The 55,845-nt window shown below is 71.0% G+C and carries 57 protein-coding genes and 2 tRNA genes (2 of these 59 cut by a window edge); 34 read left to right on the top strand and 25 right to left on the bottom strand.

The annotated features are described in order from the left end of the window. Positions 1-900: the 5' portion of a kynureninase gene (gene kynU / locus BUB75_RS15975; RefSeq protein ID WP_073257864.1), read on the bottom strand. Its footprint begins 345 nt before the window's first position; only the first 900 of its 1,245 coding nucleotides appear in the window; the start codon lies at positions 898-900; its stop codon lies off the left edge, out of view. A 100-nt stretch (positions 901-1,000) separates the two neighbouring features. Between kynU and ctaJ the strand changes: the two genes are divergently transcribed. After that, positions 1,001-1,318 carry an aa3-type cytochrome oxidase subunit CtaJ gene (ctaJ, locus tag BUB75_RS15970; RefSeq protein ID WP_073257862.1) on the top strand — a complete coding sequence of 106 codons (318 nt, stop codon included), beginning with the start codon at positions 1,001-1,003 and terminating at the stop codon, positions 1,316-1,318. 25 nt (positions 1,319-1,343) lie between these two features. Beyond that, complete coding sequence (locus BUB75_RS15965) at positions 1,344-1,751, top strand: DUF5130 family protein (RefSeq protein WP_073258463.1); 408 nt, start codon at positions 1,344-1,346, stop codon at positions 1,749-1,751. Between the two features lie 126 nt (positions 1,752-1,877). Here the strand turns inward: BUB75_RS15965 and pepN are convergent, their stop codons facing one another. Beyond that, complete coding sequence (pepN, locus tag BUB75_RS15960) at positions 1,878-4,421, bottom strand: aminopeptidase N (protein ID WP_073257860.1); 2,544 nt, start codon at positions 4,419-4,421, stop codon at positions 1,878-1,880. Positions 4,422-4,671: 250 nt separating this feature from the next. Between pepN and BUB75_RS15955 the strand changes: the two genes are divergently transcribed. Continuing rightward, positions 4,672-5,304, top strand: coding sequence for a mycothiol-dependent nitroreductase Rv2466c family protein (locus BUB75_RS15955; protein WP_073257859.1), 633 nt, complete (start codon positions 4,672-4,674; stop codon positions 5,302-5,304). Between the two features lie 175 nt (positions 5,305-5,479). On the opposite strand, the gene BUB75_RS15950 is transcribed toward BUB75_RS15955, so the two are convergent. Next, positions 5,480-6,124 carry a hypothetical protein gene (locus BUB75_RS15950; RefSeq protein WP_073257858.1) on the bottom strand — a complete coding sequence of 215 codons (645 nt, stop codon included), beginning with the start codon at positions 6,122-6,124 and terminating at the stop codon, positions 5,480-5,482. Positions 6,125-6,287: 163 nt separating this feature from the next. Here BUB75_RS15950 and BUB75_RS15945 point away from each other — a divergent pair, with 163 nt between their 5' ends. From BUB75_RS15945 to BUB75_RS15935, 3 genes are read left to right on the top strand one after another with little or no spacing between them, the layout of a single operon-like run. Beyond that, a complete protein-coding gene (locus BUB75_RS15945; protein WP_073257856.1) occupies positions 6,288-7,526 on the top strand; it encodes a DUF1015 family protein in 1,239 nt (412 codons plus the stop codon). After that, a complete protein-coding gene (locus BUB75_RS15940; RefSeq protein WP_073257854.1) occupies positions 7,523-8,476 on the top strand; it encodes an alpha/beta hydrolase in 954 nt (317 codons plus the stop codon). Before BUB75_RS15945 ends, BUB75_RS15940 begins: the two co-directional genes overlap by 4 nt. Before the next feature lie 12 nt (positions 8,477-8,488). Beyond that, positions 8,489-8,956 carry a ribose-5-phosphate isomerase gene (locus BUB75_RS15935; RefSeq protein WP_073257852.1) on the top strand — a complete coding sequence of 156 codons (468 nt, stop codon included), beginning with the start codon at positions 8,489-8,491 and terminating at the stop codon, positions 8,954-8,956. Here BUB75_RS15935 and BUB75_RS15930 read toward each other — a convergent pair. Next, positions 8,935-9,267 (bottom strand): hypothetical protein, encoded by a 333-nt coding sequence (locus tag BUB75_RS15930; RefSeq protein ID WP_073257850.1) that lies wholly within the window; start codon positions 9,265-9,267, stop codon positions 8,935-8,937. The genes BUB75_RS15935 and BUB75_RS15930 overlap by 22 nt on opposite strands. Positions 9,268-9,293: 26 nt before the next feature. On the opposite strand from BUB75_RS15930, the gene BUB75_RS15925 reads away from it, so the two are divergent. Then, positions 9,294-10,103: an Fpg/Nei family DNA glycosylase gene (locus BUB75_RS15925; RefSeq protein WP_073257848.1), complete on the top strand. Its 810-nt coding sequence runs from the start codon at positions 9,294-9,296 to the stop codon at positions 10,101-10,103. 5 nt (positions 10,104-10,108) lie between these two features. Here BUB75_RS15925 and BUB75_RS15920 read toward each other — a convergent pair whose 3' ends face one another. Next, a complete protein-coding gene (locus tag BUB75_RS15920; protein WP_178379879.1) occupies positions 10,109-10,498 on the bottom strand; it encodes an ATP-binding protein in 390 nt (129 codons plus the stop codon). Positions 10,499-10,777: 279 nt separating this feature from the next. Between BUB75_RS15920 and BUB75_RS15915 the strand changes: the two genes are divergently transcribed. The 4 genes from BUB75_RS15915 to BUB75_RS15900 all read left to right on the top strand — a co-directional run bounded on the left by BUB75_RS15915 (position 10,778) and on the right by BUB75_RS15900 (position 13,649). Further along, a complete protein-coding gene (locus BUB75_RS15915; protein ID WP_073257845.1) occupies positions 10,778-11,146 on the top strand; it encodes a hypothetical protein in 369 nt (122 codons plus the stop codon). Positions 11,147-11,215: 69 nt separating this feature from the next. After that, on the top strand, positions 11,216-11,452 hold the full coding sequence (locus BUB75_RS15910; protein WP_073257843.1) for a hypothetical protein: 237 nt from the start codon (positions 11,216-11,218) through the stop codon (positions 11,450-11,452). Between the two features lie 11 nt (positions 11,453-11,463). Beyond that, entirely contained in the window at positions 11,464-12,738 is a 1,275-nt protein-coding gene (locus BUB75_RS15905) for a cupin domain-containing protein (RefSeq protein WP_073257841.1), read from the top strand. Then, the gene (locus tag BUB75_RS15900; RefSeq protein WP_178379878.1) at positions 12,735-13,649 is read left to right on the top strand and encodes a ferredoxin family protein; all 915 of its coding nucleotides are present in this window, start codon (positions 12,735-12,737) and stop codon (positions 13,647-13,649) included. Before BUB75_RS15905 ends, BUB75_RS15900 begins: the two co-directional genes overlap by 4 nt. On the opposite strand, the gene BUB75_RS15895 is transcribed toward BUB75_RS15900, so the two are convergent. After that, positions 13,630-14,007 (bottom strand): YkvA family protein, encoded by a 378-nt coding sequence (locus BUB75_RS15895; RefSeq protein WP_073258459.1) that lies wholly within the window; start codon positions 14,005-14,007, stop codon positions 13,630-13,632. The two genes, BUB75_RS15900 and BUB75_RS15895, sit on opposite strands and share 20 nt — an antisense overlap. Before the next feature lie 89 nt (positions 14,008-14,096). On the opposite strand from BUB75_RS15895, the gene BUB75_RS15890 reads away from it, so the two are divergent. After that, positions 14,097-14,465 carry a nuclear transport factor 2 family protein gene (locus tag BUB75_RS15890; RefSeq protein ID WP_178379877.1) on the top strand — a complete coding sequence of 123 codons (369 nt, stop codon included), beginning with the start codon at positions 14,097-14,099 and terminating at the stop codon, positions 14,463-14,465. Positions 14,466-14,514: 49 nt separating this feature from the next. Next, the gene (locus tag BUB75_RS15885) at positions 14,515-14,949 is read left to right on the top strand and encodes an HIT family protein (RefSeq protein ID WP_073257837.1); all 435 of its coding nucleotides are present in this window, start codon (positions 14,515-14,517) and stop codon (positions 14,947-14,949) included. Positions 14,950-15,098: 149 nt separating this feature from the next. On the opposite strand, the gene BUB75_RS15880 is transcribed toward BUB75_RS15885, so the two are convergent. The 3 genes from BUB75_RS15880 to BUB75_RS15870 form a co-directional block, all read right to left on the bottom strand. Continuing rightward, positions 15,099-16,784: an LTA synthase family protein gene (locus BUB75_RS15880; protein ID WP_218617544.1), complete on the bottom strand. Its 1,686-nt coding sequence runs from the start codon at positions 16,782-16,784 to the stop codon at positions 15,099-15,101. A gap of 79 nt (positions 16,785-16,863) precedes the next feature. Further along, positions 16,864-18,111, bottom strand: coding sequence for a hypothetical protein (locus BUB75_RS15875; protein WP_073257835.1), 1,248 nt, complete (start codon positions 18,109-18,111; stop codon positions 16,864-16,866). A 152-nt stretch (positions 18,112-18,263) separates the two neighbouring features. Next, positions 18,264-18,337, bottom strand: a tRNA-Gly gene (locus BUB75_RS15870). A gap of 142 nt (positions 18,338-18,479) precedes the next feature. Between BUB75_RS15870 and BUB75_RS15865 the strand changes: the two genes are divergently transcribed. Next, positions 18,480-18,553: transfer RNA gene (locus BUB75_RS15865), tRNA-Pro, on the top strand. Positions 18,554-18,589: 36 nt separating this feature from the next. Further along, positions 18,590-18,892: an IS3 family transposase gene (locus tag BUB75_RS15860; protein ID WP_143175236.1), complete on the top strand. Its 303-nt coding sequence runs from the start codon at positions 18,590-18,592 to the stop codon at positions 18,890-18,892. A gap of 242 nt (positions 18,893-19,134) precedes the next feature. Here the strand turns inward: BUB75_RS15860 and BUB75_RS15855 are convergent, their stop codons facing one another. Together BUB75_RS15855 and BUB75_RS15850 are read right to left on the bottom strand one after the other, a co-directional pair. Further along, complete coding sequence (locus tag BUB75_RS15855) at positions 19,135-20,430, bottom strand: epoxide hydrolase family protein (protein WP_073257831.1); 1,296 nt, start codon at positions 20,428-20,430, stop codon at positions 19,135-19,137. A 167-nt stretch (positions 20,431-20,597) separates the two neighbouring features. Next, positions 20,598-21,800 (bottom strand): epoxide hydrolase family protein, encoded by a 1,203-nt coding sequence (locus tag BUB75_RS15850; RefSeq protein ID WP_073257829.1) that lies wholly within the window; start codon positions 21,798-21,800, stop codon positions 20,598-20,600. A gap of 423 nt (positions 21,801-22,223) precedes the next feature. On the opposite strand from BUB75_RS15850, the gene BUB75_RS15845 reads away from it, so the two are divergent. The 5 genes from BUB75_RS15845 to BUB75_RS15820 all read left to right on the top strand — a co-directional run bounded on the left by BUB75_RS15845 (position 22,224) and on the right by BUB75_RS15820 (position 28,465). Then, positions 22,224-23,027 (top strand): MBL fold metallo-hydrolase, encoded by an 804-nt coding sequence (locus tag BUB75_RS15845; RefSeq protein ID WP_073257827.1) that lies wholly within the window; start codon positions 22,224-22,226, stop codon positions 23,025-23,027. Between the two features lie 385 nt (positions 23,028-23,412). Beyond that, on the top strand, positions 23,413-23,673 hold the full coding sequence (locus BUB75_RS15835) for a WhiB family transcriptional regulator (RefSeq protein ID WP_073257824.1): 261 nt from the start codon (positions 23,413-23,415) through the stop codon (positions 23,671-23,673). 3 nt (positions 23,674-23,676) lie between these two features. Further along, on the top strand, positions 23,677-24,591 hold the full coding sequence (locus tag BUB75_RS15830; protein ID WP_218617543.1) for a SigB/SigF/SigG family RNA polymerase sigma factor: 915 nt from the start codon (positions 23,677-23,679) through the stop codon (positions 24,589-24,591). An 84-nt stretch (positions 24,592-24,675) separates the two neighbouring features. Beyond that, on the top strand, positions 24,676-25,401 hold the full coding sequence (locus BUB75_RS15825) for an SDR family NAD(P)-dependent oxidoreductase (protein WP_073257822.1): 726 nt from the start codon (positions 24,676-24,678) through the stop codon (positions 25,399-25,401). 361 nt (positions 25,402-25,762) lie between these two features. Continuing rightward, the gene (locus tag BUB75_RS15820; RefSeq protein WP_073257820.1) at positions 25,763-28,465 is read left to right on the top strand and encodes a helix-turn-helix transcriptional regulator; all 2,703 of its coding nucleotides are present in this window, start codon (positions 25,763-25,765) and stop codon (positions 28,463-28,465) included. Positions 28,466-28,538: 73 nt separating this feature from the next. On the opposite strand, the gene BUB75_RS15815 is transcribed toward BUB75_RS15820, so the two are convergent. The 7 genes from BUB75_RS15815 to BUB75_RS15790 form a co-directional block, all read right to left on the bottom strand. Then, on the bottom strand, positions 28,539-29,030 hold the full coding sequence (locus BUB75_RS15815) for an SDR family NAD(P)-dependent oxidoreductase (protein ID WP_073257818.1): 492 nt from the start codon (positions 29,028-29,030) through the stop codon (positions 28,539-28,541). Continuing rightward, a complete protein-coding gene (locus tag BUB75_RS46255; protein WP_073257816.1) occupies positions 29,021-29,716 on the bottom strand; it encodes a hypothetical protein in 696 nt (231 codons plus the stop codon). The genes BUB75_RS15815 and BUB75_RS46255 overlap by 10 nt, the downstream gene beginning before the upstream one ends. Then, positions 29,713-29,943 carry a hypothetical protein gene (locus BUB75_RS48845; protein WP_073257814.1) on the bottom strand — a complete coding sequence of 77 codons (231 nt, stop codon included), beginning with the start codon at positions 29,941-29,943 and terminating at the stop codon, positions 29,713-29,715. The genes BUB75_RS46255 and BUB75_RS48845 overlap by 4 nt, the downstream gene beginning before the upstream one ends. Next, positions 29,940-31,490: a DHA2 family efflux MFS transporter permease subunit gene (locus BUB75_RS15800; protein ID WP_178379876.1), complete on the bottom strand. Its 1,551-nt coding sequence runs from the start codon at positions 31,488-31,490 to the stop codon at positions 29,940-29,942. The genes BUB75_RS48845 and BUB75_RS15800 overlap by 4 nt, the downstream gene beginning before the upstream one ends. Continuing rightward, positions 31,487-31,654, bottom strand: coding sequence for a hypothetical protein (locus BUB75_RS46250; protein WP_178379875.1), 168 nt, complete (start codon positions 31,652-31,654; stop codon positions 31,487-31,489). The genes BUB75_RS15800 and BUB75_RS46250 overlap by 4 nt, the downstream gene beginning before the upstream one ends. Further along, the gene (locus BUB75_RS15795; protein WP_218617542.1) at positions 31,651-31,896 is read right to left on the bottom strand and encodes a hypothetical protein; all 246 of its coding nucleotides are present in this window, start codon (positions 31,894-31,896) and stop codon (positions 31,651-31,653) included. Before BUB75_RS15795 ends, BUB75_RS46250 begins: the two co-directional genes overlap by 4 nt. Positions 31,897-31,977: 81 nt before the next feature. Then, the gene (locus BUB75_RS15790; protein WP_073258451.1) at positions 31,978-34,710 is read right to left on the bottom strand and encodes an AAA family ATPase; all 2,733 of its coding nucleotides are present in this window, start codon (positions 34,708-34,710) and stop codon (positions 31,978-31,980) included. Positions 34,711-35,387: 677 nt separating this feature from the next. Between BUB75_RS15790 and BUB75_RS15785 the strand changes: the two genes are divergently transcribed. Then, the gene (locus BUB75_RS15785; protein ID WP_073258449.1) at positions 35,388-36,389 is read left to right on the top strand and encodes a LacI family DNA-binding transcriptional regulator; all 1,002 of its coding nucleotides are present in this window, start codon (positions 35,388-35,390) and stop codon (positions 36,387-36,389) included. A 33-nt stretch (positions 36,390-36,422) separates the two neighbouring features. Here BUB75_RS15785 and BUB75_RS15780 read toward each other — a convergent pair whose 3' ends face one another. Together BUB75_RS15780 and BUB75_RS15775 are read right to left on the bottom strand one after the other, a co-directional pair. After that, on the bottom strand, positions 36,423-36,785 hold the full coding sequence (locus BUB75_RS15780; protein WP_143175234.1) for a hypothetical protein: 363 nt from the start codon (positions 36,783-36,785) through the stop codon (positions 36,423-36,425). Then, on the bottom strand, positions 36,782-37,789 hold the full coding sequence (locus BUB75_RS15775; protein WP_143175233.1) for a hypothetical protein: 1,008 nt from the start codon (positions 37,787-37,789) through the stop codon (positions 36,782-36,784). The genes BUB75_RS15780 and BUB75_RS15775 overlap by 4 nt, the downstream gene beginning before the upstream one ends. A 270-nt stretch (positions 37,790-38,059) precedes the next feature. Here BUB75_RS15775 and BUB75_RS46245 point away from each other — a divergent pair, with 270 nt between their 5' ends. After that, complete coding sequence (locus BUB75_RS46245) at positions 38,060-39,004, top strand: hypothetical protein (protein WP_178379874.1); 945 nt, start codon at positions 38,060-38,062, stop codon at positions 39,002-39,004. A 114-nt stretch (positions 39,005-39,118) separates the two neighbouring features. Beyond that, a complete protein-coding gene (locus BUB75_RS15765; protein ID WP_084741234.1) occupies positions 39,119-40,081 on the top strand; it encodes a cation diffusion facilitator family transporter in 963 nt (320 codons plus the stop codon). On the opposite strand, the gene BUB75_RS15760 is transcribed toward BUB75_RS15765, so the two are convergent. From BUB75_RS15760 to BUB75_RS15750, 3 genes are read right to left on the bottom strand one after another with little or no spacing between them, the layout of a single operon-like run. Further along, entirely contained in the window at positions 40,075-41,208 is a 1,134-nt protein-coding gene (locus BUB75_RS15760; protein ID WP_073257804.1) for a HupE/UreJ family protein, read from the bottom strand. The two genes, BUB75_RS15765 and BUB75_RS15760, sit on opposite strands and share 7 nt — an antisense overlap. Positions 41,209-41,248: 40 nt before the next feature. Continuing rightward, a complete protein-coding gene (locus tag BUB75_RS15755; RefSeq protein ID WP_073257802.1) occupies positions 41,249-41,917 on the bottom strand; it encodes a response regulator transcription factor in 669 nt (222 codons plus the stop codon). Next, positions 41,914-43,104 carry a sensor histidine kinase gene (locus BUB75_RS15750; protein WP_073257800.1) on the bottom strand — a complete coding sequence of 397 codons (1,191 nt, stop codon included), beginning with the start codon at positions 43,102-43,104 and terminating at the stop codon, positions 41,914-41,916. The genes BUB75_RS15755 and BUB75_RS15750 overlap by 4 nt, the downstream gene beginning before the upstream one ends. 134 nt (positions 43,105-43,238) lie before the next feature. Between BUB75_RS15750 and BUB75_RS15745 the strand changes: the two genes are divergently transcribed. Together BUB75_RS15745 and BUB75_RS15740 are read left to right on the top strand one after the other, a co-directional pair. After that, on the top strand, positions 43,239-43,943 hold the full coding sequence (locus BUB75_RS15745; RefSeq protein WP_073257798.1) for an ABC transporter ATP-binding protein: 705 nt from the start codon (positions 43,239-43,241) through the stop codon (positions 43,941-43,943). After that, a complete protein-coding gene (locus BUB75_RS15740) occupies positions 43,943-44,677 on the top strand; it encodes an ABC transporter permease (protein ID WP_073257796.1) in 735 nt (244 codons plus the stop codon). Before BUB75_RS15745 ends, BUB75_RS15740 begins: the two co-directional genes overlap by 1 nt. Before the next feature lie 15 nt (positions 44,678-44,692). Here the strand turns inward: BUB75_RS15740 and fes are convergent, their stop codons facing one another. After that, entirely contained in the window at positions 44,693-45,838 is a 1,146-nt protein-coding gene (gene fes, locus BUB75_RS15735) for an enterochelin esterase (RefSeq protein WP_218617541.1), read from the bottom strand. A 140-nt stretch (positions 45,839-45,978) separates the two neighbouring features. Here fes and BUB75_RS15730 point away from each other — a divergent pair, with 140 nt between their 5' ends. From BUB75_RS15730 to BUB75_RS15695, 8 genes are all read left to right on the top strand, one after another. Beyond that, complete coding sequence (locus BUB75_RS15730) at positions 45,979-47,421, top strand: MFS transporter (protein WP_073257794.1); 1,443 nt, start codon at positions 45,979-45,981, stop codon at positions 47,419-47,421. A 241-nt stretch (positions 47,422-47,662) separates the two neighbouring features. Beyond that, positions 47,663-49,042: a trigger factor gene (gene tig, locus BUB75_RS15725; protein ID WP_073257792.1), complete on the top strand. Its 1,380-nt coding sequence runs from the start codon at positions 47,663-47,665 to the stop codon at positions 49,040-49,042. A 185-nt stretch (positions 49,043-49,227) separates the two neighbouring features. Continuing rightward, entirely contained in the window at positions 49,228-49,857 is a 630-nt protein-coding gene (locus BUB75_RS15720) for an ATP-dependent Clp protease proteolytic subunit (RefSeq protein ID WP_073258443.1), read from the top strand. Between the two features lie 57 nt (positions 49,858-49,914). Beyond that, on the top strand, positions 49,915-50,580 hold the full coding sequence (locus tag BUB75_RS15715) for an ATP-dependent Clp protease proteolytic subunit (RefSeq protein WP_073257790.1): 666 nt from the start codon (positions 49,915-49,917) through the stop codon (positions 50,578-50,580). Between the two features lie 186 nt (positions 50,581-50,766). Continuing rightward, entirely contained in the window at positions 50,767-52,050 is a 1,284-nt protein-coding gene (gene clpX, locus BUB75_RS15710) for an ATP-dependent Clp protease ATP-binding subunit ClpX (RefSeq protein ID WP_073257788.1), read from the top strand. Positions 52,051-52,156: 106 nt separating this feature from the next. Beyond that, the gene (locus BUB75_RS15705; protein ID WP_073257785.1) at positions 52,157-52,678 is read left to right on the top strand and encodes a SigE family RNA polymerase sigma factor; all 522 of its coding nucleotides are present in this window, start codon (positions 52,157-52,159) and stop codon (positions 52,676-52,678) included. After that, positions 52,665-53,507 (top strand): hypothetical protein, encoded by an 843-nt coding sequence (locus BUB75_RS15700; RefSeq protein ID WP_073257783.1) that lies wholly within the window; start codon positions 52,665-52,667, stop codon positions 53,505-53,507. Before BUB75_RS15705 ends, BUB75_RS15700 begins: the two co-directional genes overlap by 14 nt. Before the next feature lie 56 nt (positions 53,508-53,563). Further along, on the top strand, positions 53,564-54,547 hold the full coding sequence (locus BUB75_RS15695; RefSeq protein WP_073257782.1) for a YndJ family transporter: 984 nt from the start codon (positions 53,564-53,566) through the stop codon (positions 54,545-54,547). Here the strand turns inward: BUB75_RS15695 and BUB75_RS15690 are convergent. Then, positions 54,501-55,112: a helix-turn-helix domain-containing protein gene (locus BUB75_RS15690; RefSeq protein WP_073257780.1), complete on the bottom strand. Its 612-nt coding sequence runs from the start codon at positions 55,110-55,112 to the stop codon at positions 54,501-54,503. The two genes, BUB75_RS15695 and BUB75_RS15690, sit on opposite strands and share 47 nt — an antisense overlap. A 79-nt stretch (positions 55,113-55,191) precedes the next feature. Between BUB75_RS15690 and BUB75_RS45185 the strand changes: the two genes are divergently transcribed. Next, positions 55,192-55,845: the 5' portion of an EamA family transporter gene (locus tag BUB75_RS45185; RefSeq protein ID WP_073257779.1), read on the top strand. It continues 186 nt past the right edge of the window; only the first 654 of its 840 coding nucleotides appear in the window; it begins with the start codon at positions 55,192-55,194; its stop codon lies beyond the right edge, outside the window.

Raw genomic sequence — 55,845 nt, 5'->3', positions numbered from 1 at the left:
GGCCTCCACGACCGGCCGGATTCCCTCCTCCACCGCGTAGAGCCCGAGCACCGGCGGCGTGCCGACCGCGAACCGCTCGATGCCGGCCACCGGCTGGTACGTCGAGCCCATCGCGAACTGGTCCTGCTGCCCGAACCAACCCCAGATCGGCTGCCGCAGCGTCGCCTGCAACTCGCGCCGGACGTACAGGAACGCGGGCGCGCCGGGGCCGCCGTTGAGGTACTTGTACGTGCACCCGACCGCGAGGTCCGCGCCGCTCTCGGTCAGCGGCACCGGGACGCTCCCCGCGGCGTGCGAGAGGTCCCAGAGGACCAGCGCGCCGACCGCGTGGGCGGCTTCGGTGATCGTCGACATGTCGGCGAGCGCGCCGGAGCGGTAGGCGACGTGCGACAGGCAGAGCAGCGCGACGTCGTCGTCCAGCGCCGCCCGCAGCGCGTCGACGTCGATCCCGGCGTCGATGTCGGTGTGCAGCACCCGGAGCTCGAGGTTCCGCGCCGCCGCCAAGCCCTGCAGAACGTACAGATCGGTGGGGAAGTTGTCGTCGTCGAGGACGATCACGCGGCGATCCGGCCGGGCGTCCAGCGCCGCTGCGGCGAGCTTGTAGAGGTTCACGGTCGTGGAATCGCCGACCAGCACCTCACCGGGCCGCGCGGAGACGACGCCGGCGCCGATCCGGTCGCCGATCTCGCGCGCCAGGTCGATCCAGTGCGACCACGAGCGGATCAGGCCGCGGCCCCACTCTTCGGTGATCGCGGTGGCGACGCGGTCCGCCGTGGCGCGGGGGAGGCGCCCGAGCGAATTACCGTCGAGATAGATCAAATCGGGATCGGAGCGGACGAAATCGGCCTGGAACCGGGCCAGCGGATCCGCAGCGTCCAGGATGGTCGGCGAGGTGAGCACGCCTCATAGTGACTCGGGCCCTCAGCGCAGGTGGGGAGCGCCTCCGCTACCGTAAGCGGCGTCCACACGTCCGCTCGCTCTAAGAGAGTGAGAGCTCCCGATGTCCGTGCTGGAGACCACACTCGTCTTCGTCATCATCCCCCTGGCGGTGGCGGGCGTCCTCGCGCTGTTGACGCTCGGTGCCGGCGGAGGCAACCGCACCCCGCGTTACCGGCCGGGGATGCCGTTCGAGTTCACCCCCGTGTGGTTCCTCGCGGCCCCGCCGACCAGCCTTTCCGCCGATGGTCAGCACCCGGCCCTGGAAGGAACCTCGGCGCGCGGTGTGCTGCATGCCGGTTCGACGCCAGAGGCAGGTTCCGGCCACGCCGTGACCGTCCCCAACTCCGGCCCGAAGGGAGGCGCTCGTGGCACCTGGTGACTCCCCGGAGATCCCGGCCTCGCAGCTGTCGGCCAACCAGCTCACCTCGATCGCGAACGGTGCGGCCGCGGCCGGGCCGTTCAGCTCCCGGCAGCTCTTTCGGATCGACGAGGCACTCACCGCCGCTGACCGGGAGACCGGGCTGACGTTCAGCGTCTACGTGGGTGCGCTCGACGAGCCGCTGCGGGAGAGCGCCGAGGCGCTGCTGGACACGCTGCCCGCGCCGGAGAGCTCGGTGCTGCTCGCGGTGTCGCCGAACCAGCGGGTGCTGGAGATCGTCACCGGACGCCAGGCCGCGAAGCGCATCCCCGACCGGGCGTGCGAGCTCGCGGGCATGTCGATGCGCGCCGCGTTCCAGGGCGGCGACCTGGCCGGCGGCATCGTCACCGGCCTACGGATGCTGGCGGACCGGGCGGGAACCCCGCACCGCTGAGCCCTGCACACCCCCAGCGACCGGAGGGTGGGTCAGCAACCACCTACGGAGCGGCGGGACGTCGGGGCGCGAAGCCGACGAAGGCCGGTCGCGGAAGCGACCGGCCTTCGCCATGCAGGCGTAGATCTAAGAACTGGCGGAGGCGTCGCAGCGGCGAGCGTTCAACGCGCGGACCAGGCGGTCCTTGCCCTCCACCACGAGCCGGCGGAGCGCCGGCGGGTGATCCGCAGACGCGAGCCACGCGTCGGTTCGCTCGACGGTCTCCGGCGACACCGCCCACGCCGGGTACAGCAGCACCGCGACGTTCTGCGCGACCTCGCTGGTGCGGCGAGCCCACACGTCGGCGACCGTATCGAAGAACTTTTGCGTGTACGGCTCCAGCAGCGCGGCCTGATTCGGGTGCCCGAAGCCCCGGATCACGGCGAGCCCGACTTGGTTGGGGATCGTGTCGTCCTCGGTCGCGAGGTGCCACGCCTTGGCCTTGGCCTCGGCGGTCGGCACCAGCGCCCGCGCCGTCGCGGCTTCCTTGCTGCCCTGGTCGGTGGGGTCACGCTCGAACTCGGCGGCGATCTCCGCCTCGCCCGCTGCGCCCATGCCTGCCAGCGCCTGCAGCAGGTCCCAGCGCAGCTCGGTGTCGACGTCGAGCCCGTTCACCTGCTCGGTGCCGTCGAGCAGGGCACGCAGGAACGCCAGGTGCGCCTCGCTGCGGGCGGTGCCCGCGAACGTGCGTGCCCAGACCAGCTGAACGTCGCTGCCCGGCTCAGCGGAGCGCAGGCGCTCCAGCGCGGCGTCGGCCACCAGCTCGTACCCGGAAGGGGCCCAGGCCGGGTCGGCGTACGACGCGAGCGCCGCCCGCGCCTGCCGCAGCTGGGTCTCGACCACGCTGATCGTGGACTCGGCCGCCAGCCCGTTGAGCACCAGCCGGACGTAGTCGCGGGTGGGCAGCTCGGCGTCGCGGCACATGTCCCAGGCCGTGGCCCAGAGCAGCGACCGCGGCAACGACTCGGTGAACCCGCCGATGTGGTCGACGACCGTCGCCAGCGACCGCTCGTCGAGGCGGATCTTCGCGTACGTGAGGTCGTCGTCGTTGAGCAGCACGACCGCGGGCGGCTGCTCGCCGATCAGCTCGTCGACCTCGGTGCGCGGGCCGTGGATGTCGGTCTCGACCCGGCGGCGGCGGATCAGCTTGCCGGTCGACTCCGACAGGTCGTACAGGCCGATCGCGATCCGGTGCGACCGCAGCGTGCCGTGGTCCGGCGGGGCCTCCTGGGTCACCGCGAACGAGGCGTACGTGCCGTCCGGTGCGAGCGTGAAGTCGGGCCGGAGCGTGTTGACGCCCGCGGTCTCCAGCCACTGCGCCGACCAGTTCGACAGGTCGCGGCCGCTGGCCTCGGTGAGCGCGGTCAGCAGGTCGGCGAGCGTGGTGTTGCCGAACGCGTGCGCCTTGAAGTACGACCGCAGGCCGGCGACGAAGTCGTCCTCACCGACGTAGGCCACGAGCTGCTTGAGGACGCTGGCGCCCTTGGCGTACGTGATGCCGTCGAAGTTGACCTCGACGGCCTGCATGTCGGGGATGTCGCAGGCGATCGGGTGGGTGGAGGACAGCTGGTCCTGCCGGTAGCCCCAGCCCTTGCGATCGGTGCAGAACGCCGCCCACGAGTCGGTGAAGCGCGTGCCACCCGCCGCGGCCCAGTGCGCTGCCCACTCGGCGAACGACTCGTTCAGCCAGAGGTCGTCCCACCAGCGCATCGTCACGAGATCGCCGAACCACATGTGGGCCATCTCGTGCAGGATCGTGTTGGCCCGGTTCTCCCGGACGTAGTCGGTGACCTTGCCGCGGAAGATGTAGCTCTCGGTGATCGTGACGCAGCCGGCGTTCTCCATCGCGCCCGCGTTGAACTCCGGGACGATGAGCTGGTCGTACTTGCCGAACGGGTACCGCACCCCGAAGTGCTCGTGGAAGAAGTCGAACCCCTGCTTGGTGATCTCGAAGATCTCGTCGGGGTCGAGGAACCCTTTCAGCGACTGGCGGCAGTACAGGCCGAGCGGGATGTCGTCGTGCAGGTCGGTGACCTTGTAGTACGGGCCGGCGACCAGCGCGGTGATGTACGTGGAGATCCGGGGGGTGGGGGCGAACCGCACCTGGGTTCCGGAGCGCTCCGCGATGCTGTTGGAGACGACCTCCCAGTGCTCCGGGGCCGTCACGTCGAGCGTGAACGTCGCCTTGAGGTCGGGCTGGTCGAAGCAGGCGTAGACGCGCTTGGCGTCCCCGGTCTCGAACTGGGAGTACAGGTACACCTCGTTGTCGACCGGGTCGACGAACCGGTGCAGGCCCTCGCCGGTGTTCATGTAGCGGCAGTCCGCGTCGACGACGAGGACGTTGTCTTTTTCCAGGCCGGTGAGGATCAGGCCCTGTTGTGGGTCGTAGCCGCTCACGTCCAGCGTGGTGCCGTTCAGCATCGCTGACCGGACGTTCGCCGCGATCAGGTCGATGAACGTGCTCGCACCGGCCGTCTTGGCGCTGAACTTGACCTCGGTGACCGACCGGAACGTGTCGGTGCCCGGCTTACCCGCGCCATCGGTCAGGTCGAGCGTGATGTGGTACGACGCGACGTCGAGAAGATCTCCGCGTTCCCTGGCTTCGCCGAGGGTGAGATTGGTACCGGCCAACTGTCGGGTACTCCTTCGCCGCTCCGATTTTCGCGGAGGATCGAGCCTCCGCTGGCTTGTTCGAGCCGTGCCGACCAGTCTCCCACGCGGGACAGCCGCGGACGATGTGCTGCCGGGGCCACAGCCGCCCCCGCGGTCTACGCGTGTTTACGCAGGTCTCACCAGGCCCAATCGGACATTACTCGGGTCGGGAATGCGCGGGCGGGGCGCCTTGCTGCCACGAACGAGCGCATTTCTCTGGGAGGTACTGATGAGCGAGCAGAAGACGCCGGTCGGTTTCTGGTTCGACCCGCTGTGCCCGTGGGCATGGATGACGTCTCGGTGGGTGCTGGAGGCGGCGAAGGTACGTCCGCTGGACGTGAAGTTCCACGTGATGAGCCTGGCGGTGCTCAACGAGGGGCGGGAAGAGCTGCCGGAGCAGTACCACGAGATGATGAAGAAGGCGTGGGGGCCGGTTCGGGTCGTCATCGCCGCTGAGCAGGCGCACGGCAACGAGGTCGTGCTGCCGCTGTACACCGCGCTCGGAAACCGGATCCACCTGCAGAAGGTCGAGCTCGACGACCCGTCGCTGCTGGTCGACGCGCTGCGTGAGGTGGGGCTGCCGGAGTCGCTTGCCGAGGCGGCGACGTCGACCGAGTACGACAAGGCGCTGCGGGAGAGCCACCACGCGGGCATGGACCCGGTCGGCATGGACGTCGGTACGCCGGTGATCCACGTGCCGGGGCCGGAGGGGGAGACCGTCGCGTTCTTCGGTCCGGTCGTGACGCCCGCCCCGAAGGGCGAGGCCGCGGCGCGCCTCTGGGACGGCGCCGTGCTCGTGGCGTCGACGCCAGGCTTCTACGAGCTCAAGCGCACCCGCACGCAAGGCCCGATCTTCGACTAGGTGGGCGGCCCGCTGAGAGCGACGGATGACAGGCGAGCGAGCCTCCTTATGACGGCACCCTCATGTCACGGCGTCGGCTCGCTCGACTGTCCCCGACGCTCTCAGCGGGCTCCAGGTCGCAAGCAACTGCAACGCGCCTGGCGGCGCTCGACGAGCAACCGCGCATGGCGGACGCTCAGCGGACGCCGAGGCGCTTGAGTTCTAGGGCGGCCAGGGCTTCGACGGCCTCGGTGTGGCCGGACCGCCACGCCTCGCCGGGGTCGACCTCGAGGCGCCGAGCGACTCGGATCACCTCGGTCAGCGGCTGGTGTGCCAGCGCCCGCAGCGCGAAGAACGACGCGTCCGCGCCGCCGCGCACCAACCGCCGGGCCGCGGTGGCCTCGCGGACCCACCGCGACCGCCGCAGCACCCACCAGAGCACGACGATCAGCGGAACCGCAGCCGCGAGGAGCCCCAGGACCGTCGCCGTCCGTTCGATCGTGTCGTGCAGCGACTGACCGGCCTCGGCGACCTGCTGACCGGCCCCGGCGGCCCGATCGAACGGCTCCTTCAGGTCGTCGCCGACCCCGGGGATGCGCCCGACCTGCCTGCCCGCGCTCGACAACCCACCGCTGAACCCGTTGCCGGCCGACGCCAGCTGCTCGCCGGGCGCGGCGAGCTTCGAGACTTGTTCGTCCACCCAGCCCTGCAGCCGGACCGCCCACCACACCAGCCCGACCGCGATCAAGTCGCCGATGATCTGCCGGAGGCCCTGCCCGGTGCGGGCGGAGTAGAGCACTGGTGCCGTCCGCGGTGCGACCGACGTCGTCCTGCCACCCATCGGGATCCTCCCCAGGTTGCGCCATGGATGTGTCGGGGTAAGCCATAGCGCACGATCCCCCGCGCACGGCGCGCCCATGCCAATCGAGGAGGAGTTGCCCGTGCGCACGACGCGCCGCCCCCGCGACCCAGTCCCTGCTGACCAGCGCGGTAGCGTGGGGGCAATGAGTGCACTACAGCCCATACCGGTCGGATGGGCGTCGACCGGAGAAACTGGCGCACAGAACTACGACGAGTTCGCCGACGACGCCGAGATCACGGCGTTGGTGGCCGCCAACCCCGATTCGATGCTCGGGGTGGAGATGCCGCACCGCACTCCGGAGGCGGTCGCCGCCGGGCTCGACTTCGCCGCCGCGCTGCCCGCCGCGTCCGCGCGGCTGGCGAGCCTCGTCGACACCGGAAAGCTTGCGGCGTTCACCGACGCGATCGCCGTCTACCGGATCGGTGACCGCTTCCTCGGGATGTTCTGCCTCGTCGACACCGCGGAGATCGCCGCCGGGCCGGGTGCCCCGGGTCGGGTGATCCGCAACGAGGAGGTCTTCGCGGCGAAGGTCGCCGAGCGGACCGCGCTGATCCAGACGCTGGCCACCCTCACCAGCCCGGTGCTGCTGGTCCAGGCCGACGGCGACGCGCTGCACGAAGCGCTCGCGGACGTCGTCGCGGAATCGGGGGAACCGGATGCGACCGACGTCGATCAGCACGGGTTGACGCACGCGATCTGGCTGGTCGGGCCGGGCCCGGACCGCGACCGTCTGCTGGCGGCCGCCGATACCGGGGAGCTGGTCGTCGCCGACGGGAACCACCGCAGCCTGGCCGCGCAGCAGGCCGGCCTGACCCGCTTCCTGGCGGTCGTGGCACCGGCCGGGTCGGTGAGCATCCAGCCCTATCAGCGGCTGCTCCGGCAGCTGCCGATGCCGGTGCCGGAGATCCTGGACGGGTTGCGGGCTTCGGGCGCTGGTGTGCGGTCGGTGGACGGACGCCCGGCCACACCGCCGCGCGGCACCGTTGTGCTCTACGCCGACGGACAGACGTACGAGGTGACGCTCCCGCCGGCCGCCGGCAGCGCCGTCGACCGGCTCGACCACACGGTCGTCGAGCAACTGCTGATCCGGCACGTTCTGGGCCTCACGCCCGACCACCCCGCGATCTCGTACATCGGTGGTGACTACCCGGCCGGCTGGCTCGCCGCCGAGGTGGACGCCGACCGTGCCGCGCTGGCCGTCCTGCTCGCACCGGTGACCGTCGAGGACTTCGTCGAGGTCAACCTGGACCGCGCCACGATGCCGCGGAAGAGCACATGGTTCACCCCGAAGGCGCGGACCGGCCTCGTCCTGGCGGACGTGCACGAGGACCTGGGCGCGATCTCTACACCCGATGTTCAACCGGAGGCGTTGTCGCGATGAACCTGCACCCACAAGCTGTTGCAGACCTCGCCAGCGAAACCATCCCGCCGGGCCCGGCGCCGGAGCCCACCCTCGCGGACATCGCCGCAGCACGCGCGGCCGAGAACGACAACGCGCCCGCGCTCGGCGGCCCGCCGGCACCGGTGCCGATCGTCGTGGACCTGGAGGCCGACGGGGTGCCGATCCGGCTCTACAACCCGCGCGGCGGACGCGGTACGCCGGTCATGTTCTACCTGCACGGCGGCGGCTGGGTCGGGGACAGCCTGATCACGCACGACGCGGCCTGCCGCAGGCTGGCTCACCGGTCGCACTGCGCGGTGGTGGCGATCGACTACCGGCTCGCGCCGGAGTACCCGTGGCCGGCTCAGGTCGAGGACTCCGTGCACGCGCTGGCCTGGGTCCGCGACCACGCCGACGAGCTGGGGCTGGACGTCACCCGGACCGCGGTGGTCGGCGACTCCGCCGGTGGGACGCTGGCCGCGATCCTCGCCCGCCGGGCCCGCGACGCCCACGCCGGATTCGACTTCCAGGCGCTGATCTACCCGCCGGTCGAGCCGTTCGCCGAGCCGCCGGTGGGGCCCGACCCGCAGACCGGGATCGAGCACGGGCTCTCGGTCGCCGAGATGAACTGGGCGTGGAACACCTGGCTGGCCGGCGCCGACCCGGACAACGAGGACATCTCCCCGGCCCGGATCAAGGATCTGGCCGGGTTGCCGCCGACGCTCATCATCACCGCGGAGTTCGACGTGCTGCGGGAGGGCGCCGAGGCCTACGGGGAGGCGCTCGCGGCCGCAGGCGTCCCGGTCGTCACCACCCGGTACCTGGGGGTGCCGCACGGCTTCTTCCGGCGCCTAGGGGTCTACGACGCGGCCCGCACGGCCGTGGACCAGGTGGCGATCGCGGTCAAGGACGTGCTCGACCCGATCGCGTTCCCGGTCTCGCTCTCCTGAGAGGATGCCGGTATGCGCGTCTACCTGGGCTCCGACCACGCCGGATTCGAGCTGAAGCAGCACCTGGTCGGCCATCTCACCGAGGCAGGCTACGAGGTCGTCGACATCGGGCCGCACGAGTACGACCCGGAGGACGACTACCCGCCGTTCTGCCTGGCCGCGGCCACCCGCGTGGTCGCCGACCCGGGCAGCCTCGGTGTGGTGATCGGGGGGTCCGGCAACGGTGAGCAGATCGCGGCGAACAAGGTCACCGGCGTCCGGGCCGCGCTCGCGTGGAACATCGAGACCGCTCAGCTGACCCGGCAGCACAACGACGCGAACGTCGTCGGCATCGGCGCGCGGATGCACTCGGCGGAGGAAGCGACCGCGATCGTCGACGCGTTCCTGGAGACGAAGTTCAGCGGCGAGGAGCGGCACGCCCGGCGGATCGGTCTGCTGGCCGAGTACGAGCGCTCGGGTCAGCTGCCGCCGCTGCCCTGAGGGCGGTTCGCCGGACGGATTCCGGGGGGCAGTGTCTCGGTGGGGACGTACTGGCGCCGGACGATGGTGAGGTTCTGCTCCGCGTCGGCCAGGTCCTCGTCGGTGGGGCGGGACGCGTCGCGGGCGCGCATCGCCGCGTCCAGGCTCAGCATCGAGGGCCCTGCGCCGACGAGGCCACGCAGCACCTTGTCGGCGTCCCGGGCCTCGCTCGCCGCTTCCGGCCGGGGCGCCTCGGGGCCGACGTCGGCCGGACGACGGTCGCGTCGACGCCGTTCGCGGTGACGATGGTGCGAGGAGGACTCGTCCGCCATCTGCCAACCCCTCACCGAGGAGAAACGTGCCCGAAGGACACACGATCCACCGGCTGGCCCAGCGGCACAAGCAGCTGCTCGTCGGCGCGCCGGTGCGTGCGTCGAGCCCGCAGGGCCGTTTCGAGGCGGGTGCGGCGGCGCTGGACGGGCTCGTGCTGCGGGATACCGACGCCCACGGCAAGCACCTATTCCACGACTACGGTGACCGCTGGCTCCACGTCCACCTGGGCCTGTACGGGACGTTCGTCGACGGCGCAGGGGAACCGCCCGCGCCTCGCGGGCAGATCCGGCTGTTGCTGACCGGCGGCGGGGAGACGCCGGCCTGGGCCGAGTTGCGCGGGCCGACCGCGTGCGAGGTGCTCGACGACCCGGGCCGGGACGCGTTACTGGCGCGGCTCGGCCCCGACCCGCTGCGCGCGGACGCCGAACCCGATCGGGCCTGGGCACGCATCGGCCGCAGCCGGACGTCGATCGGCGCGCTGCTGATGCGGCAGGACGTCCTCTCCGGGGTCGGCAACGTCTACCGGGCGGAGGCGCTGTTCCGGGCCGGGATCGACCCGTACCGGCCGGGGCGTGACGTGTCGGTGGAGGAGTGGACCGCGGTCTGGGACGACCTGGTCCTGCTGATGACCGACGGCGTGCGGGTGGGCCGGATCCTGACGCTGCGCCCGGAGGACGCGGAGCGGGACCCTGAGCTGCCCAGCCGGCAGGACCGCGGCGCGGGCCGCTACGTCTACCACCGGGCGAACCGTCCGTGCCGGATCTGCGGGACACCGGTCCGGACCGCGGTCGTCGAGGGCCGGAACCTGTTCTGGTGCCCGTCCTGCCAGAAGTGAGACCTTCAGCACACGACGCTGTGCTGGGGCGTACGGACGCGGAGTTCGAACCAGATCCGCTTCCCCGACCGCGACGGGCCGTCCGGTTCGACGCCCCAGCGGTCGGACATCGCGTCGACCAGGGCGAGCCCCCGGCCGGACAGCGCGTCGGGGTCGAAGCCGCCCAGCCGGGGTGGCTCGTAGGCCTCGTCGTGGACCTCGATCCGGACGTCCGAACGGTCACGGCCGGTGATGATCAGCACGGTGGCGCGCGACCTGGCGTGGACCACCGCGTTGGTGACCAGTTCGGTGACCAACAGTTCCGCCGCGTCGACCAGGTCGACGTCAGCGCGTGGGCCTAGCGTGTCGGCAACGAAGCGCCGGGCCAGCCGTGGGCTCCAGGCGACGGGCTCCAACTCGATCTGGGCGCGGATCGGGCACCTCCTCCAGATCGTGCGGCGCGGATGTCTTCGTTCCTAGTGTGCCGTTTTGTCATACACCACCCACGCCTGGGTGTGCCTGTTGCTATCTGGGGGCCTCTCGGACTGGACGAATCGGGACTCTTGAACGGTACGGATAGGGATGTGACATATACGAAACCTTGCCGCCGTTCATTCGACCATGCTCACGGGTAGGCAGGTGTCAGCTCGAGTGGTGGGCCCTCCGGCCTGCTGCCATGAAGGAGAAGGAACCTGATGCGGGACCACGTCCTCGTGAAGAACGAACGCCGGGCCCTCGCGGCGTACTCGACCAAGACACAGTCACCCGTCAGTCCGGAGTTCAGTCGTTTCCTGCGCGGCGCCGGGGCCGCGCTCGACTGGGCGACCGGTGCGGTGGACGCCGCGCCGGTGGGGCCGGATTCCGGTCCCGCCGACGGCGACACGATCATCGCCGAGATCCAGCGCTGTGACGTGGTGCTGGCGGGTACGGCGTCCCCGTTGATGCCGATCCGTACCGATCCGCACTACGTGAACGGCGTTGAGCACGCACTGCGCTGGCTGCTGGAGCTCGAAGCCGAGCCTCCGGTGCCGCTAGAGACCCGTCCGGAAGTACCTGCGGCGTAGTTGGTGTAATCCGCGCGCTGCGGGGGCATTCGCCACCACGTTCGACCCCCGCAGAGAGAGGAACCCCTCATGGCGCTCAGTGACGACGACATCGCGACCTCCGGCCCCGGCAGCAACGAAGGCCCGGGGGACGCGGGAGCCGCCGGCACTCCCGGCGTTCACGACGGTGGCGCGGACGGAGGCGCCGACGGTGGTGCCGAGGGTCCGGCGGACGCGGGTGCGGCCGGTACGCCCGGTGCCCACGACGGAGGCGCCGACGGTGGCGCGGACGGTGGTGCGGCCGACAGCGGTGCGGCGCCGCAGTGACAGTTGATTCCGTGTTGCCGCTCCGGACGACCGGCTCTCCGGCCGGTCGTCCGGCGCTGCGGCGGTGCGTCTCGATCCCGACCGAGCGGTTCGCCGAGGAGCACTGGTCGCAGCGTCCACTGTTGAGCACCGGTGGCGAGTTCGCCGACCTGTTCGGTTTGGACGCCGTCGACGACCTGCTCACTCGGCGCGGCCTGCGGACGCCGTTCATCCGGCTGGCCAAGGACGGGGCGGTGATCGACCCGAGCCGCTACACCGGCCAGGCAGGTGCGGGGGCGGAGATCGCCGACCAGGTCGTCGACGAGCGCGTCATGCAACTTTTCGTGGACGGCGCGACGATCGTCCTTCAAGCGCTCCACCGCACGTGGCCGCCGCTGGTCGACTTCGGACAGCAGCTCGCCACCGACCTCGGCCATCCCGTCCAGATCAACGCCTACGTCACGCCGCCGCAGAACCAGGGGTTCGCGGCGCACTACGACGTCCACGACGTGTTCGTGCTCCAGGTGGCCGGGGAGAAGCGCTGGCTGATCCACGAGCCGGTGCTGGAGCATCCGCTGCGTTCTCAGCCGTGGAACGCGCGCTCGGACGCGGTCGCCGCGCGGGCGTCCGAGGAACCGGTGATCGACACCGTGCTCCGCCCCGGTGACGCGCTCTACCTGCCGCGCGGCTGGCTGCACTCGGCGCAGGCGCTCGGCGCGACGTCGGTGCACCTGACCATCGGCGTCCACCCGGTGACCCGGCACGCGCTCGTCGACGTGCTCGCCGCGCTGGCGGCCGACGTTCCCACGCTGCGCGAGTCGCTTCCGCTCGGGATCGACCTCGACGACCCGACCGCGCTCGCGCCCGAGCTGACCGCGGTGGTCGACGCGCTCGCCGGGTGGCTGCACACCGCTGATCCGTCCGTGGTGGCTTCGCGGCTGCGGGCGGCCGTCCGTCCGCAGAGCCGTCCGGAGCCCGTCACACCGCTGGCCCAGGCCGCCGCCGTGGCCGCGCTCGACCAGCAGACCGTGGTGCGGCTGCGGCGGCACCTGCACTGCGCTGCCTCGGATCTCCCGGACGGCTCGGTGGTGCTGCGCCTGCCGGACCGGACGCTGACGCTTCCGGCGCTGACCGCGCCCGCGGTGAAGACCCTGCTGTCCGGTGCGCCGGTGCGGGTCGGTGATCTGCCGGGTCTGGATCCCGGCGACCGGGTGGTGCTGGTCCGTCGCCTGCTGCGCGAGGCGGTCTGCGTCCCGTCCTCTGTTGTGGACGCTCTGCCGCGCACCGATCCGGGGGACGCCGGGTGACGGTGCCTGCTCGGGCCGCTGCCGTCCCGAAACCGCGGTGTGCGGTGACCGCGCGGGCCCGTGGTGACCAGCTATTCGGCACCGCGTCACCGGGGGAGCGGTGGCTGCTGATCGAGCACGGCGGGCCCTGGCCGCGGCGGGCGTTCGACGCGTCGCCGGAGTTGCTGCGGGTGGCCGAACGTTCCACGGCGGTCGGCGTCCGCGCCGTGCTGATCCGCCGCCCGGGGCGCGCCCGCCGGGCCTTCGGTTCCGGGGGCGTCGTTCCTGGGCAACCGGAGTCCCGGGCCTACGCCGTGGTCGACGCTCGGCCGGGTCGCGAGGGTGTCTGGTGGGGCACGTTCTTCGAGGAGCGCGAGCTGCTCGACGTCCCGCTCGAGCCGACCGGACCGCCGTCGCGGGAACCGGTGCACCTGGTGTGCGCCCACGGCCGCCACGACACGTGCTGTGCGGTGGAGGGACGCCCGGTCGCCGCGGCCCTGGACGCCGCCCGTCGGGGCAGTACGTGGGAGTGCTCGCACGTCGGCGGCGACCGCTTCTCGGCGAACCTCGTCCTGCTGCCGCACGGCCTGTACTACGGGACGCTGGACCCGAACTCGGCCCTAGCGGTTGCCGAAGCGTACCGCGCAGGCCGGGTGGTTCCCCCGTACCTCCGCGGCCGCTCGGCGTTCCCTCCGGCGGTGCAGGCCGCCCAGCACTACGCCCGCCTCGCCACCGGCGACGACTCGCTCGACGCGCTCACGCCGCTCGGCGTCGAGCGACTGGACGACCGCACGACCCGGGTACGGCTGGACGGCGCCACCGTGACCGTCCGGGCGGGCTGGTCGGAGCCGGCCGTACTGACCTGCGCCGCCGACCGCCCGCAAATCGCTCGCGTCTTCGAGCAGGTGACGATCAGTACGCCTGCCCGTTGATCGTCGGCGGCGCGACCGTGCGCTCCCACTCCAGGAACTGGTCGGTCTCGGCGAACAGCGCGCCCGCCAGGTAGACCGCGACCGCGACGTCGTCGGCCAGGCCGAACAGGAACATGAACGCCTCGGGCAGCGCGTCGATCGGCGAGACGACGTACGCGACGCCGACACCGAGGAACGCCAGCTTGAGCCGCGACAGGCCCGGGTACCGGCCGGACGCCGACGCCGCGATCATGCGCGGGATCGCGCCGAGGCGGGCCGCGATCGACGGCGAGCCCGGCCGGGATGCTTCCCGCGCCACCTTGGCGGCGGCGGCGAGCCGAGTCTTACGTCGCAGGGACCCACTTGCGGTGCGAGCCATAAAGACACCTCCGATGATCAGGGCCTCCTCCTTGATACCCGCTGAGAGCAACACCATCCGTGATCGCGGTGTTCCGGGAGACTGGGCGGGTGACCGACGAAGACGCCCTGCGGGCAGCAGTCGAGCGGCGAGCCCAGGCGCTGGCCTCGGGCCGGGCATCCGCGTTGGAGGCGGTGTTGCATCCACGGTTCCGGTGGACGTCGCACCGCGGTGAGGTGTTCGACCGCGCCGCGTACGTCCGGTCGAACACCGCCGGTGACCTGGTCTGGCGGCAGCAGCTGGTCGACCGCACCGAGGTCGTGGTGCTGGGTGATACCGGCCTGGTGACCTGCGTCGTCACTGACCAGGTCGAGGTGGACGGCGCTTCCCGCTCGTTCCGGATGCCGGTGACCCAGACCTGGGTGCGCGAGGCGGGTGAGTGGCGCTGCCTGGCCGGTCACGCGGGCCCGCTGCTCTAGGCGGTCGGCACAGGATGAAAGCCTCGGCTGATCGGCGTACCGTCGGCGGATGGCAGACGAGTGCCTGATCTGCGAGAAGCACGCCGGGCGGGGGGAGCTGCTCGCTCCGATGGTCTGGGCTGACGAGTCCGTGGTCGTCACGCACCGGGGGGCCGACCCCACCGGGTACGGCCCGCTCGGTTACCTGTTCGTCGAGACCCGCCGCCACGTCGAGTCCTGGGACGCGATGGAGCCCGACGAGGTCGCGATCGTCGCTCACACCGCCTGGGCGGCGGCTCGGGCGCTCCGCGCGGAACTCCCGGTCGAGCACGTCTTCACCGCGATCGTCGGCCGCCGGGTCCCGCACTTCCACCAGCACGTGTTCGCCCGGTTCCGGGGAACGCCGTCCGAGGTCGACTGGCTGGAGTCTCCGCTGGTGGCGCCGGAGCGCTCGGCGTCCGAGATCGCCGAGTTCGCCACCCGCCTCAGCCGGTACTTCACCTGACGCGGGCCGCCGCGCCCGCCCGCGCCCGGCGGCCGGCGGCCGGCCGTGTGATGTCCGCGCCCGGCGGCCGGCCGCGGCCCCCGGCGGGCCAGCGGCTCAGCCGCCGAACCCGGTCCGGCGGCTGAGCCGCAGCACGCGGCCCCGCGGACTCAGCCGCTGAACGCGGTCAGGAACTTGTCGCGGAACGCGTCCATCTTCCAGACCGGAGCGTCCGGCGCCGGGTTCACCCCGTCCTGCCAGCCCCAGGACGTGATCCGGTCGAACACCTTCGGATCCTTCGCGACGATCGTCACCGGCACGTCCCAGCTCGCGTTCTGCCCGGTGACCAGCGGAATCGGCTGGTGGTCGCCGAGGAACACCAGCACGGTGTCGTCGCCGACGTACTTCTGGGCGTACGAGATCACCGTCGAGAGGGAGTACTCGATCGTCTTCCGGTACTGCGTCCGCACCTGGGACGGGTTCTTCTGCGAGAAGCTCGGCCGCGGACCCGCCGTCGCCTTGCCGTCCCCGACCTGGTCCCAGTCGGTGAGCTTCGGCACGTACGACCACGGCGCGTGGCTGGACGTCCCCTCGACCTCGGCCACCACCGGCGCGTGCCCCGGCTTCGACAGCTCCTCCCGCTGCAGCTTCGACAGGATGTACTGGTCCGGGATCGCCGACCACTGGTACTTCGGGCCCTGGAAGCCGAGGTTGCGGGAGTCGTAGATCGTGTCGTAGCCGAAGAACTCGCCCTCCGGCCAGTAGCCGGTCAACCCGGGCATCACGCCGACCGCGCGCCAGTCGGCCCGCTTGAACGCGCCGGTCAGCGTCATCCGGTCGCTCTTCACCAGGCTGCGGTACCGGGCCTCGTTGTTGATCCAGAGGCCGGAGTAGAGCGTGGAGTGCGCCAGCCAGCTACCGCCGCCCGTCGTCGGGGCCGTGAGGAACGCGCTGCGGGCGGTCAGCCCCGCCGCCTTCAGCTGCTGCGACCCCTCGTCCAGCAACGCGTCGACCTGCGGCGCGTACCTGGGGTCCTCGACCGCGCTGCGCCCGTAGCTCTCGATGAACGTGAACACGACATCCTTGCCGCTCAGGGCCGACAGCAGCTGGCTGCTCGGGGTGTCGCGGAACGCGTCCTGCTCGAGCTGCTTCGCGAACCGCTGCCGGTCGAGCAGCGCCGCGGGCACGTTCTTCATCGTGTTGTAGGCGAACGGAGCGGTGACGTTGCTGGTCCGCGGCAACCCCTGGACGCTGTAGCCGAAGCCGGCGCACACGAACCAGACCACGGTGAGCGCGGCAACCAGCCTCGTCGCGTGCGGCTCGGCGTCCACCAGCGTCGTCGACAACCGGCGGACGGCGAGCGTCATCAGCGTCACCACCGCAAGCAGGGCCACCACGATGCCGACCGTCGCCCCGATCGCCGAGGCCCGCCCGTACGAGCCTTCGATGAAGTCGAAGCCGTTCCCGAAGAAGCCCCAGTCAAAAATAATGTTGAAAGGCCGGGCCAGGACCTCGAAGAACCCCATGTCGAGGACCTTCAGCACGGTCAGCACCCCGAGAAACGCCCCGGCGGCCGTGGCCAGGATCCGGCGCAGCCGCCCGGGCAGGACCAGCAGCACGGCGGCGCCGACCACGGCCTCCACCGGGATCCGCAGGAACGCCTTCGGGGTGAGCAGGTACACCCGGTTCGGGAAGAGCAGCGCGGCGTACACGAGCAGCGCCGCGAGCACGGTGATCGTCCACCGCAGCACGGTTCGCCACCGGCGAGGCTTCGGCGGCGCCGCGGACGGCGCGACCACGCTCAGGTCGTCGTCGGCCGTCGTCGCCGGCTCGCGCGTCCCCGTCAAGAGCGCCATCCGTGTGCCCTTCCCCGTAGTCGGTCGGCGCGGCGGGTCCGCGACGCCACCAGCCTCACGGCCCCACCGGCCGGAAAGTTCATGTCAAAGATCCGACTGCGTCGCGCTCCGCGCGCGGTTCGTCAAACTGGTCCAGTCCCGCCCGTACCTGCCGAACCGCTACTGCCTTGTTGCGGACGTCGTACAGCAGCGAATACGTGGTGACCACCAGCGCGACGAGCATTAGCGTCGCGAGTAGCCGCGGGTCGACCAGGGGCCCCAGCGGACCGGTCCGGAACAGGAACGGAAGATAGGCGAGGAACGACGACGTCTGGACGATCAGCGGCACGAACCACAGTCGCGGCCGGTAGAACGCGAGCACGAGCGACAATACGTCGGCGAGGTAGAAATAGCGCTCGTGCATCGCCGGGAGAAAGAACGGCACCAGGATCGCGAAGCAGGTGGCGGCGGTCACCAGGCGGGCCCGGTCGAGTTTCGTCCGCGTAGAGACCAGCACGTAGCAGATGCCGAGTACCAGCGCGGCAGCGAACAGATAGCCGAGGTTCTTCAGGACGCCCTGGCCGACCGTCACCTGCAAGTACTGGTACACCGACGGGGCGCCCCGCCGTAGTGCCGACGGTTCGTCCAGCTGGCCGGCGTAGAGCCCGAGCAACTCGACGGGGTCCCGGCCCAGCAGCAGCGCCGGCAGGTCGAGCGCGACGTACACCACCGGCAGCGCGAGCAGCGCCCGCCACCGGACGCGTCCGCCCAGCACGGCGAGCATCAGCAGCGGGAAGATGAAGACGGCCTGCGGCTTGAACGCATACGCGGTGGCGAAGAACGCCACCGCCATCCACTCCCGGTCGCGCAGCAGGAAGTAGACGCCGCCGAGGCAGAACGCGGCCCAGATAGAGTCGCACTGCCCGTACATCGAGGCGTTGATCACCACCGTCGGCAAGAACGCAGCCGTGAGCGCCGCCACCGCCGGGATTCGCCACCCCGGCCACCGCAGCGCGACCAACCGGTGGACGAAGAACACGAGCAGCACGTCGAATGCGACGAGGATGAGCTTGATCTTCATCAGCGTCGCGCCCGGCAGCCACCCGGCGATCACCAGCAGATACAGGAACGGCGCGTTGTAGTTGCCGATCGGCTCCCGCAGCCCCCGGACGCCGCCCGCAGCCTGGAGCTGGTCGTACCATTCGCCGAAGACGACCAGGTCAGAGGTGTAATAGCTGCGGCAGGCGTAGCGGATCAGCAGCGCGAGCGTCACCAGGCCGCCGAGCAGCAGCCACTCGGCAGGGGGCACCGTCCGGGCCCGTGCGATCCGGTCCCGTACCCACGACACTGGTGCGCCCCTCTCGAATTTTGGCGGTCCGAGGGGAACACGGCCCGTTGCCGCGCAAGGTTCGACATTTGACCCATCAAGATCCGTGGGGCCCGCGTACGACAACGGGCCAGGTCTGCGGAGACTCGCCGCTGACCTGGCCCGTTGTGCGGTGGAGCGGGTGACGAGAATCGAACTCGCGTAGCCAGTTTGGAAGACTGGGGCTCTACCATTGAGCTACACCCGCAGGTGGCCGCTCGTGCGACCGGCACCATAATAACGGCACGGGCCGGTGGTCCTGCCACCGAGTTCCGTGTGGCGTGCGCCGCCGCGGCCGGGGCAGCGAGCCGTCGCGGGTCGCTACCGCCTACACTGGCGGCGCAGTGCCGCGGGGTGTGGCGCAGTTTGGTAGCGCACTCGCTTTGGGAGCGAGGGGCCGTGGGTTCAAATCCCGCCACCCCGACCGCGTTTTGGCTGGTCAGACGCTCTTCGTCGGAGGATGACGGGGAGCGTGGGGCTGGCGATGTGGGCAAAATGTGGGCAGGCGCTCCCGGAAGCAGGCGTGTCGATCGCTCCGAGTACCTACTACGCCGCCTGCAATCGGCCGGTCTCGGCGCCGGCGTCCCGGGACGAGGAAGTCACCGCCGTGATCAAGCAGATCCACGCGGAGAATTACGGCGTTTACGGCGTTCGGACGATCTACGCCGAACTGGTCCGGCGCGGCGGTGTGAACGGGCGGCCGGTCGCGCGTTGCACGGTGGCCAGGCTGATGAAAGCCTGGCCACCGTGCTACGTGGTCTGATTCGCGGCCGCACCCCGATCACCACGCGGCCCGGCAAGAGTCCGGACACCCGCCTGACCTGGTGCAACGCCTGTTCACCGCGGCGGCCCGAACACCTTATGGGTTGCGGACATCGCCTGATGGCTTCCTTCGCGGCGTCGTCGGTGGTATGCGCCGGGTCAACGCGCTGACCGACGCCGAGCCGCCCCAAGGCTTGGAGTGACGGCGCCCGTGAAGCCATTGGCCGTGGCCCGCGCCTCGAGTCAGCGGGCCGAGCGGAAGGCGGCACGGATCTCCTGAGTGAACAGCTGGGGCTCCTCCCAGGCCGCGAAGTGCCCGCCCCGCACAGGTTTGTTGTAGTACCTGAGGGTCGGATAGCTCGTCTCGGCCCAGCTGCGTGGCGCCCGGAAAATTTCGCCCGGGAACGCACTGAACGCGACCGGGACGGTCACCGGCGAAGGGCTGTGGCCCGCAGCGGCGGTCTGGGCTCTCTCCCAGTACGTGCGGGCGGCCGACTCGCCCGTGCCGGTGAGCCAGTAGACAGAGACGTTGTCGAGGACGTGCTCGCGGGTGAGGTTGCCCGACGGCGGGCCGCCGAGAAAGGCACGGGAGATCTTGCGATAGCTGTCGGTATCGTGATCGAGCATCCAGGCCGCCAGGGCCACGGGGGAGTCCAGAAGTGCGTAGCCGATCGTCTGCGGGCGCGTCGACTGCTCGACCAGATAGCCCTTGCCGCTCGCCGAGAACTTCTCGAGTGCGGCGAGCGCGGCTTTCTCATCGTCGGTGGTTTTCGGCAGGCTGTCGGTGCCTGCCAAGGCCGGGACCAGCAAATTCAGATGGATAGCCAGCAGTCCCGTTGGTGCCAAGCGCCCGAGGTTGTCGGTGACGGCGGCGCCGACGTCGCCGCCTTGGGCGACGTAGCGGGAGTAACCGAGGCGACGCATGAGTTCGGCCCAGGCACGCGCCGTCCGGCTGGTGTCCCAGCCGAGTTCGCTCGGTTTGCCGGAGAAGCCGTAGCCGGGGATCGACGGCAGTACGAGGTGGAAGGCGTCCGCCGCGGTACCGCCGTGCGCGGTCGGGTCCGTCAGCGGGCCGACCGTCTCGAGCAGTTCGACGATCGAGCCGGGCCAGCCGTGGGTCATGATGAGCGGCAACGCGTTGTGGTGCCGTGAGCGTACGTGGATGAAGTGGATGTCGACGCCGTCGATCTCAGTCTTGAACTGCGGTAGCGCGTTGAGTTTCGCCTCGGTCCGGCGCCAGTCGTGGCTGGTCGTCCAGAATCGGGCGAGAGCCTGTGCAGTCGCCAGTTGCACGCCTTGTGAGCGGTCTGCGACGAGCTCGCGAGACGGCCAGCGGGTCGCGGCGATGCGGCGACGCATCTCGTCCACCCGCTCGCGCCGGATGGCGACCCGGAACGGGCGTATCCGGGTCGGGCCGGTGGGCGGTGCCGCGTTCGCGGGGGCCGGGCCGAGCGCGAAGGATGCGGCGATGGTGACGCCGGCTGCGAGGCCGCCCTGCAGCAACTGCCGTCGAGTGGGTCGGGACGCGGACGAGGTCATCGTTTTCCACCTCTTGATTCGTTGAATCGTTGACGCGTAGTGCGGATGGCCGGCTGGGCCATGCGCCAGTGCCACGTCGATACGGTGCGGCGGGCGCTTTGCGAGGCGATGGCCTCAGCCGGCGAGGAGATCCGATGCGCTGGTGACGAGGCCCGGAGGCCGACGATTTATCGCAGCGGACGGAACGCGGCCCGCAGTTGGACCGCGAACAGTTCCGGCTCTTCCCAGGCGGCGAAGTGGCCGCCGCGCTCGGCCTGCCCGAAGTAGTTGAGGGTGGGGTAGGACTTCTCGGCCCAACTGCGCGGCGTCCGCCAGATCTCGCCGGGGAACGTGCTGAAACCGACCGGAACCCGTGGGTCCGGAAGCGGCGGGCGTCCCGCGGCGGGCGCGTCCGGCCCGTAGGCCTCCCAGTACGACCGTGACGTGGACGCGCCGGTGCCGGTCAGCCAGTAGGCCGTGACATTGTCGAGGATGTGGTCGCGGGTGAGGTTGCCCGAGGGCTTCTCGTCGACGAATGCCCGGGCGATCTTGTAGTAGGCGTCGGTGTCGTGGTCGATCATCCAGGCGGCGAGGGCGGCCGGCGAGTCCAGCAGTGCGTACCCGATGGTCTCCGGCCGGGTGGCCATCTCCACGAAGTAGCCGTTTCCGCTGGTCTGAAAGACCTTGATCGCAGCCAGCGCCGCGCGCTCCTCCTCGGTTCCGGCCGGCAGCGAGGCCGGGTCGTTGAGCGCCGGCACCAGGAGGTTGGTGTGAATGCCGATCAGCCCCTGCGGTCCGAGCCGTCCAATCGCGTCGGTGACGCCGGCGCCGACGTCACCGCCCTGGGCCACGTACCGGTCGTAGCCGAGCCGGCGCATCAGCTCCGCCCAGGCCCGGGCGGTGCGCACCAGGTCCCACCCGACCTCGGCCGGCTCGGCGGAGAAGCCGTACCCAGGCAGCGAGGGCAACACGAGGTGGAACGCGTCGGCGGCGGTACCACCGTGTGCGGTGGGGTCGGTGAGCGGGCCGACGGTGTCGAGCATCTCGATGACCGAGCCTGGCCAGCCGTGGGTCATGATCAGCGGCAGTGCGTCCGCATGCTTGGATTTGACATGGACGAAGTGGATGTTCACTCCGTCGATCTCTGTGGTGAACTGCGGCAGCGCGTTCAGCCGGGACGGCACTCGCCGTAGGTCGTAGTCCTTCTCCCAGTACTTACCGAGCGCCCGCATCGTGGCCAGCTGCACGCCTTGCGAACGGTCGCCGACGAGCTCCCGCGTCGGCCAGCGCGTCGTCGCGAGACGGCGACGCAGGTCGTCGAGCGCTTCCTCACGGAAGTGCACAGTGAACGGTCGGACGGCACGGTCGGTTCGCTGCTCGAGCGTGGTCATGTCACGCACTGCCTTTCAGTCGGAGTTCCGCACGAAAAAGCCGAGTTCCGGGTGGCCGGTGGGCTCACCACCTGCGACCTACCGAATCCACGTTTCCCGGACGCCCTCCAGCCTGGGCGACGACCGATGCCGCTCGCGCCGGGGAAACTCCCTGGCCAACACACTGGGCACTCGCCCGAAAGCCCGCCCACCAGGCCACGTACCGGCGGCGGAGACCGCGTTGCTCGCTGGTCACGGGTTGGGCGACCAGTGACCGGGGTCTGCGCCGGACCAGGGTGTTCAACCGGCGCGACGCGGTGCCCGGGAACGCGACCGTGGTGTCAGGCAACGGAACCCGAAGAGCCTCCGGCGCGCCCGTGGTCGGCGGAGGGTGCCCACGAGAGGTCCCGTCCGCGACACGGCTACGTCGAGGAGATCAAGGTCATGACAGGCGTGTTCACCCGGCGGGATTGCGCCGCCACTGTCCTCGGTGGTCCTACCGTCCTCATCGACATCGGAGGCTTGCGAATCGTCGTGGACCCGACGTTCGACGCGGCGGGGCCGCACGGCTACCTGACCAAGGTGGCCGGACCGGCCGTGGTGGAAGCAGATCTCGGCCCCGTTGACGTCGTCCTGGTCAGCCACGACGACCACCCGGACAACCTGGACGACCGCGGCCGGGCCCTCGCGCTGGCGGCACCGCTGGTGCTGACCGGCCCGGCCGCGGCCGGGCGACTGGGGCCGCGGGCGGTCGGGCTGCCTGCATGGGCGTCGCATTCGGTGCCACGCGCCGATGGCGGCGGCGACTTGACCGTCTTGGCAGTGCCGGCCGTGCACGGCCCCGAAGACGGTGAGCGTGACACCGGCGGCAACGTCAATTGCGAGGTCACCGGGTTCGTGCTGTCCGGCTCCGGCTTACCGGTCATCTACATCAGTGGCGACAACGCGTCATTGCGAACAGTGGCCGAGATATCTCGGCGCGTACCAGACGTCAACGTGGCCATACTCTTCGCGGGGGCGGCCAGGGTGCCGTCGAAGTTCCGTGGCCGTCCCGTCACGCTGGACAGCCGCCGGACCGCCGCCGCCGCGGCGGTCCTCGGTGCCGCGATCGTAATCCCGGCTCATTACGACGGCTGGACGCACTTGTCGGAAACCGCGACGGACCTCGTGACGGCGTTCGATGAGGCAGGGCTGGCGCCGTTGCTGCACCTGCGCGATCACGCGGCCTGGGCGTCCCTACAACCGTGATCCAGCTCGGCGTCGGACGCTTCGACATGATCTACACCGCCGGTGCGCAGACGACCAGTGCCCGGACGCGAGCCGTCGAGCTCTGCTGGTGGCGGAGCCGGGCGCAACGGCGCGGCCGTCGCCCGGTGGGTGCACGACATCGCCGCCCGGCGCAGCGACGCGCAGTTCGAGCTGGTCGACTTGCGCGACTACCCGCTGCCCCACCTACTCGGAAGACAGGCGACGCAGGTTGGAGCGGGCGACGTCGATCGCGTCGTCCCAGGCGGACGGGCCCGGGTACCTGGTTAAAGCCCGGGGGGTGACCCGGGAGATTCCCCGGTGCGTTCGGCACCCCGGTCGACACACAGTGATCAAGACGAAGCGAAACTCTCCACAGGGGATCTCCATGAACTGGCGAAACCGAGCGGCATGCCGCGTCGAGGACCCGGAGTTGTTCTTCCCAGCCGGTGACGACGGGTCAGCCCTGATCCAACTGGCTCTCGCGAAGTCGGTGTGCCGTCGGTGCCCGGTGCTGATCCCGTGCCGGACTTGGGCGCTGGCCGTCGGGGAGACCGCCGGGATTTGGGGCGGACTGAGCGAGGACGAACGCCGCGCCGCTCGGCTTCGGTGGGACGTTGAGCCGCCTGCCCACCGAACAGCCGTCTGAGGCGTGGTGTTCCTGTTCCGGCGCATTCCAGCACCGACATTGGAAAGGACGGCCATGACACTGACCCCGGAAATCGAGCGCCCGGGGCGGCGCGATGACACCTTCTTCCCCGACTACTCCGACTACCGGCAGGTCGCTCCACACTTCGAGCGCTTCGCGGCGCTCGACGTCTCGGCTCCGGAACGGCCGGTGCTGCGCGAGCGGCTCATCCTGATTCACCTGCCGCTCGCCGAAAATATCGCCCGCCGCTTCGCGCGGCGCGGCGTACCGAGCGACGATCTGCTCCAGGTGGCGCGAGTCGGACTGTTGACCTCCGTCGATCGCTTCGACCCCACCCGCGGCACGGTGTTCTTGGCGTTCGCGGTTCCGACGATCGCCGGTGACCTCCGACGTCACTTCCGCGATCACGGCTGGTACGTACGGCCGCCCCGCCGCCTGCAAGACATCTACCTCCAGCTCGACGCCGCGGTGACCGAACTCAGCCACCGCGACCGCCGGTCACCGACGGCCACCGACCTTGCGGACCATCTCGGCGTCGGAGTGGAGGAGATCGTCGAAGGCCTCCAGCTGACGAGCGCCTACACGCCCATACCGCTGGACGCGCCGAACACGCACCGGCCGGACGGCTCGCCGCTCGTCGAGTCACTCGGCGCGCTCGATCAGGCGCTCGGAAAGGTCGACGACCGCGAGACGCTGAAGCGGCTGATCGCCACCCTGCCCGAGCGGGAGCGGCGAATCCTCGGCCTGCGGTTCTTTGAGGACCGGACGCAGCGCCAGATCGCGTCGGAGGTCGGGATCTCGCAGATGCACGTTTCCCGCGTGCTCTCCGCGACGCTCGCTCGCCTCCACGAACGCCTGCCGTCCAATGCGCGAGGTACGGGCGCGATCGCGCCTCGTCGATCGTCCGGCGACCAGTGATTCCCACGGGCGCGAGGTCCTACCACGGGGTGCTCGCCGTGCCCGGCCAGCTCCCGGTCGTACTCGACGGAAAGGGATGAGCCCATGCTCGACGGACCTCTGGATGGCACCGTAGCGCTGGTCACCGGCGCCGACGTCGACGTCGGTTCGGCCACGGCGCGACGACTGGCCCGCGAGGGAGCCGCGATCGCCCTGATCGGCGCAGACCGAGACCGGCTGGCGGCAGCAGTCGGGGTGATCACCTCGGATGGTGGGCACGGTGTCGCGGTCGAGGCCGACATCACCGACCAGGAGCAAGCCGCTCGCGCGGTGTCGGACACTCTCGACCGATTCGGCCGGTTGGATGTGCTGATCAACGGTGCGGGCGTGGCGCTGCGCGGTACCGCGCTGCGCACGACGCTCGGGGAGTGGGACCGGATGATCGCGCTGAACCTGTCCGCGCTCGTCCATCTCACGCACGCGGCCCTTCCACACCTCATCGACGCCGTGGCGAGTTCGCCGCGACAGGTTGCCGACATCGTGAACATCGGTTCGGTGGCCGGACGCATCGCTCACCAGGGCGGCAGCGTCTACCACCTGACCAGATTCGGCCTAGCCGGATTCACCGAGTCGCTGCGCCAGGAGCTGGTGACCGACCGGGTGCGGGTGGGCATCGTCGAACCCGGCGAGGTCGGCTGCCTCGACGACGCCGCCCGGGACGCGGCGCTGAGGCCGGACGAGATCGCGGACGCTATCGCCTACATGGTCGGCCGCGGCCACCGAGTGGCGGTCAACGAGATACTGGTGCGGGCCACCAGACAGATCTGGTAGAGTTCTCACTCAATCGCGTGGGGCGCCGTCCGCCAGAGGCGGGCCACCAACCCCGGGGGTCGCTCGCAGAACCACAGCGACGTCAAGCACCTGTGACGAGCATCATTGGCGCCTCCCTCGCGATCAGGCAGGACGGTACCGTCCGTCGTGGCCGGCTTCCGCGAGGCGCACGACCTGCGCTGGATCCGGCCGTACGTGCCGCTGCTCGATGGCGTTTGGCCACCCGGCGTCAGCGCGTGAAATCGCGTAACACGTGCGGGGGACGTGAGATGTACGCAGTAGCGGTAGCCCCGATTCACACCTCCCCCTGTATCGATTCTCGGCGTCGGGCGCTCGGTGGCTTGCCCGAAGGCCTCGTCGGATGACCACCCTCATCGACAGGCAGACCGAACGTGCCCGTCTCGACCGAATGGTCACAGCGGTGCGCGGAGGCGAGAGTCATGTCCTTGTCCTGCACGGCCCGGCAGGCGTAGGCAAGTCTGCATTGCTCCAGTACGCCCAACGCGAGGCTGCAGACCTGCGGGTCCTGCGTGCCGTCGGTATCGAATCCGAGATGGAGTTGGCCTTCGCCGGCGTCCATCTGTTGTGCCAGCCGCTCCTTGACCGGCTGGAGCATCTTCCCGACCACCGCCGCGAGGCGCTCGAGACGGTGTTCGGAATGCGTGCGGGGGCTCCGCCAGATTTGTTCCTGGTCAGTCTGGCCGCGCTGGACCTTCTCTCGAGCGCCTCGGAGAACGGGCCTCTGCTGTGCCTGATCGATGACGCGCAGTGGCTCGACCGCGCCTCGGTGCAGGTTTTCGGCTACGTCGGCAGGCGGCTGCTCGCCGAATCGATCGGCCTGCTGTTCGGCACCCGTGAACCGGGACCGGAGCTGCGTGGCCTCGAGCAGATGGAGATCACCGGCCTGCGCCCCACCGACGCCCATGCCTTGCTTGACTCGGTCACGCAAGCGTCGCTCGACCGGGGCATTCGCGATCGGATCGTCGCGGAGAGCCAGGGTAATCCCCTCGCGCTGATCGAACTCTCGTATGGGCTGAGCCGAACACAGCTCGCTGGGGGCCGCGGTCTGCTCAACGCGGAGACCCCGCCGGGCCGAATCGAGGAGAGCCTCCTCAGCCGAGTCGAGGCCCTGTCGGAGTCGGCCCGGATGCTGTTGGTGGTGGCCGCCGCAGAACCCGTCGGTGACCCGGACCTGGTGCTCCGGGCCGCCGAACGGCTCGGGGTCTCATCCGCCGCCGGCGAAGTGGACGAACTCCTCACGATCACCGATCGTGTGACCTTCCGCCTTCCACTTGTGCGGTCGGCCGTCTACCGTGCCGCGGCTGCCGAGAAGCGCCGGGCGGCGCACCGGGTGCTGGCGGAGGTTACGGACGCCGAAACGGCACCCGACCGGCGCGCCTGGCATCTCGCGGCGGCGTCAGCCGAGCCGGACGAGGCCCTCGCCGCGGAACTCGAGCGTTCCGCGGAACTCGCCCAGGCCCGCAGCGGGCTCGCGGCGGCCGCCGCGTTCCTCCACCGGTCGGTGGCCCTAACCGGCGAGCCATCCCGACGGACCAACCGGATGCTGGCGGCCGCGGACGCGAGCCTCGGAGCCGGTCACCTCGACGATGCGCGCCGGATCCTGGGGTCGCTGGACACCGCAACGCTCGACAGTGCGCAGAGTGGACGGGCCGGTCTGCTGAAGGGTCGGGTCGCCTTCGCCGCCGGCGCACCCGCTACGGCGATCCCCCTGCTGTTGAACGCCGCCGAGCAGCTCGCGTCCACGCATCCAGAGTTGGCGCGGGAGGCGTGCCTGCATGCGTGGGGCACCGCTGACGTTGCCGGAGACCGGGACAGTATCGTCGCGGTCGGACGAGCCGCGCGGAGCCTGCCTGCGACGGACAGCGGCACTGCGATGGACTTACTTCTCGACGGGGTGGCGCTGCTCGTCACGGAAGGTCGCGCGGCGGCCGCCGCGACCCTGCAAGAGGCCGCAAAGGCGGTCGCCCGCATGGCCACTGCCGATGTCATCCGGTGGGGGTGGCTAGCCCAAGGCGCCACCCCGGCGATCTGGGATATCGAGGGTATGCGGAACGTCTGCACACGTCAGGTGCGCCTCGTCCGCGACGCCGGTGCCCTCCAGATGCTGCCGTACCACCTGACCGCGCTCGGATACGCGCTCACCTGGGTCGGTGATTTCGCGGAGGCCGCCGCCATCATGGCGGAGAGTGAGACGGTCGCGGCAGCGACGAGGAGCCCCATCCCGCCGTACACCAGACTGCATCTGCTCTCCCTCCGCGGCGAGGAGGCCGAAACGCAGGAGCTGATGAAGACCGCGCTCACAAACGCTGCGGCTACGGGGTTCGGCTCGGCGGTGACGGCCGCGCACTGGGCGGGAGCGATCCTCCATAACGGCCATACCCGCTACACGGATGCGATGCGATCGGCGCTGGCCGCCGAGGAGAGGTGGAACCCCTTCGGCTCCACGTGGGTCCTGCCGGAACTCGTCGAGGCCGCCAGCCGTGCCGACGAGATCGAGGTTGCGCGAGACGCCCTCGAACGGCTCGTTGAGACGACCAAGCCTTTCGACACCGACTACGCCAGAGGCCTCGAAGCCCGCAACCGAGCATTGGTCGCCGACGAAACCACTGCGGCGGAACTCTATCGGGAAGCGGTCGAGCGCCTGAGTCGTACGCAGATGCGCCCCGATCTGGCCCGAGCCCACCTTCTGTACGGCGAATGGCTGCGACGTCGGCGTCAGCGCGTCGAAGCGCGCGAGCAGTTGCGCACCGCGTACGAGATGTTCACGTCGATCGGGATGAACGCATTCGCCGAGCGCGCCCGCCGGGAGCTGATCGCCTGCGGCGAAAAGGTACGTAGGCGAACGATCGAGGCCACGCCCGGTAAGGAGCTCACGGAACAAGAACGCCAGATCGCGAGATTCGTCCGCGACGGCTTCACCAACCCGGAGATCGGCGAACGACTCTTCCTCAGCCCGCGCACGATCGAATGGCACCTCCGCAATATCTTCACCAAGATGGGTGTCAACTCCCGACGGCAACTGCGCGACGTCTTCACGGAGTAGGGGACGTCGGCGCACGAGCCGGAAGCCCCCGCCCGCCCACTCGTCTCCGTAGCGTGAACGGGCTCGCTGCGGGTTATTGACCTGTGACGGCGAGCGCTATCGCAAGCTGCGCTTCGGTGGGAGCGATGGCGCTGACTCGCACGCCGTGGTCGGAGAGGTCGCGGCGAAGTGAGTCGGCTAGCTCGGCGGCCTCGGGCGTCCCGTCCAGTGCGATCAGGTCCGCGACCCCGCGCGGGGAGTCGGCGGCGGCGCGCGCCAGGTACAACAGCGCGGCGTGCGCGACGTGGAGCATCTCCGGCACCCTGCCCACCAGCACGACGATGTCCAACCGGCCGAACTGCGCAACCGTGCGCTCGACGGCGCTGACCGCCTCCGGCTGCTTGGCCACGTCGGCTTGGACGACGAGGACCGTGTGATCGATCATCGCGGCGAGCTCGTCGAGCCGGTCCCGGCGGCCGGCCACGAGCGCGACCGCTGCCCCTGCGGTGGCCAGTAGACGGGCGGCGGCCGATCCGGGGCCGGTGTCGACTCCGGTAACCAGCGCGACGGCGCCGGTCAGCTCCACGCGACGGCCTCCACTTCGATCGCCACTGCGACGGCCTGCCGGTCGATGCCGCCGTCGGGGTTCCGGACGTGCACCAGGCGCCGCGTCGGCACCTGGATCCCGTCGAAAGCACGGTATGCCGCCGGGTACTGCACTGCCGGGCCACCGCCGAGAAGATCCATTGTGTAGTCCAGACGCCGCAGCAGCCCGGCGTCATCAAAACAGTAGATCTGCTGCCGGCAGTGCGCCGCGACGCTGTCCGGGTACGTGACCAACAACCGGCGCCAGGTCTGCCCCTCCTCCGGCCACGGCGAGATCTCCTCGGTGAGGAAGTCCGAGCGGACCAGCACGAACGGCGTGACCAGGTAATTCCACACCGACAATGCCACGAAGTAGGCCACCTGCAGGTCGTCCCAGCGGGAGGGGTCGGTACGCCCGGCGAAGGCCACCAGCGGCTCGCGGCGCTCCGCCGTCGGCACTCCGCTGGTGGTCGACAGCGTCTGCCGGTGCGGTTCCCACGTGCCGTACCAGCCGGGCAGCGGGAACGGGCTGAGTAGAACGCGCTGTTCCCTGGTCTCACCCTCCACCGTCACGGCGTCCAGCTGGACGATCCCGGTGACCGACACCGATGCCCGGAACCGGGAGAGCTCCTGCCAGCGCGGCAAGCCCCCGTGAGCGTCGACGGCCAGGGCTAGCAGATCGTTCATGCCCGCACGAACTGCTGGCCGCCGTCGATGTCGTACGTGACGCCGGTCAGCGCGGTGTTGGCCGTGTCGACGAGCCCGGCGGCGATCAGGTTGAGGCGGACCGGCGCGAGGTTCGCCGCCGCAACTGCCGCGACGTCCGCGGCGGCGCGGGCCAGCCGGGTGGTCTCCAGCCCGATGCCGGAACTTCCTCCGATGAGGACGACGGTCTGCTTGTCCAACAGGCTCATATCAACTCCTTGGCCGACGACGTGGAGAGCGGCGGCGCGCAGCCGTGGTGCGGTGCGGCCGGGACGACCCGCGGTGCCGGGACCGCCGGCCGCCGGTCAGTGACGAAGACCGAGGTGACCAGCGCCGCGACACCGCACACGGCGGCGAGCGCGACCATCGCGGGCCGGTAGCCGTCGACGAGCGCGGCCCCGAGCCCGGCGCCGCCACCGACGCCCACGAGCACCGGCACCGCGGCGATCGCCAGCAGGCCGCCGAGCCGGGACGCGGCGTCGTTGACCGCGGACGCCTCACCGAGGTCGGCGTCGGCGACCGCCGCGAGCACCGCCGCAGTCAGCGGAGCCACCGCCAGCCCGATGCCGAGGCCCCACAGCAGCGCGCACGGCAGGATCACCGCCGCGTAGGACGAGCCGGGCACCGCCCAGCCCAGCCACCCGATCGAGACGCCGACGACCAGCATCCCGGCGACCATCAGCCTCCGTGGACCGAGCCGGGCAACCAGCGCCCCACTCAGAGGGGACACCGCGAGGAACACCGCCGACGACGGCACCAGCGCCGCACCGGCGGCGGCCGCCGAATACCCCAGCTCCAGCTGGCACTGCAGGATCAGTAGGTAACCCGCCGCGGCCAGCGCGCCGTAGAACAGCACGGTCGCGACGTTGATCGCGTCGAATTGGCGGGAGCGGAACAGCGAGAGGCGCAGCATCGGGGCGCGCACCCGCCGCTCGGCCGGTACCAGCGCGGCCAGCGCGACGAGCCCGAGCACGCCCGGTACGAGCACCCGCGCGGTGCCCCAGCCGGAGGACGATGCCTCGGTCAGCGCGTAGATCGTGCCGCCCAGTCCGACGACCGCCAGCAGGACACCGGCCCAGTCGAGCGAGAGGGGCCGCCGCGCGGAAGGGTTCTCCGGTACGAACCGCAGCACGACCAGGCCCGCGGCGATCAGCGGAACGTTGACCAGGAACACCGTGCGCCAGGACGCGTGGTCGATCAGCCAGCCGCCGGCGTAGGGGCCGAGCGTCGTACCAACGGTGGAGATCGCCGCCCACACCCCGATGCCCCGGGCGCGGTCCGGTACCCGCAGCGCGCCGTTGAGCAGCGCGAGGCTGGTCGGGACGACGAGCGCCGAACCGGCGCCCTGCAGGACGCGCGCGGCGATTAACGCTCCGACCGAGGGTGCCACCGCACACAAGATCGAGGCGGCCAGCATCACCAGCAGCCCGATCACGAGGATCCGGCGCCGCCCGAACCGGTCGGCCAGCGCCCCGGAGAGCAGCAGCAGCGCGGTGACGGCCAGGAGGTAACCGGTCAGCACCCACTGCACGCCGACGACGGCCGCGCCGAGGTCGCGGCCGATCGCCGGGACCGCGACATTGACCACGTTGGCGTCGAGGAAGCTCACCATCGAGGCCAGCACGGTCGCCGCTACCACCGCGGCCCCCGCGCCGCTCCGCAGCGCAAGCAGGGCCCCCGCGGCCGCAGGCGCCGGATCGGCCATGGGCGCTGCGGAGGCGGCGCCCGGAGTCTCGGCGGTCTTGATGCGGGTCATGACGCTCCCGCCTCGGCCCGTCGAGCGCCGCGGATCTCCGCCGCGATCCTCGTGTTCGCGAGCCACCGCTCTTGCACGGCCTCGCCGGGTCGCAGCGACTTCGACGGGACGCAGGCGTAGTACGAGCATTCGCCGCCGACGACGATCACGTCGAAGTCGGTCACGACAACGCGGCTTCCATGTGCCTGCCCGCCTCGGCGATCGCCTCGTCGGGCGTGCGGTCGGCGGCCCTGGCGACGATGTACGCCGAGTACCAGTCCGACCAGTGGTGCGCAGCAGGTGCGACGGCCTCGTACGCGCCGTGGTGCTCCTCGGCTTCGCGTAGCAACTCCGCGAGCGTCGTCGTTGCCGACCAGCTCGGCGCGGGCCGCTTCGATGTTGTCGACGTCGGAGACGGGAATGACAATGACTTCCAGCTTGAGATCCATGGGATCCAGCCTGACGCCGCCGGGCGTCGGACGACCCAGGGAGAGTCCCTGGTCTTTTGTTACGGGAGGCGTACCCCGCGCAGCTGACGGCGGGAGGTGATGCCGAGCTTCCCGAAGACCTTGCGCAGGTGCCATTCGATGGTCCGCGCACTCAGGAACAGCTGGGCGCCGATCTCGGGGTTCGACAGGCCTGCCTGGGCCAACCGCGCGATCTGCGTCTCCTGGGCGGTCAGCGTCGTCGGCGTCGTCGCCGTCTCGCGTTTCCGGACCGAGGCGCCGACCGTCGTCAGCTCCCGGCGGGCGCGCTCGGCGAACCCGGCCATCCCGATCGTGCTGAGCATCTCGAACGCGACGCCCAGCTCCCGCTTGGCGTCCGTCCGGCGGCTCTCCCGCCGCAGCCACTCGCCGTACACCAGGTAGGTGCGGGCCAGGTCCGCGCGGGCGCCCGTGCGGCTCAGGCAGTCGATCGCCGCGCGGTAGTGCTCCTCGTCGCCGGTGACCAGCGCCCGCGCCCGCGCCTCCACTCCGAGCGCCCACGCGGTGCCGCTCGCGCGGGTCTGGGTGGAGAGCCGGTCGAGGGCCTCTTGGGCGACGTCGAGGCGGCCGGTTCTGCTCGCTGCCTCCACCAGCTCGGGTAGCCCGTAGGCGTGGGGGGACAGCTCGTTCGGATTGGCGGTACTGCGGAGGGCGGCGGTCAGCGCCTCGTCGTACCGGCCGAGGCCGTTGCAGAGCAGCGCGTGCCAGGACTCCGCGAGACCGATGCCGGAGCCCTCGTCGGCGGCTTCCGCGCTGCGGAGCGCGTCGGCGATCAGTGCCCGCGCGAGCGGCTCGTCGCCGCGGGCCGCCGCCACACACCCCGCGCCGTACGCGGTGATCTTGATCCCGATCACCTCGTTGATCGCGTTGTTCTCTTCGGCCAGTGCCCAGGCGGCCGAGAGCTCGCCGCGGTACATCAGCAGCGGCCCTCGACAGCCGAGGATGAACGGCAACTCCTGGAGGGCGCCCACCCGCCGGGCCGCCCGGAGGTGCCGCTCGGAGAGCAGGTCCCAGCTCTCCTCGTCCCGGAGCGAGACGGCCAACAACGCGCCCTCCCAGAGCCAGCGCAGTTGTTGCTCCGGTGGGGTCGTGTCCTCGCGCAGCGCCTGGATGGCGGCCCGGCACGCCGGCACCGCCTCGGCGAAGTCGGCGGTCAGTGCGGTGTATGCCGCCAGCAGCAAGTCTCCGGGGGTGGGCTGATCGGGCGGCGGCGCGGTGCGGGCGGCGACGGCCGCCGTCGCCGCGGTCACCCCCTCGTTGAGCCGGGAGCCGATCCAGCCGGTCATCAGCGCGTCCAGGTAGGTCTCCCGCGCCAGCCGAGGGTCGAGCGGCTCGAGGCGGCGGGCGGCAGCCAGCAACAGCGGTGTCGCCTCCTTACCGCGGCTGGAGGCGAAGGCCAGTCGGGCGCGGAGCAGGTCGAGGCGCGCCTGGTGCCACTCGTCGGCCGGTCCATCCTCCACGGTGGCGAGCAGCGAGCGGGTGGTGTCGATTTCCCCCGCTGCGACGTGTGCGAACGCCGCGTCGAGCGTCCGCCGCAGCCGTGCGCTCCGCTCCGGCGTCAGCTGCGCCGCGCTCGTCAGAAAGGCCGCCGCGGCGGCCACGCCGCCGCGGGACTGGGCCCGGCCGGCCGACCGCTCGAGCTCGGCTGCCACGTCCTCGTCCGGCGCGAATGCCGCCCGCGCCCGGTGCCAGGCCCGGCGATCCGGATCCGTCTCGATGTCCGTCACGTCCGCTAGTGCCCGGTGGACGCGGTGCCGGTCGGCCGTGGATGCGGCGCGATAGGCAGCGGACCGCACGAGCGGGTGCGCGAACCGCACCCGCTCGTGGATCTCCATAAGACCGGCGTCGGCGGCAGGCACGCTCGCCGCCGGGTCGACGCCGAGGACCCGCGTGGCGTCGTGCAGGCGCACCGGGTCGCCGAGCGGCTCGGCGGCGGCGGTGAGCACCAGCAGTCGGGTATCGGCGGGCAGTTCGCGCAGGCGGTGGACGTAGCTCTGCTCGATGCGGCCGGCCACCGTCCGGCCCTCCGGCAGCCCGAAGCCGCCGGCGAGATCAGCGGCCCGCCACGTCCGCGGCAGCTCGAGCAGGGCGAGCGGGTTGCCGCGGCTCTCGGCGACGATCTGGTGCCGGACGGCCGGGTCGAGGCCGCCCGGGAAGCTCCGCCGGAGCAGGACGTGGGCGTCGGCGTCGGTCAGCCCGTCGACGTACAGGTTGGGCAACTCGGCCAGGACGTCGTGCCCGGCGCCGGTACGTACTGCGCCGACCACCGCCACCCGCTCGGCGAGCAGGCGCCTCGCGACGAACGCGAGGATTTGGGCGCTGGCCCGGTCCAGCCACTGGGCATCGTCGATCACGCAGAGCACCGGTTGCCGGTCCGCGGCCCCGGCCAGCAGTGAGAGCACGCCCAGACCGACGAGGAACCGGTCGGGGGCGGGGCCAGAGTCCATTCCGAAGACGATTCCCAGCGCGGTCCGCTGCGGGGCGGGCAGGCTCGGGATGCCGTCGGCCAGCGGCATGCAGAGCTGGTGCAGGCCGCTGTAGGCAAGCTCCAGCTCCGATTCGACGCCCGCGGCGCTCAGCAGGCACCAGGGCTCCGTGCGGGCGATCAGGTAGCGCAGCAGCGCGCTCTTGCCTGCGCCTGCCTCACCCCGCACGACCAAGACCCGGCTCGTGCCCCCGGCGACGTCCGCGACGAGCCGGTCGAGCGCGTTGCACTCCTCACGGCGGCCGAGGAGGGCGCCCGCATCATCAGCCACGCGGATCACTGTTGCACGGCGGGTCGCACGCCGGAAGCGAGTACCCCGGAACGGGCGACTCACGACGTCGACGCTTCGAAAGTCACTCCCCGGACCCGCCGATACCCGGCCTAGAACGGCCAACGCTGGTCGCGGGCTGACACAGAGGGGGCCAGATAGCGCATCCGAGCGAGACCGCACCGACTTCTGCGCGGCCTCACCCGGGCGGGGTTTGCCCTCGAGGTCGCGATCGAGTGCGCCAGGACCTGGGGGTGTGTCCCGGTCACCGAGCCCAAGACGCTCAGGTGCGGCTACGGCTGGGCCCACCGCTGATCGACGGCTCGGCGTTCGGGACGGCTCCTCCGGGCGACGACGCGCCTAAGCCGCACCGTCCAGACGTGTAGCCGGCGCCGAACGGCTCGGCGATGCTGCGGATCGTCAGGGACGACAGGGGCGTCCGGCAGCGCGGACCGGACCCCGGCTCGCGTCTGCCAGTCGTCGAACACCGCACGGAACATGAGGTGAGTTCCGGGCGGAAGCGGATGCTTCGATGCAGTCACAGTCCCTCCTCGAATCGGGGCAGCGCTTCGCCGGCACGTCCCCGTTACCGTTAACGTGAACGGTAACGGCAGTCTGACGTATGGCCCGACAGACGTCAATCGCCGAGGTCGTGTCGGTCGTGATTGAGTGAGGGCGTGGTGGCAGAGAAGACGGCGGGCGCCGACAAGCGGGTCACTCTCCGGGACGTCGCCAGGGCGGCCGGCGTTTCGCACCAGACCGTCTCGCGGGCGATCAACGGCAAGGGGGAGATCGATCCGGAAACCCAGCGTCGCGTGCTCGACGTCGCACGCGAGCTGCGCTACCGGCCCAGCCGGTTCGGCCGCGGGCTCGTCCGGCCCGACGTGGTGACGATCGGCCTCGTTGTCCCGGACGTGGTCAACCCGTTCTATCCGGAGTTCATCGCCGGAGTCATCGAAGCGGCCGGCGCCCGGGATTGGCAGGTCGTCGTCGCCAGTACCGAGGGCAACCGCCCGCGCGAGCTGACGCTGCTGCGGTCACTCGGCCAGCAGGTCGACGCCCTCGTCGGGTACTTCAGCCATACCGACGCCGAACTGGAGCCGTACGTCGCCGGGGTGCCGCTGGCCATCGTCGACCGGGCACCGGACACGGGGATCCACGCGGTGGTGCGAATCGATAGCGAGGCAGGCATCCGGGCCGGTCTCGAGCACCTGATCAGCCGAGGACACCGGCACATCGGCATGATCGACTGCGTTTCCTACTGCGACCCCGCCGTACGGAGCCGAACCTTCCTCGACGTCTCTCGCGCGCACCGCCTGCCGATCGACGACAATTGGGTCTTCGTCGCCGAGGAGTCGATGGCCGGCGGAGGCATAGCATTCGAGACGCTACGGACCAGGCACCCCGCGATGACCGCGATGATCGCTTTCAACGACCTCGTCGCCGTGGGTGCGTTCCAAGCGGCGCGTCGGCTCGGCGTGGCCATTCCGGCGGAGTGCGCGATCGTCGGTTTCGACGGTCTGAGCATCGGCGAACTGATCGAGCCACCGCTCACCACGCTCCACCTCGACAAGCGGCGGCTCGGCGAGCTCGCGGTGGCCCAACTCGATCAGCTCCTGGCGGGTGAGTTGCCGCCACCCGTAGTGCTCAGCCCGCATCTACTCGTCCGCGGCACGACGTGACAGATCCCAGCGCACTCTGAGGGCCTGACGGGACTAGTCGGTGAGCAGGTCGATCGTGAGCTGAAGCGCCAGCAAGCCGGCCGAGAGCCCGCCAAGATAGGCTGCGATCAGCGCCGGGGTACTCGAGAGACGGCCCCTACCGAGGGCAACCATGCAGCCGACGCATACCGTGGCCGCTGCGCCGACGAACGTCCACTGCACCCATTCGTCCACCGACACGGGACCGATGATCCAGCCGCCGAAACCCGCGAGAAGCATGCCGGCGACGGCGATCCCCGCGAGCGCGAAGACGTTAGGCTTCTTCGACGTCTCCAGGAAGGTCCTGGCGACGACATAGACGGCGACGCCGAGCACTCCCACCGCACCGCCGATCAATAGGCGCAACCAGAGGCTCATGACAGCCATTCTGGCGCGGGCGCGGACATGCTGGTTGCTCGTCTCGCGTGCCAGAGCAGCCCAACAAGGCCAAGGGCGAACAGAACGTTCCCGGCGGTATCGACGGGGCCGGCCGCACCCACCAAGGGCCGCGACGGGAACGCGTACCAGGCGTAGGTCGCCAGTGCGCCGCCGGTCAGCGCGAGCACGTGGCGCCCGCTCCACCCGGGCCGTCGGGTCCAGCGGCGGAGCAGCAACCAGCCGATCAGGTAGAGGCCTAGGTAAACCGCCACAGTCGGCCAGCCGGGGAACCAACCGAGCACGATGAACACGCTGGTCATGACGAAAGCGGTCGTCGCGACCCACCCCGGAGACGGTGCCGCTCGCCCGATCGGGCTCCGCCATCCGATCGGGCTGTGTCGCCGCCCGGCGACCCTGAACGCGGCGACGACGAGCAGCACCACCGTGACCGCCGTACCGGTCAGCTGCTCGGCGGCCGGTACGAATTGCTCGAGATCGTACGTGGCCAGCCAGTTCGTCGCGGCGCCCAGGACGAACACGATGCCGATAACGACTATCCCGCGGTTGCTCAGCCACGGCTCCGCCGCCCGGTGAGGGACAAGCGCTTCAGCCAGTGCGATCGATGCGCTGATGCTCCATACGACATGCAAAGTGAGAACAAAAATCGTCCACCATGCACCCATCTCCACCACAGGAAGACGCGCCCAGCTCAGCAGCGGGTAACCGAAGTAGGAAGGGTTGAACAGGGTGTGCGTCACCAGTCCTTCCTCGAATACCGCGTAGGCCAGACCAAGCAGGAAGACCGTCGGCCAGCCTCGCCGGGTGCGGCGGGCGGCTTCCCGGACCAGCAGCGCGCCACCGCCGTAGAGCGGCGCGGTGAGCACAAGCCACGGCAAGGCGGTCACTGACATGTTGCCGTGCAGGTACTCGCCGATCAGGGGCGCAAGAAGGAACAAGCCGAGCGCCGGCCCCCCGGCCCAGCCCTTTCGGGTGCAACGCAGCACAAGACGCTCCCGGTGGACTTCGCGACGGGTTCCCAAGATCGCCGTTGTCGCGGTCGCGCCGCGACGGACTTTGGTCGCTGCACCCGCGACTTACGTCTGCATCCCCCGACGTTCGGAGGATGAGTTGATCTCTGCGTTGACCCGTTCGACCGGGCGGCGGAGTCGGGCGACGGGCGATCCGCCGGTGCGAGTCACTCGCTCCGAGCGATGTCACCGGCCCCCTGTCGTCCTTACGGTCGCAGCGACCACTCCGACGAGTAGGAGCTGCGGATGCGGCGTGCAGTGGGTATCGCGATCGTCGTGGCCGTATTCGCCCTAGGGCCGGCCGCCTGCGCGGACGGGGAAACCACACCGCGCACCACCGACCGCCCGACATCGACGGCGCGGAGCGAACCCGCCGACAACGAGCAGGCGGAGAGCCCGCGGCCCACCCGCAGCTTCGACCTGGATCGGAGCACGCCCGCGGACGAACCGGAGGCGCCGGCGGAATCTACTCGGCCACCGCTCGCGGCGTCGCCGGACGAGCAGCCGCCCGCAGAGCAGTCTCGGCCGGCCGAGATCCGGCCCGGGGAATCGCAGCCCGGCGACTCGCAGCCCGCAGGCGAGGAGCCCGCGGCCTCGCAACCCGCGGCGGAGCAACCCGCGGCGGAGGAACCCGCGGCCGAAGAGCCCACCCCCGACGAGCCCTCGGCCGAGCAGTCCGCGGCCGCTGCGGCGGAGGACGACGGCATCGGGGTCGGCCCGCTGGTGTGCCTCCTGGTCGTGATCGTGGCCGCGCTGGTCGTCGGCGGCCTGCTGGTCTCCCGGTCGCAACGACGGTCGGCCTGGGACCGCGAGGCACAGGAACTGCGCGGGGAGACGCTGGCGGCGACCGAGAGCCGGCTGCCGCCGGTGTTGAACACGACGGCGGCTGCCGATCGCACCGTGGTCTGGCCGCCGATCCGCGCCGGTCTCGTCGGCATCGTCGGTCGGTGGGACGCGCTCGTCGGAACCGCCGCAGGCGAATCGCGCCGGGACTGGGCCCTCCGGATCAGCGGCCTCCTCCAGGATTTGATCGCAGCCGTCGACATGGAGAGCGAGGGCATCACCGTCGGCCGGAGCTGGCAGACCTTGCGGCCGGCGGTCCTGGAGGCGCAGCAGGCGCTCGCGGCGGCCCTCACGACGCACCCCGAATCGCCGCCGACGGTGACCCCCGGCCAGCCCCAGCCCTACTGACGGCCCCCACCCGGCGAGGGGTTTGTTCTTGCAGGTCAGAGGCTTTTGCAACGTAGTCCCCTCGGCGGGTTCGCGGCTACGGTGGTGGCTGGAACGGCGAAGCGGAGGACGACCATGTCCGGCTCCCACCACGGGCACTCGCACGACACCGCAGACAAGCTGGACGCCGCACTCGAGGCGTCCCGGGAAGGCCTGCGCACGCTGTGGATCTCGTTGGTCCTGCTCGGCTCGACCGCCGCTGCCCAGGCGGTGGTCGTCGTCGCGTCGGGGTCGGTGGCGTTGCTCGGCGACACGCTGCACAACGTCGCGGACGCGTTGACCGCCGTGCCGCTGGGCATCGCGTTCCTGCTCGGGCGACGAGCCGCCACCCGGCGGTTCACGTACGGCTTCGGCCGGGCCGAGGATCTGGCCGGGCTGGCCGTGGTGCTCACGATCGCGTCATCGGCCATCCTCGCCGGCTGGACCGCGATCGACCGGCTCCTGCACCCGGCGACGATGACGCACGTGGGCGCCGTCGCCGTGGCGGGCCTGATCGGGTTCGCGGGCAACGAGGTGGTCGCGCGGTACCGGATCCGGGTCGGGCGCCGGATCGGCTCGGCCGCGCTGGTCGCCGACGGGCTGCACGCCCGGACCGACGGCTTCACCTCACTCGCGGTGCTGGCCGCCGCTGGTGGTGCGTGGCTGGGCTGGGGCTGGGCCGACCCGGTGGTCGGGCTGGCGATCACCGCGGCGATCGTCATGGTGCTCAAGGACGCCGCCAAAGAGGTGTTCGCCCGCCTGCTCGACGCCGTCGACCCGGCGTTGGTCGACGCCGCGGAGACCGCGCTCCGGGGCGTGCCGGGGGTGCGAGACGTCGCCGCCGTGCGACTGCGCTGGATCGGTCACCGGCTGCACGCCGAGGCCGAGATCGTCGCCGACGCGGACCTGACGCTCGCCGCCGCACACAGCATCGCCGCCCGCGCCGAGCACCGGCTCACGCATGCCGTCCCACACCTGGTCAGTGCCACCGTGCACGTCGACCCGGCCAGCCATCCCGGCGCCACCCACCACGCGGAGCTGGCGCACACCGGCTACTGATACGGGCGAGACCGGGGGTCCGCCGACCACCGGTCGACGAAGTAGCCCAGCGCCGCCAGGTCGAACCGCGGGCAGGTCAGCGTGCCGTAGCTGGTCACGGCCTTGAGCGGCTCGGTCTGGCCTTCGGCAGCCCCGGCCGCGATCCGGTCCCGTGCGGTGATGAACTCCCGGAGCCTTCCGACCTGTCGGTCGGTGAGCCGCGGGCTGTATTCGACGACGACGTAACCTTCGGCGACGACGTAAGCGAGCGCATCGTCCGGCGCCGTCTCGTCCGGGCCGTAGAAGCGTTTCGGGACCGCCGCGGCGGGAGCCGCCCAGAGCAGCTCCGACCGGTCGCCCATCCGGCAGCCGCTCGCGGCGAACGCCGCCCCGGCGTTCCGCTGGTCCACCCAGGACACCGCGATCAGCCACACCGCGATCAACCCGGCAGCCACCAGCCCGACCTGCCCGACCGGCCGCCACCCGATCGGCCGCCACCCGGCCGGCTGCGCCGCGCCCGCCCCCGGCCCCGGCTGCGCCGCCCCCGGCCCTGCCGAGGTCAGCCGCCATCGTGGCGCCCACCGCGCCGGCCGACGGCCTGCCACCCCCGCCAGGACCAGCACGCCGATGATCGCGACCAGCTGACCGGCCTCGACCCCGACGTTGAACAGCAACACCCGCGCCAACAGCCCATCGCGGGGCAGCCCCAGCTCCTGCAACCGGGTCGCCAGACCGAGCCCATGAATCAGCCCGAACCCGAACACCACCGCCGCGAACCACCGCCACCGCCGCGGCCCGCCCAGCAGCCCGGCCACCCCCACGAACACCACGCTCAACGCGATCACCACGTCGACGAGCAACGCGTCGACCCGCCACCCGGCGAGCGCCGCCACGACGAGCGTCGTGCTGTGCCCGAGGGCGAACAGCGAGATCAGCGCCACCGCCCGGCGGACCTCCCCGGCAAGGATCAGGACCCCGGCGACGAACAGCAGGTGATCCCAGCCGAGCAGCATGTGCTCGAAGCCGGCTCGGAGGAAGCTCGCCACGGACGGCCCGGTGCCGGTGATCCCGTGCGCCGAGGCCGTGCCGGGAACGGCGAGGAGCGCACCGGCGGCCAGGAAAGCCCCCACGCCGATTCGCCGTCCCATCCCGCCACGCTAACCACGGGTCGTCCGGCGAAGGAACCCGTCAGCAGCCGGGCCGAACGAGGCCGCTCTCGTACGCGAGGATCACCAACTGAGCCCGGTCATGAGCTCCGAGCTTCGCCATCGCCCGGTTGACGTGGGTCTTGACCGTGTGCGGGCTGACGACGAGGTGGTCGGCGATGTCGTCGTTGGACAATCCGGTCGCCACCAGCGTGAGCACCTCCCGCTCGCGGTCGGTGAGCGTGGCCAGGCGCCCGTCCGTGCACGCGGCGGGCTGATCGGGCTGGCGGAGAAACCGGGCGATCAGCGCCTGCGTGGCCGCGGGGGAGAGCAGGGCGTCGCCGCGGTGGACCGTGCGGATCGCGTCGAGCAACTCGTCCACGTCGGCGTTCTTGCCGAGGAAACCACCGGCGCCGGAGCGGAGCGCTTCGAACACGTACTCGTCCACCTCGAACGTGGTCAGTATCAGCACCCGCACCCCGGCCAGGGTTTCGTCGGCGGTGATCAGCCGGGTCGCGGTGAGACCGTCGAGGTCGGGCATGCGGATGTCCATGACGACGACGTCGGCGCCGGTCGATCGGGCGAGGTCGACGGCCTCCCGGCCGGTGGCGGCCTCGCCGACCACCGTGAGGTCGGGCGCCGAACCGACGAACAGCGCGAACGCGCCCCGCACGAGCGGCTGGTCGTCGGCGAGGACGACCCGAATCGTCATCGAGTCCCGGCCAGGCGTGCGGTGGTGAGGGGTAGGACGGCGCTGACCCGGAACCCGCCGTCGGGCCGTGGCCCGGTGCGAAGGCTGCCGCCCAGCACCCGGATGCGTTCGTCCAGGCCGGTGAGGCCGTGTCCGCCGGGTGGCGCGGGCTCCGGCCGCACGGCCGGTTCGGTGTTCTCGACGACGATCCGCACCGCGTCCGGGTGGTAGCTCACTTTCAGGTGGACGCTCGTCGCGCCCGCATGTTTGCGAACGTTGACCAGCGCTTCCTGGACGACGCGATAGGCGACGGCGTCGGCGGCGGCGGGTAACGGCCGCGCCAGCCCGTCGACGTGCTCGGTGATGTCCAGCCCGGCGCGGCGGAACGTGCCGAGCAGATCAGCGAGACGAGCCAGGGCGGCGTCCGGGTCGACGGGTGCGGCCGGCTCGTCGGGGCGGCGCAACAGCCCGATCGTGTCACCGAGTTCGCTCAGCGCGGTCTTGCTGGCCGACCGGATGTGGGCGAGCGCGTCGGCGGCCTGCGGCGGCGGATCGGGCAGGACGTGCGCCGCGAGCCCGGCCTGCACGTAGATCAACGTGAGCTGGTGACCGAGCCGATCGTGCAGATCCCGGGCGATGCGGAGGCGCTCCTCGGTGACCCGTCGTGCGGCCTCCGCGTCACGTCCGGCTTCCGCGTCGAGCGCGCGGGCCTCGACCTCGGCGAGGTACGCCCGGCGCGTGCGGGCGGCATGCCCGGCCGCGATGGCCAGGCCGCCGAGGGCGGCCAGCGCGACGTTGTCCGCGCCGATCCAGGACGCCGGTTTGACGACGATGTGCAGCGCGCCGAACAGCAGCACGACGCTGACGCCGATGACGACCGCGCGCCGCCGGGTCGTGAGTTCGGCGACCGTGTACAGCGCGATCAGCGGCGCCGCGAGCACCAGCGATCCCTGCAGCCCGCCGAAGTGCACCAGGTACACCTCCGCGGCCACCGCGCTCACCAGCAGAACGGTGACCGGCGCGCGACGCCGTCCGGCCAGTGCGCCGCTGGCCACCGCGACCGTGAGCAGCGCCACCGCGTCGATCGGCTGACCACCGGGCGCGGCGAACGTCGTCACCAGCGTCACCGCGAACACCACGCCGGCCACAGCGACGTCCGCATGGGGGTGATCGCGCACCGATGCGCGCACGTGGCCGAGCAGACCCATGAAGCCACCGTAGGTGGCTCAGGAGGCCCGGGTCATCGCCTGACCGGAGTAGCCGGGCTACCGCGGTGGCGGTAGCCGGGAAATCCCGCAGCCGGGCGACGCCCGCGCGCGCCCTCGGCGCCCATCGTGGGCTGATGACCGAGATCGTTGTACGACAGCTGGGGAAGAACTACGGCCGGGTGGCCGCGGTTCGCGACCTCTCGTTCGACGTGCCGTCCGGGCAGATCACCGCGTTTCTCGGGCCGAACGGCGCAGGCAAGACCACGACGTTGCGGATGCTGCTCGGACTGGTCCGTCCGACGACCGGCGAGGCGCTTCTCGACGGTCAGCGGTACGAGCAGCTGGCGGCGCCGCAGCGCACGGTCGGCGCGGTGCTCGAGGCGACCGGCTTCCACCCCGGACGGCGGGCCCGTGAGCACCTGCGCATCGCCGCGCGCCTCGCGGGTGTCGGCGCCGGGCGGATCGACGTCGTGCTGGAGGAGGTCGGACTGACCGACGCCGCCGGCCGACGGGTCGGTGGTTACTCCCTCGGCATGCGCCAGCGGCTCGGCCTGGCCACCTCCCTACTCGGCGACCCGGCGGTGCTGGTGCTCGACGAACCGGCCAACGGCCTCGACCCGGCCGGGATGGCCTGGCTGCGGGCGCTGCTCCGGGCGCTGGCCGACGACGGACGCACGGTGCTGATCTCGAGCCACGTGCTCTCGGAGGTCGCCCAGACCGTCGATCACGTCGTCGTCGTACACGAGGGCGCGCTCCGCTTCGACGGTTCCCTGCCCGAGCTCGCCGAGGGTGACGGCGGCCTGGAAGCCGCGTTCCTTCGCCTGACCGGAGCACGCTGATGCCGGCCGCCGAATGGCTCAAGCTCCGCACGGTCCGCAGCACCTGGCTGCTGCTCGCCGCCGCGCAGGCGATCGTCCTCGTCGGCGCCGCCGGGCGGTTCAGCAACCAGGACGGCTCCGGCCGGTCAGCGGCCGAGATCGAGGTCGGCGCCGCCGCCCACCTCGGGCTCACCGCACTGTTCACGCTGGTGCTCGGCATTCTGGCGGTCGCGGGCGAGTATCGGCACCGGACGATCACCGACACCTACCTCGCGGTGCCCCGGCGCGCGCGGGTGTTCGTCGCCAAGCTCGTCGTCCACGTGGTCGCCGGTCTCGGGTTCGGGCTCGTCGGCGCGGCCACCGCGCTGCTGACGATCCTGGCGTGGCGCACCGCCGACGGCACCGGTGCCGACTGGTCGAACGCCGAACTCTGGCGCACGCTCGCCGGCGGCGTCGTCTGGAACGCTGCCTTCGCCGCGATCGGCGTCGGGCTCGGTGCGCTGATCCGCAACCTGGCCGCCGCGGTCGCGGCCGCACTCGCCTGGATAGCGCTCGCCGAAGGTGTGGTCGGCCAGCTCCTCGGCAGTGATCTCGGCCGGTGGTTACCGTTCGCCGCAGGCACCGCCGTGGGGCGGATCCCGGCCGCGGTCCGCGACGGGCTCCCGCAGTGGGGCGCCGCGCTCGTCCTCGTCGGCTGGGCCGTGCTGTTCGCCGCGATCGGCCTGCGCGCGGGTGTCCGCCGCGACGTCACCTAGGCCGAGCAGCCTCGGTCAGGCGTCCCCCAGCAGGACGATCAGGCCGTCGGCGAGGCCGCCGCGCCAGCACGCGAGGTCGTGACCGCCGTCGTATTCGCGGTGGGTCACGTCGTACCCCTTCGCGAGCAGCACGTCGCGGAAGCGGCGTGCCTGCTCGATCAGGTCCCACTCGCGGCGGCCGACCTCCAGCCAGTAGCGCGTCGCGGTCCGCGGACGGCGGGCGTACTCGCCGGTCAGCCAGTTCTCCGGAACGTCCTCGGGCCGCCCGCCGGGGAACCACCACGACCCGGACTGCGCCAGCACCGCGCCGAACCGGTCGGCCGCGTACAACCCGCCGTAGGCAGCGGTCAGGCCGCCCATGCTCTGTCCGGCCAGGACGGTGCGGGCCGGATCGGCGGTGACCGGCCACCGCTCCGCGGCCCAGGGCAGCAGCTCGCCGGTGAGGAAACCGAGGAACTCCGGGGAACACGCCAGATCGTGCACCCGGGTCGAGCCCGAGTCCACGAACAGCGCGACGTGCGGCGGGATCCGGCCGGCGGCCACGAGCGCGTCCAGCGTCCCGCCGATGACACCGTCGCCGGCCCAGACGTCGCCGTCGAGCAGCACCACGACCGGCAGATCAACCCCGGCGTCCGCCCGCACCCACACGCGTCGGCCTCCGACCTGGTGCGACGTCAGCACCGGAACGCCCGCCAGCCACGGCTGGGGCGGAGCGTCCGGCAGCTCGACGACCGACGTGCCGTCCGGAAGCCCGACCGGGTTGCGCGGATCGGCGACCGCGTCCTCGCGCAACCGACGCCACGCGGTCTTGTCCGGCGGCACCGAGGGTGGCGCCACTCGCGAGGCGAGCGGACCGATCCGGTAGCTGCCGCGGTACGTGCCGGGCAACCGGTAGGTCAGGTGCCACAGGTCGGTGTCCTCGAGCCGCCGGAACCGACTCTGCCGCAGGTCGTGGTAGTCGGTCATCTTGTTCAGGTGCAGGACGACGTCGGCCGCTTCGGCGTCGCGCCAGAGCCATGTCACCAGGTACTCCTCGCCGTCCGGTTCGACCAGCGGCGTCGTCTCGACGCTCGCCCAGAACGCCGTCACCGTGTCCGGGGTGACCACGGCGAGCCGAGGGCTCGACGCCAGCGGGAGCGCGTACGGGCGCGGGCGGTGCACCGGGGTCGGCGGAACGATCGGAAGCCTCCTCGGCCGCGAACTTAGGCGACTAATGCTTCCACAGTAGAAAAACGCCCATATCCGAATCCTTGACACCGTACGGTGGCGTGATCGAGTGCCAGGGAAGGGAGCTCCCCACCATGGTGACGTCCGCGCGAGCCGGCGAGACCGTTCTTCCCGTCGGGCGCGAGCCCTGGCCGCCCCGGTCGCGGCTGATCGTGTTCCTCCTGGCCCTCTTCATCATGCTGGCGTTCGGCGACAAGGCGATCCTCGGCCTCGTCGGCACGCCGATGATGGAGGATCTCGGCCTCACGAACGCCCAGTTCGGGCTGATCGGGAGCAGTTTCTCGCTCCTGTTCTGCTTCACCGCGATCGCCGTCGGACTGCTGGGCAACCGGATCTCACCGCGCTGGCTCCTGGCGGGGCTGGCGCTGGTCTGGTCGGTCGCCCAGCTCCCGGTGCTGCTGCCGGTGGTCGGTTTCGCCGGGCTGGTCGGCACCCGGATCCTGCTCGGCGCGGGCGAGGGCCCCGCGCTCCCGCTCGCCTCGCACACCGCGTTCACCTGGGTCCCGGTCCGCAGCCGCGCGCTCGCCGCGGCGCTGCTCGCGGTCGGCGGTGGCGCCGGCATCATCGTCGGCGCCCCGCTGCTCATGCTCGCGATCCAGGCCTGGGGGTGGCGGGCTCCCTTCGGGATCCTCGGCGCGCTCGGGCTGGTCTGGGCGGTCGCGTGGCTCGCCCTCGGTGGCGCCGGACCACATTTTTACGCCGCTCCCGGCACCACCGCAGGCAACGCTCTTCCGACCGGCTCACGCCGCACACCCGGAAAGGCCGCCGGCGACGCACCCGACCCCGCTTCGGGCGCGCTCCCGCCCGAAACGGCACCACCAGCGGGCGAAACCCCGGGCCGAACCCAGGGTGAACCCGCGGCCACGCTGCCGGAGCGCCTCCCCTACCGCCGCGTCTTCGCCCAGGGCACCTGGTGGGGCGCGGTCCTGGCCGGCTTCACGGTCTCCTGGATGCTCGGCCTCGCGCTCACCTGGCTGCCGACCTACCTCGAGGAGCAGGCCGGTTACTCGCCGCAGACGGTGAGCCTGCTGGTCGGCCTGCCGAGCATCGGCTCGATCGTCTCGATCCTCACCGCCGGCCTGGTCACCGACCGGCTGCTGCGCCGCGGCGCGAGCCGTCACGTCGCGTACGGGGTGGTGCCCGCGGTCGCGCTGGTCGCCGGCGGGATCGCGCTGTTCGCGATGAGCCGGGTCGGTGCGGGTTGGCCGCTGCTGGCCGCGATGGCGATCGGGTTCTCGGCCGGGCCCGCGCTCACCCCGCTGGCGAACGCGGCGATGGCCGAGATCTCACCGCCCGCGCAGCGCGCCGCCGTCCTCGCCACCGCGCACGCGTTCGTGACCACCGGCAGCGTGGCGTCGCCGTTCGTCAGCGGGCTGATCGTCGACCTCGCGTCCAGCGAGAGCGTCGGCTTCACCGCCGCACTCGACCTGGCAGCCGTGCTGCTGCTCGTCGGCGCGGCGCTGGCCGCGACCGCGATCCGGCCCGACCGCCACGCGGCCCGCCTCGCGTCGGGCTGAGCCTCATCGGGGGTTGGCGGGCGCGTGAACCGGGGTAGGAGTCTGGGGTGCGGCCGTCATTACGCGGTCGCATAGACTGCGTAGAGTCAATCCTGCGGTATGCCCGCGTGCGCGTCTACCTGGTGGTGCCCCGTGTCGATCGTCGGCGATCTTCTGCTGCCACGATCCCGGGCGGTTCCGCCTCGGCGAACCCACAGAGATTGAACACTTAACTACACCTGCAGCGTTGAGGAGCACACACGTGAAGAGCACCGTCGAGACCCTGAGCCCGACGAGGGTGCGGCTCGCCGTCGAGGTGCCCTTCGAGGAGCTGAAGCCCAACCTCGACGAGGCTTACCGTTCGATCGCGAACCAGATCTCGATTCCGGGCTTCCGGAAGGGCAAGGTTCCGCCGCGCCTGATCGACCAGCGCATCGGCCGGGCGGCTGTGCTCGAGGAGACTCTCAACAACGCGATTCCGACGCACTACTCCTCCGCGGTGCGCGAGCACGACGTCAAGGTGATCGGCCGCCCCGAGGTCGAGGTCACCGAGCTCGCCGACGGTGAGAAGGTCGCGTTCACCGCCGAGGTCGACGTCCGGCCCGAGCTGACGCTGCCCGAGTTCTCGACGCTCGAGGTCACGGTCGACGAGGCCGCGGTCAACGACGAGGACGTCGACAACCAGGTCGACAGCCTCCGCCAGCGCTTCTCGACGCTCAAGGGTGTCGAGCGCGAGGTCCGCACCGGCGACTTCGTGCAGCTCGACCTGCACGCGACGATCGACGGCGAGGACATCGAGGGCGGCAGCGCCGAGAACGTCTCGTACGAGGTCGGCAGCGGCCAGCTGCTCGAGGGCACCGACGCCGCGATCGAGGGTCACAAGGCCGGCGACGAGGTCGCGTTCACCACCACCCTGGCCGGCGGCGAGCACGCCGGCAAGGACGCGGACGTCAAGGTCACGATCCGCACGGTCAAGGAGAAGGAGCTCCCGGAGCTGGACGACGAGTTCGCCCAGACCGCCTCGGAGTTCGACACCCTCGAGGAGCTCCGCGACGACGTCCGCACCCGCCTCGGCCGGGTGAAGAAGCTGGAGCAGGCCGTCGCTGCCCGTGACAAGACGCTCGAGGCGCTGCTCGAGGCCGTCGAGGTCCCGATGCCGGAGAAGGTGCTCGCCGACGAGATCGAGTACCGCCGCCACCAGCTCGGCCACGCGCTGGAGAACGCCGGCGTGACGCTCGAGCAGTACCTGGAGAACGAGGGCCAGACCCAGGAGGAGTTCGACGAGCAGCTGGAGAAGGACTGCGCGCAGGCCGTCCGCTCCCAGCTCGTCCTGGACGCGGTCGCCGACGCCGAGGAGGTCGGCATCGACGACGGCGAGCTGACCAGCGAGGTGGTTCGCCGGGCACAGCAGTCCGGGGTCAACCCGCAGCAGTTCGCCGACCAGCTCGTGCAGAACGGCGAGCTGCCGATCGTCGTCGCCGACCTTCGTCGTGGGAAGGCTCTCGGTCTGGTCACCGACGCCGCGAAGATCTCCGACGCGGCAGGCAACCCGGTCGACCTGAAGGCCCTGCAGGACGAGATCAACCCGCCGCAGGCGGCCGTGGCGACCGAAGACGCGGACGCCGCTGCGGCGCAGGCCTGAACCTAGCGGTCGGCCGGTCGTGCGCTCAGAGCGAACAGCCCCCCGAGGCCCCGTCAGGGGCCCCGGGGCCGCGTTAGTGTCGGGCGTACGGCCTCGGACGCGTCCGTAGTAACCCAGTCGGCCAGTAGCTCGAAAGCCCCACTGGATCGAAAGACTCAGTGCTCGAAAAGTCGAAGGCAGGCATCGTGACCCAGTTGCACACACCGGCAGGACCCGTCGGCCGCGCGCCGAGCGGCAGCGGGATGGGGTTCGATGACTCGGTATTCAACCGGCTCCTCAAGGAGCGCATCATCTTCCTCGGCCAGCAGTTCGACGACGAGATGGCCAACCGCATCTGCGCCCAGCTGCTGCTTCTCTCGGCGGAAGACCCCACGCGCGACATCGCGCTCTACGTGAACTCGCCGGGCGGCAGCGTCTCGTCCGGCATGGCGATCTACGACACCATGCAGTTCATCCCGAACGACGTGGCGACGTACGGGCTGGGCCTGGCCGCGTCGATGGGCCAGTTCATCCTGTGCGCCGGCTCCCGCGGCAAGCGGTACGCGCTCCCGCACACCCGGGTGATGATGCACCAGCCGTCCGGCGGCATCGGTGGTTCGGCCAGCGACATCGCGATCCAGGCCGAGCAGATGCTGTACACGAAGAAGCTGATGCAGGAGCGGATCGCGTTCCACACCGGTCAGACCGTCGAGCAGATCGAGGCGGACTCCGACCGTGACCGGTGGTTCACCGCCGACGAGGCCAAGGAATACGGCCTCATCGACGCGGTGCTCCCGACGACTTCCGACGTGGCGGCGACCACCGGCTCCCGCTGAGCGGGTCCACACCGACCGCCCGTTCCACGCGCCTTTCACGTCCGGAGGAATCTGACGATGAGTAGTTCCAACTTCCCGGGTTCCGGGTTGTACGACCGCGATACCGCCCCGCAGGGCCGCTACGTCCTGCCGTCGTTCGTCGAGCGCACGTCGTACGGGATCAAGGAGATGAACCCGTACAACAAGCTGTTCGAGGAGCGGATCATCTTCCTCGGTGTGCAGATCGACGACGCCAGCGCGAACGACGTCATGGCGCAGCTGCTCTGCCTCGAGTCGATGGACCCCGACCGGGACATCTGGATCTACATCAACTCGCCGGGTGGCTCGTTCACGGCGCTGACCGCGATCTACGACACGATGCGGTTCGTGCGCTGCGACATCCAGACGGTGTGCATGGGTCAGGCGGCCTCCGCCGCTGCCGTCCTGCTCGCCGCCGGGACGCCGGGCAAGCGCCTCGCGCTGCCGAACGCCCGGGTGCTGATCCACCAGCCCTACAGCGAGGGCGGCGGCCAGGGCTCGGACATCGAGATCCAAGCGCGTGAGATCTTGCGCATGCGTACGCAGCTGGAAGAAATGCTTTCCTCGCACTCCGGCCAGCCGATCGAGAAGGTCCGCAAGGACATCGAGCGGGACAAGATTTTGACGGCGGCGGAGGCCAAGGAGTACGGCCTCATCGACCAGGTGCTCGAGAGCCGCAAGAAGATTCCGGTCGCGGCGGGTTGAGTGACGAAGTGAGTTCTTTTCGACCGACTCTTGCCGAGACCGCTCGGCCTCTGAGCCGGCCGGAGGTTGAAAAGAGCTCATCAAGGCGACGCGCCCTCGCGACCAGGGGTCAGCGAGGGCGCGGAGCATGTACCGTCGAGGAGTCAGTCGGCCGGCGGTCCGGCGAGGACAGGGAGATGGTCGTTCGTGGCACGGATCGGTGACGGCGGAGACCTGCTGAAGTGCTCTTTCTGTGGAAAGTCGCAGAAGCAGGTGAAGAAGCTCATCGCGGGCCCAGGTGTGTACATCTGTGATGAGTGCATCGACCTGTGCAACGAGATCATCGAGGAGGAGCTCTCCGAGTCCTCCGAGCTGAAGTGGGACGAGCTCCCCAAGCCGATCGAGATCTGCGAGTTCCTCGACCAGTACGTAGTCGGCCAGGACTCGGCCAAGAAGGCGCTGGCGGTAGCGGTCTACAACCACTACAAGCGCATCCAGGCCGAGAACTCCGGTCACCGGAACTCCGGGCCCGAGCCGGTCGAGCTGGCGAAGTCGAACATCCTGCTGATCGGCCCCACCGGGTGCGGCAAGACGCACCTCGCCCAGACCCTGGCCAAGCTGCTCAACGTTCCGTTCGCGATCGCGGACGCGACGGCGCTGACCGAGGCCGGGTACGTCGGCGAGGACGTCGAGAACATCCTGCTGAAGCTCATCCAGGCCGCCGACTACGACGTCAAGCGCGCCGAGACCGGCATCATCTACATCGACGAGGTCGACAAGATCGCCCGCAAGAGCGAGAACCCGTCGATCACGCGTGATGTCTCCGGCGAGGGCGTCCAGCAGGCGCTGCTGAAGATCCTGGAGGGCACCACCGCAAGCGTCCCGCCGCAGGGCGGCCGCAAGCACCCCCACCAGGAGTTCATCCAGATCGACACCACGAACGTGCTGTTCATCGTGGGTGGGGCGTTCGCCGGGCTGGAGAAGATCATCGAGAACCGGGTCGGCAAGAACGGCCTCGGTTTCGCGGCGAACATCATCTCCGCGTCCGAGCGGACGACCGACGACGTGTTCGCCGACGTCATGCCGGAGGACCTGCTGAAGTTCGGGATGATCCCGGAGTTCGTCGGCCGTCTCCCGGTCATCACGACGGTGCGCAACCTCGACCGGCGCGCGCTCATGCAGATCCTCACCGAGCCGCGGAACGCGCTGGTCAAGCAGTACCAGCGGCTGTTCGAGCTGGACGGCGTCGAGCTGGACTTCACCAGGGACGCGCTCGAGTCGATCGCCGACCAGGCGATCCTGCGGGGCACCGGTGCCCGCGGCCTCCGCGCGATCATGGAGGAGGTGCTGATGTCGGTGATGTACGAGATCCCGTCCCGGCCCGACGTCGCTCGCGTGGTGATCAGCCGCGAGGTGGTGCTGGAGAAGGTCCTGCCGACGATCGTCCCCCGCGACGTTCCGAAGCGGGAGCGCCGCGAGAAGAGCGCATAACGCAGTCGTTCAAAACGGCCTCCGCCCTCGTGGGCGGAGGCCGTTTTGGTTTGCTGCAACCCGGCGCGGTGGCCGCGCGTGTACCTCCCGACGGGGAGGAGGCACGGTGGCCGAGAACGGGCGGGACTTCGGGCGGTTCTACGGCGAGCACTTCGCCGGCCTGTGCAAGCAGCTCTACGCGTATCACGGCGACCGGGCGGAAGCGCAGGACCTGGTGCAGGAGGCGTTCGTCCGGGCCTGGATGCGCTGGGCCACGGTGTCCCGCTACCAGGATCCCGCCGCCTGGGTCCGGCAGGTGGCCTGGCGGCTGGCGGTCAGCCGTTGGCGGCGAACGCGCACGGCGCTGGCGTTCGCGCACCGGCAGCGCGAACAGCACGCTCCACCGCCCGACCCCGAGCACGTGACGCTCGTCGCCGCGCTGGCCACGCTCCCCGAGAACCAGCGCCGGGCCGTCGTTCTGCACCACCTGGCCGACCTGTCGGTCGCCGAGATCGCCGAGCAGGAGGGGGCTGCGGTGGGGACGGTGAAGTCCTGGCTGCACCGGGGCCGGGCAGCGCTGGCCGGCCAACTCGACGACACCAGCGCCGCGACGGTCCTCGACGGGAGGTACGACGATGGCCGAGCCTGACACCGACGACCGCGCGGCGGCGCTCTTCGCGCACCTCCGGGCGGACCAGGCGCCGTCGTTCGCCGGCCCCGGCCCGGACGCCGTGGCAGCGGCCGGACGTCGTCGCCGCCGTACCCGGTGGGTAGCGCTCGCGGCCGCCGCGGTGGTGGTCGGAGCAGCCGCCGGGGCCGCGATCACCGCGTTCGAAGAGCCGCAGACGCTGCGTCCGATCGAGCGGCCGGTGACGTCGGTTCCTCCGTCGGCCGCGACACCGTCGCCCGGCGGCTCCCCGTCGGCCTCGTCCTCGTCGTCCTCGCCGACTTCGTCGTCCTCGCCGTCACCATCGGGGACGCGTCCCTCGCCGGGGAAAGTCACCTCGCTGCGGGCGACCGACTGGAAGAACGCGATCCTCAGCTTGCCGACCTGGGCGTCGTGCGTCGAGCCGCGCCTGCGATTCTCCGGCGGGGAGGCCAGGGGAAACCACCCGGAGTACGGCGGCTTGATCTACCGGATGCTGCCGTACGGCCGGACCCCGGTGTACGCCGATCTGACCGGCGACAACATCGCCGAGGCGGTCGTGGTGGTCAGCTGCGCGGGCAGCGCCCCGATGAGCCGAGCCGGCAACGAGGACTTCCCGGCGGTCGTCGTCTACACCGAGAACGAGAAGGGCGGTCCGCGCCTCCTCGGAGTCGTGCCCGGGGAGAATCCGCAGACCACCGGGCCGGAGTACACGATCGTGGCGGGAGAGCACGGCACCGGCATGTTGATGGTGAATCAGAATCCGATCAACTCCGGCGACGCGGGCTGGGTGCCGTACCGGTGGACCGGGAGCACATTCGTTCGGAGTTGAGCGGTCGCTCAAATCCGGTCTAGACTTGAGCAGACGCTCAAGTCTGGAGGTCGGCGATGCGATGGGTCGTGGTCCCGGCGATCGCGCTGGGGATGCTCCTGGTGGTTCCGCTCGGGTTGTGGCTGCTCCACGCTCCGGGCGTGGGCGTACTTCGCCGAGTCTGGCCGTGGGCCGGGGTGATCGGGGTCGTCGCGCTGCTGCTCCCCACGGGGGTGGGAGCAGCAGCGGTCGCCGTTCCCTACGCGGCGGTGACGGTCGCGCTCGCGGGCGCCGCCGCAGCCCGCTTCGCGCGAGTGGCCGGTGCGCTGCGGCCGACCGCGGCGAGGGCGGGTGCGCTCCTGGGGGTGCCGCTCGGGGCGTCGGCCGCGGCGGGGGTGCCACTCGGGACGCCGGCTGCGGCGGGGGTTCCGCTCGGGGTGCCGGGCGCGTGGGGCCTGGCCGCGGTCACGCGGGAGGTCGCGGTGCTGACCGCGTTGGTCGCGCCCTCGATCGCCGGGCTCTCGCTGGTCGCCGAACGGGGCGGATGGGCGTTGCTGGGGTTCGGCCCGAAGATCCTGCTGCTCACCGTGGCGCACTTCCACTACGCGGGCTTCGCCGCTGCGCTGGTGGCGAGCCTGGTCTGCGGCTTGCCGAACAGCGGACGCGCAGCGGCGTTCGGTGCGCTGACCGTTCCGGCGGGCACCGCGCTGGTGCTCGCCGGGTTCTTCCTCGGTGACGTCGTCGAGCTGGCGGGTGCCGTGGTCCTCACGGCCGGGATGTGGGTGGTCGGCGGCCTGACCTGGCGCGCCAGGGCGGCGGCGCCGGACCGCGTCACCCGGGTCCTGCTCGCTACCTCGAGCGTCGTGCTGATCGTCACGATGCTGCTGGCGCTGGACTGGGCGCTCGGCGAGGCGTTCGGCGTCCCGAAGCTGAGCCTGACCTGGATGGCCGCGACCCACGGCGTCCTCAACGCGGTCGGGTTCGGCCTCTGCGGGGTGCTGGCCTGGAGGGGACTTAGCGTCGGTGAGCTCGCCGGTCGAACTCGCCGGGAGGCATCGTGACGACCATGTGGACGCGAGTCTGCTCGGCGCCGTCGTTGCGGTAGACGTGCGGGACGTCGCCCGGGTACAGCGCGGTCTGACCGGCGCCGACGCGGACCTCGACGGAACCGACCCGCAGCGTCAGGCTCCCGGTCAGCACGTGCGCCATCTCCCGGGTGCCGATCGCGTGGTCGTCGGAGACCTGCTCCTCGCCCGGCTCGAGCACCCACTCCCAGAACTCGACGAACTCCGGCTCGTCGATGCCGCCGAAGAGCGTGGCGCGTCCTCCGGCCGGGCCCTGCCAGAGCACGCTGTACTCCGCCGGGCCGTTGACCCGGATCTCCGGCGGACGCTGGTCCTCGACCAGCCGCGCGATCGTCACGCCGAACGCGTCCGCGATCCGGACCAGGGTTCCGATGCTCGGGTTCGTCCGCCCGGCCTCGATCTGCACGACCATGCCCTTGCTGACGCCCGACCGGCCGGCCAACTCGTCCAGAGACCAGTGCCGGGACGTGCGCAGGCTACGGACCCGCTCGCCGACCAGCGTGGCGATCGCGGGGCGCGCGTCATCGCGAGGTCCGGTCAATATATTGGCCCCTTCGGTCAGTCTAGTGATACAACGAGGGCATGAACGTCGTGCTGAACGCTACCGCCAGGAGCCCGCGTTGATCCCGGCACTGCTCGCTGCCGGGTCCGCACTGGTCTACGGCCTCGGCGACTACTGCGGTGGTACGGCGGGCAAGCGCGCACCGGTACTCGCGGTGACGCTGCTCGCCAAGCTCACCGCGTTGCCGCTGCTCCTCGTCCTCGCGGTGTTGCTGGGCGCGGAACGCGCGCCGGACGCGGCCGACCTCGGCTGGGCGATGCTCGCCGGGCTGGCCGGCGTCGGGGGAGTCGTGCTGTTCTACGAGGCGATGGCCGCCGGAGCGATGGCGGTCGTCGCGCCGGTCACCGCCGCTGCGGCCGCGGTGCTGCCGGTGATCGTCGGCATCGCGGTCGACGGCTCGCCGGGCCTGCTGCCGCTGCTCGGCATCGGGGCCGCGATCACCGCGATCACGCTGGTGAGCGCCGGCGGCGGACGGCTGGTGCTCTCTACCCGGCTGATCACGCTCGCGCTGGTCTCCGGGGTGGCGTTCGGGCTGTTCTTCATCCTGCTCGACCGGGCGTCGTCGGAGGCCGGTCAGTGGCCGCTGGTCGCGGCGCAGTTGGCGGCCCTGGTCGCGCTCGTCGTGGTCAGCGTGGCGCGCCGCCGTCCGTTCACGGTGGCGCGCAGCGCGGTCCCGTACGCGCTGGCGGCCGGTGCCTTCGACACGATCGCG

The sequence above is a fragment of the Cryptosporangium aurantiacum genome (genome assembly GCF_900143005.1).
Taxonomy (GTDB): Bacteria; Actinomycetota; Actinomycetes; order Mycobacteriales; family Cryptosporangiaceae; genus Cryptosporangium; species Cryptosporangium aurantiacum.
Note: the sequence above shows the minus strand (reverse complement) of the source record. Positions and strands in the feature narration are given on the sequence as shown.

Coding starts and splice junctions, on each gene's coding strand:
- ctaJ (WP_073257862.1), top strand. CDS start 1,001: ATGTCCGTGCTGGAGACCACACTCGTCTTCGTCATCATCCCCCTGGCG.
- BUB75_RS15955 (WP_073257859.1), top strand. CDS start 4,672: ATGAGCGAGCAGAAGACGCCGGTCGGTTTCTGGTTCGACCCGCTGTGC.
- BUB75_RS15950 (WP_073257858.1), bottom strand. CDS start 6,124: ATGGGTGGCAGGACGACGTCGGTCGCACCGCGGACGGCACCAGTGCTC.
- BUB75_RS15945 (WP_073257856.1), top strand. CDS start 6,288: ATGAGTGCACTACAGCCCATACCGGTCGGATGGGCGTCGACCGGAGAA.
- BUB75_RS15940 (WP_073257854.1), top strand. CDS start 7,523: ATGAACCTGCACCCACAAGCTGTTGCAGACCTCGCCAGCGAAACCATC.
- BUB75_RS15935 (WP_073257852.1), top strand. CDS start 8,489: ATGCGCGTCTACCTGGGCTCCGACCACGCCGGATTCGAGCTGAAGCAG.
- BUB75_RS15930 (WP_073257850.1), bottom strand. CDS start 9,267: ATGGCGGACGAGTCCTCCTCGCACCATCGTCACCGCGAACGGCGTCGA.
- BUB75_RS15915 (WP_073257845.1), top strand. CDS start 10,778: ATGCGGGACCACGTCCTCGTGAAGAACGAACGCCGGGCCCTCGCGGCG.
- BUB75_RS15910 (WP_073257843.1), top strand. CDS start 11,216: ATGGCGCTCAGTGACGACGACATCGCGACCTCCGGCCCCGGCAGCAAC.
- BUB75_RS15895 (WP_073258459.1), bottom strand. CDS start 14,007: ATGGCTCGCACCGCAAGTGGGTCCCTGCGACGTAAGACTCGGCTCGCC.
- BUB75_RS15885 (WP_073257837.1), top strand. CDS start 14,515: ATGGCAGACGAGTGCCTGATCTGCGAGAAGCACGCCGGGCGGGGGGAG.
- BUB75_RS15880 (WP_218617544.1), bottom strand. CDS start 16,784: ATGGCGCTCTTGACGGGGACGCGCGAGCCGGCGACGACGGCCGACGAC.
- BUB75_RS15860 (WP_143175236.1), top strand. CDS start 18,590: ATGACGGGGAGCGTGGGGCTGGCGATGTGGGCAAAATGTGGGCAGGCG.
- BUB75_RS15855 (WP_073257831.1), bottom strand. CDS start 20,430: ATGACCTCGTCCGCGTCCCGACCCACTCGACGGCAGTTGCTGCAGGGC.
- BUB75_RS15850 (WP_073257829.1), bottom strand. CDS start 21,800: ATGACCACGCTCGAGCAGCGAACCGACCGTGCCGTCCGACCGTTCACT.
- BUB75_RS15845 (WP_073257827.1), top strand. CDS start 22,224: ATGACAGGCGTGTTCACCCGGCGGGATTGCGCCGCCACTGTCCTCGGT.
- BUB75_RS15835 (WP_073257824.1), top strand. CDS start 23,413: ATGAACTGGCGAAACCGAGCGGCATGCCGCGTCGAGGACCCGGAGTTG.
- BUB75_RS15825 (WP_073257822.1), top strand. CDS start 24,676: ATGCTCGACGGACCTCTGGATGGCACCGTAGCGCTGGTCACCGGCGCC.
- BUB75_RS15820 (WP_073257820.1), top strand. CDS start 25,763: ATGACCACCCTCATCGACAGGCAGACCGAACGTGCCCGTCTCGACCGA.
- BUB75_RS46255 (WP_073257816.1), bottom strand. CDS start 29,716: ATGAACGATCTGCTAGCCCTGGCCGTCGACGCTCACGGGGGCTTGCCG.
- BUB75_RS48845 (WP_073257814.1), bottom strand. CDS start 29,943: ATGAGCCTGTTGGACAAGCAGACCGTCGTCCTCATCGGAGGAAGTTCC.
- BUB75_RS15800 (WP_178379876.1), bottom strand. CDS start 31,490: ATGACCCGCATCAAGACCGCCGAGACTCCGGGCGCCGCCTCCGCAGCG.
- BUB75_RS15780 (WP_143175234.1), bottom strand. CDS start 36,785: ATGAGCCTCTGGTTGCGCCTATTGATCGGCGGTGCGGTGGGAGTGCTC.
- BUB75_RS46245 (WP_178379874.1), top strand. CDS start 38,060: ATGCGGCGTGCAGTGGGTATCGCGATCGTCGTGGCCGTATTCGCCCTA.
- BUB75_RS15765 (WP_084741234.1), top strand. CDS start 39,119: ATGTCCGGCTCCCACCACGGGCACTCGCACGACACCGCAGACAAGCTG.
- BUB75_RS15760 (WP_073257804.1), bottom strand. CDS start 41,208: ATGGGACGGCGAATCGGCGTGGGGGCTTTCCTGGCCGCCGGTGCGCTC.
- BUB75_RS15755 (WP_073257802.1), bottom strand. CDS start 41,917: ATGACGATTCGGGTCGTCCTCGCCGACGACCAGCCGCTCGTGCGGGGC.
- BUB75_RS15750 (WP_073257800.1), bottom strand. CDS start 43,104: ATGGGTCTGCTCGGCCACGTGCGCGCATCGGTGCGCGATCACCCCCAT.
- BUB75_RS15745 (WP_073257798.1), top strand. CDS start 43,239: ATGACCGAGATCGTTGTACGACAGCTGGGGAAGAACTACGGCCGGGTG.
- BUB75_RS15740 (WP_073257796.1), top strand. CDS start 43,943: ATGCCGGCCGCCGAATGGCTCAAGCTCCGCACGGTCCGCAGCACCTGG.
- BUB75_RS15730 (WP_073257794.1), top strand. CDS start 45,979: ATGGTGACGTCCGCGCGAGCCGGCGAGACCGTTCTTCCCGTCGGGCGC.
- BUB75_RS15715 (WP_073257790.1), top strand. CDS start 49,915: ATGAGTAGTTCCAACTTCCCGGGTTCCGGGTTGTACGACCGCGATACC.
- BUB75_RS15700 (WP_073257783.1), top strand. CDS start 52,665: ATGGCCGAGCCTGACACCGACGACCGCGCGGCGGCGCTCTTCGCGCAC.
- BUB75_RS15695 (WP_073257782.1), top strand. CDS start 53,564: ATGCGATGGGTCGTGGTCCCGGCGATCGCGCTGGGGATGCTCCTGGTG.